Origin of the sequence: Sphingomonas sp. (assembly GCF_965227385.1) — a bacterium.
GTDB lineage: Bacteria > Pseudomonadota > Alphaproteobacteria > Sphingomonadales > Sphingomonadaceae > Sphingomonas.
On the sequence record NZ_OZ245750.1, the window covers coordinates 3094985 to 3150216 of the forward strand.

Below are 55232 nucleotides of genomic sequence, written 5' to 3' on the forward strand. Positions count from 1 at the left end.
AAGCCGACTTCCGCGTCGTCCTGTTCGATCATGTCGGCGCCGGCCGGTCGGATTTAAATGCTTACGATCCCGAGAAATATTCCAGCCTGGGCGGCTACGCCGATGATGTAGTCGAAATCGGCCGTGCATTGCAGCTGTCGAACGCCGTGTTCGTCGGGCATTCGGTAAGCGCGATGATCGGCGCATTGGCCAGCCTCAAGGCGCCTGGGATGTTCGGCGAGCTGGTGATGGTGGGGCCCTCGCCGCGCTATGTCGATGACGGCGACTATGTGGGCGGCTTCTCGCACGAGCAGGTGGACGAGCTGCTCGAGTTCCTCGCGGCCAATCACCTGGGATGGTCGGCTGCGATGGCACCTGCGATCATGGGCAATGCGGATCGTCCGGAACTCGGCGAGACGCTCGCCGACAGCTTCTGCGCAACCGATCCGGAGATTGCCCGCCAGTTTGCCCGAGTAACCTTCTTCTCTGACAATCGTGCCGACCTCTCGCGGATCGAGGCTCGAACGCTCGTTCTGCAATGTAGCGAGGACATCATCGCGCCGACCTGCGTCGGCGAATATGTTCACCAGCAGATCCCGAACAGCGAATATCGCTTGCTGAATGCCACCGGACACTGCCCGAATCTCAGCGCGCCGGCGGAAGTGACGGCGGCGATCCGCGCCTTTGTCTGAAGCCGCGCCCACGGAGGATCTGCAGGACCTCTACGAGAACGCGCCTTGCGGCTATGTGTCGCTATCGCCTGCTGGTCGCATCGTGAAGCTGAACGCCACGTTGGCGACCTGGCTCGACACACCCGCCCATGCGCTGGTGGGACAATCGGTCCACGCCTTGCTATCGTTCGGAGGGCGCATCGCTTTCGAGACGCACCTCGCTCCGACCCTGCGGCTCCAAGGCACCGTCAACGAACTCGCCCTGGATCTCGTCGGTGCAGGCGGCGACAAAGTACCGGTAATCGTCAATGCGGCCGAGAAGCGAGGACCGGATGACGCGCACCTCTTCACGCGTATGACAATTTTTAAAGCTGTCGATCGGCGGGCCTATGAAAGAGAGCTGGTCGAGGCGCGGGATCGGGCCCAGGCCACAGCCAACGCCGAGCACGACATTTCCATGCTTCGCGAGCAGTTCATCGCCGTTCTGGGCCATGACCTTCGCAACCCGCTGGCCGCGCTTGCTGCGGGTCTAAACATGCTGCGCGACCGTGAAACGCTCAGCGACCGGGGTCGGATCATCGCCAAGGAGATGGGCGCAAGTATATCTCGCGCGACCGCGTTGATCGAAAATGTGCTCGATTTCGCGCGAGGCCGCCTCGGCGAGGGCCTGACGCTTGTCCGTGATGCTGATGAGCCGCTCGCCCCGATACTCGAGCAGGTCGTCAATGAAATCAGAGCGGTCGTTCCCGACCGGCAGATCATCACGCGGTTCGCGCTCGATCAACCCGTGAATTGTGATCGCGGTCGCATGGCTCAGCTCGCGTCGAACCTGATCTCGAACGCGGTGACCCATGGCGCCGCGGGCATGCCGATCGACGTCGAGGCGGAATGCTGCGACGGTCAGCTGACATTGTCAGTGACAAATGGCGGCGTGGCGATCCCACTTGATGCACAGGCTCGGCTGTTCCAGCCATTCTTCAGGGGCGCGGTTAGGCGTAGCCAACAGGGGCTAGGCCTTGGGCTGTTCATCGTGAACGAAATCGCGAAGGCACATGGCGGCGAGATGAAGGTCAGCTCGACGGACGAAGCAACCCGGTTCACCTTTACAATGCCGCTGTCAGGATCAGCGCAGCGTGATCCTGAAGCCTCCGAACCCTTCGCGGCGGGCTGATCGCGTTCCGGATCAAGTGTGGTCCCTTTTCAATGGACGTGCGTTTCGCCTCGATGTTTCTCAATTCCGACGATCAAAACGAGCCGCCCTACTTTCTCAGGGATGGTGGCGCGACCGGGGCGCTCCTGCGCAGTCATGACTGGTCTGGTTCGCCGCTGGGCGCGCCGGAGCGCTGGCCTCAGCCATTGAAGACGTTGGTGGGCGTATTGCTCACCGCCAATCAGCCGATGTTCGTCGTGTGGGGCTCGCAGCGTACCTTGCTCTACAATGACGGCTATGCCGAGATCCTGGCGAGCAAGCATCCCGCCGCGATAGGCCGCGACTTTCTGGAAGTCTGGTCAGAGATCAAGGCGGACCTCATCCCGATCGTCGACCAGGCTTACGCTGGCACGCCGGTGCAGATGGACGATATCGAGCTCCTGATGCAGCGAAAGGGCTATCTCGAGGAGACGCATTTCGCATTCTCCTACACGCCGGTGCGGGACGAGGCCGGGCTGGTCGCGGGGTTCCTGTGTCCGTGCGTGGAGATCACCGAGCAGGTGCTTGCAGAGCGGCGACGACTGGCGGACATGGAGCGTCAGCGCAGGCTCTTCGAGCAGGCGCCCGGTTTCATCGCCATTCTCAATGGCCCCGATCACGTCTTCGAGTTTGCGAACGCGGCCTATCGCCACCTGGCAGGGGAACGGGACTATGTCGGAAGAACCGCACGTGACGCGCTCCCCGAGGTCGCGGGCCAAGGCTTCTTCGAGTTGCTCGATCAAGTCTATCGAAGCGGCAAGCGCTTCGTCGCTCATGACACGCCAATCAGCCTTGACCGCGCGAATGGTCAGTCGGAGCAGCGCTATCTCGACTTCATCTATGAGCCCATCCTGAACGAAGGCGGCGAGGTAACCGGTATCTTCGTGGAAGGGCATGACGTCACTGAGGGGCATCGGGCACAGGCCGAACTGCGCGAGAGCGAGGAGCGCGGCCGCCGCATCGTGGAGGGCGTGAGGGACCACGCTATCTTCACGACAGATCGGGATGGAATGGTCGTGGATTGGACACCCGGCGCACAATCCGTGTTCGGCTGGACGGCGAGTGAAATCATCGGTCGATCCAGTGACGTGCTGTTTACGGAAGAAGACCGCGCCACAGGGGTGCCGGTTCAGGAGCTGGTGATCGCGAGCGCCGAAGGATGCGCCAATGACGAGCGATGGCACATACGACGAGATGGCACGCGCATCTTCGCCAACGGATCGGTCCGTCCGCTGCACGACGCCCGGGGCGTCATCGCCGGCTTCATCAAGATCGCTCGCGACGAGACCGAACGCCGGGCAGCGGAGTCGGCGCTGCGCGAGACTGAGCAGCGATACCGGCTGGCGGCAAAAGCAACCAACGACGCGATCTGGGATTGGGATCTGGCCACCAACCATGTCGAATGGAACGAGGCGGTAAGCGTTCTGTTCGGATATGACCTTGATCAGGTCGTGCCGACCGGAGAGTGGTGGATCTCGAACATCCACCCCGACGACCGCGACCGAGTGGATGGTGCCATCCATGCCGTGATCGATGGCGAAGGCGAAGGCGATCAGTGGGCCTCGGAATACCGGTTCCACCGCGCCGACGGCACGTTCGCCGACGTGTTCGATCGAGGCCACGTCTTTCGCGACGAGAACGGACGCGCGGTGCGCATGATCGGCGCGATGCTCGACCTGACCGAGCGCAAACGCGCGGAGGCGGCGCTGCGCGAAGCCAACGAAACGCTCGAAGCTCATGTGGCGGAGCGCACGGCCGAACTGATGGCGGCGCAGGACGCGCTTCGGCAATCGCAGAAGATGGAGGCGGTCGGGCAGCTCACCGGCGGACTCGCGCATGACTTCAACAATCTGTTGACCGGCATATCGGGCAGCCTGGAGATGATGCAGATCCGCATCGCCCAGGGGCGTATCGCTGACGTCGAACGTTATGTGAGCGCCGCGCAGGGCGCATCCAGACGAGCCGCAGCGCTGACCCACCGGCTACTCGCATTCTCACGCCGGCAGACGCTCACCCCCAAGCCAACGGACATCAAGCAACTTGTGGCCGGGATGGAGGATCTGATCGGGAGGACCGTTGGCCCGGCCATCGGAATCGAGACCGTGAATGCCGCAGGCCTCTGGCCGAGTCTGATCGATCCGAGCCAACTCGAGAACGCGATCCTGAACTTGTGTATAAACGCCCGCGACGCGATGCCGGACGGTGGAAAGATCACGATCGAATCCGGCAATCGCTGGATGGATGAGCGTTCGGCCAAGCAGCGCGGACTGGAGCCAGGGCAGTATATATCGCTCTGCGTCTCCGACACCGGAACCGGCATGAGTGCCGCCGTGATAGAAAAGGCATTCGATCCCTTTTTCACGACCAAGCCGATCGGCGAGGGAACTGGGCTCGGGCTGTCGATGATCTACGGCTTCGCCAAGCAGTCGGGGGGCTCGGTCGCGATCTACTCCGAGATGGGGGAAGGTACGATGGTATGCATCTACCTCCCCCGCTATCTTGGCGAGACCGAGATCGAGCACGCAGATGAGGCAGGCCGACATGTTCCCCGAGCCGAAGTCGGCGAGACCGTGCTGGTGGTGGATGACGAGCCCACCGTGCGAATGCTCGTGACGGAAGTGCTGACCGACCTCGGCTACACCGCACTCGAGGCGGCTGATGGTGCCGCAGGCTTGGCGATCATCAACGCGGATTTCCGCATCGACCTACTGGTTACCGACGTGGGCCTACCCGGCGGGATGAACGGCCGACAGGTGGCAGATGCCGCGCGTAGTGTCAGGCCTGACCTGAAGGTGCTCTTTATTACGGGCTATGCGGAGAATGCCGTGTTGAGTCATGGCCATCTCGATCCAGGTATGCATGTTCTCACCAAGCCTTTTGCTATGGACGTGCTGGCGACCCGCATCCGCGGATTGATCGAACACTAAGGGAAGCGCTCGCAAGGTTGCAGTCGATCGCCATGTCTTCGAAATCGGGTGACGGCGATCTGCAGCGCCTATCTCACCTGGAAGTGCGTCCGCTTCTGGGAGCCCTGGAATTCTGTTTCAATGAGCAACATTAGGGCGCTCTGCGGACAGCCGCCATTCGATGCCCTTCGCAAGGTCCCGCCTCATTCACCGCGTGCCGGCGTTTCAACGACACGGAAGACTTCGCCCGATCCTGCGTCGCGAACCAGATCGACCAGAACGCCGTCCCAATGATAGTCTAGATGGCGACCCTGAAGCGGATCGGATGCGCAATCCGGATAGAAGAGCGCTACGCATTCGCCGCCAGAGTGCCGCACGCTGGGATAGACCACGCCGTCCGACCCGCTTGCCTTCAAACCGATTGCCACTCGCTGGGAGGCATCATAGCTATCGCGATCGAGCACCGGATCAAGACTTGGCTCGGCAGCCCGCAGATCGTGAAGGTCTGCCACCACGAAGAGGACGATCTCGCGAAATTGCGACGTCCAGCCAGGCGCCTGCGCCGTGCTGGCCATGAACCGCGCATGATGATGGATGGTCTCGAACAGAGCGGTTTCGAACGTGCCAGCGGCATACAGCACGCCGAAGCTGCCATCGGTGAACCGGCTCGGTCGATCCGGACTGACATGGGTGAATGGCGCCATCAGATAGGATGCGCCGCTTCCGCCAACTCTGCGGTCCGTCGGCACCAGGTCGATATTGCCGATGGTCGCCATGATGCGGGGGTTCGACTTCTGCTCGGCTGAAAGCAGCAGCGGCCAGTCCGCTGGATCGGCGATGTCCTCGAACAGATCGGTTGGCGGAAAAGCGCTGCGGATGATCCGGACAGCATTCTTCCACTCGACGCGTACAATAGGGATTTGATCGCTTGCGATCACCAGCCGCCACGCTCGGCGTCGAGATAGCGCCGCACGCGCATGATGTCGGTGAGCTCGCCCCCGAGCATCACCGTTAGCGCGCTTGCACCACCGAAGGCGTCATTGGCAGCTTTGATCCACGCATAGCCGCGTTGAGACTCCGTGAAGATCAGTCGCAGCGCCTTGTGGATTCCCATCAAGTTCGACAGGCGCGCACGTCCATCGCGCGAGATCCGCCCCGGCCCGTCGACCTTCCAGCGGCGATAGGAGCGCACCGGCATGTCGAGCAGCGTCGCCGCCTGTTCGTCGGTCAGTTCCCATTTGCCGAACAGATTGAGGGCGGCGCGGAACATCGCAGCCGCTTCCTCCTGTGTGACCGGCTCGGGGCGAAACGCCTGTGGAGCCGTATCAACGGGGCGCAGTGACAACATGGCAGTTCTCCATGTGGCATTACATAGGACGTAAGCTGCCATTTGGCAACATGATTAGATTGCCGCTAATCGCCGGTGCGGCAGCGACGCGCCTTCGCGGCACCTTAATGCCCCGGCCGTTGCTTGCGTATCCGGACTGCCAGACATCCAACTGGTGCCTACCACCCTGCCCTCGTTCGATAAAATTCGGAAAGCCGCAGCGATGCGTCACGATCAAGGTAGCCGCTCGATGCGGCGGGCGGTCGCTAGACTGGTCTCGACCACCTTGATGCTCATGCCGGCCGCGGTGCTGGCGCAAGCCGCGCAAGATGCGGCCGCAGCGAAGCGCAAGCATGGCTATTGGTGGTACGAGACCCCGCCGCCGCCCAAGCCGCCTGAACCCGCGGACGAGCTCGTCAAACCAGCCATCCCGCCAATGGCGCAGCTGGCGACCTGGACCCCGCCGCGAATCCGCAAGCTGATCGAGCAGCAGCGCGACTATGCCGCAACGGTACTCACGGTTGATGCAGTCGCCGACTTCTGGCGCCTGCAGGATTTCGCGCGGCGCAAGGCGCGGGCGTTCGCCGGCGTCACCCAGCTCGCCATGCTCCAGCATCCCGAGCTCAACTCCAAATCCGCCAACCCGATGGTGGGCGATGCTCGCGCGGAGCTCAATGCGCAGAAGGATGGGCTGCGGCGCGGCTATCTTCGCGCCAAGTCGGGCGAGTTCGCGCTGGTCATGTTCTCGCGCTCGACCTGCGGCTATTGCCGCGTCCAGTGGCCGATCCTGCAGCGCTTTCAGGAAGAGATGGGCTGGCAGGTCACGCTGATGGACATCGACCGGCGGCCCGAGCTTGCAGTTCGCTACGGCGTCGAAATCACGCCGACCACGATGCTCATCCGCCGCAACAGCGCGCAGCGCATGGTGATCGCAAGCGGCGTGGAGACCTACCCCAACCTCACCCAGATGTCGTACCAGGCGACCCGGCTGCTCAGCGGCGACATCCGGCCCGAGCAGTTCATGACCGGCCCGGGCGAGGAAGACGGCTTCTTCGACGCGCTCGCCAATGGCCCGGTCGCGGCGACCGACCCGCGCGCTTTGGGCGGCGACCTTGTCAGCTCAGCGCTGGAGCCGCAGCCATGAGCAATATCCCGCCACCCTTGCCGCGCACGCATTCGATGCGGCTCCGCCAACTCGCCCGCATGCTGGTGGAACCGGCCGATGAACTCCAGCAGCCAAGCCCGCAGGTCACCGGACCTGGACGTCCGGCCGATGACGGGCACCCGCGATCCGCGCTGGAGCGAACTTCTTCCAGCACCTACCACCCCTGCGGGCGAACATCGCGCTTTGCCGCCGCGCTTGGCGCGCTGGCCAGCGGTGCGGCGATCCTATGCGTCACCTTCAAGGCAGATGCTCAGCCGGTCTCGCGCGGCCGGGCCCTGGCAGCCGCAATTCACCCCGTCGCCGACCCCGCCACGATGCATCACTGGCTGGGCCGTGTGCCCCGGACTCGCGATTTTCCGTCGGATCTGGATGCGACCTTGCGTTCGCAGGCGTCGCTCTATGTGGTTGAGATGACGACCGCGCCCGGATGCGTACCGTGCGCCGATCTCTGGGGGCGGCTGCAACAGCTGCGCGCGCGCTTCGGCGTCGAGCTGCGGACGATCTCCGGACAGGACGCGCTGCTTCGCTCTGGAAAGCTCGGCCTGCCATGGGTCGGTCATCCCGTCGCATGGGTGCGGCCCCGCCGCGATCCAGACCGAATGATCCCGATCGCAGTCGGCACCGACCACGCGCCCAATCTTACGCGCAACCTCTATCTTGCCGCCAAGATGCTCACTGGCGTCCGCCCGGCGGTGGCGGTTCGCGCCATGTCCAAATTCACCGGGATCGTCGGCGCACCCGCTCCCGCATCTCGCAAGCGCTGAGCATGGCGGGCTCGACGTCATTCCAGGCTGACTATCAGAGGATCCCGCCATGCGTTCTGCCGCCACCCGCTCGCCCCTTGCGCTCGGGATCGCCTCCGCCGCGCTGCTGAGCGCCGCGCCAGCGCATGCGCAAAGCTGGGCGGAGAGCTGGTTCGACAATGTCACCTATACCAACCCAGGCAGCTTCGAGGACCAGACGCGCGGCTATGTGACCGCAGGCGGCATGTCGGGCCGGGTCGATGTCCATAACGATTATCCCATATCGGTGACCCTTCCCAAGGTTCGCGCCGGCTGCGGCGGCATCGACATGTTTCTGGGCGGCATGTCGTTTCTCGACCCGGATTATCTCGTGCAGAAGCTCGAGAGTATCCTGCAGGCAGCGCCAGCGGTCGCGTTCCAGTATCTGCTCGAGACGCTCGACGAGAAGATGGGCAACATCATCTCGAAGATGGAAGCCGCGACCAACTTCCTCAATTCGATCCAGGTCAATGACTGCCGCCTCGCCAACCGCATGGTCCAGATCGTCAAGGGCGATGACAACATGTCGGGCATCATCGAGGAGATGACTGGCTACCGCTCGGTCAAGCAGGGCTTCGCCAAGAGCTTCCAGCAGTCGCGCGAGAAGATCGAAGCCAACAACAACAATCCGACCGAGGATCTGAAGGACGCGCTCGAGAATTGTCCGCCCGAAGTGACCGAGATCTTCCGCACCGGCTCGCTGCTCGCCAACGCCGCGGCGCGGGTCGGGGCGAGCAGCTGGGCCACCGTCATGCGCGCCAGGGTAGGCGACGTCTACATGCGCTGGAACGCGGCCGACAAGGTGCCGCTCTTCTCGGCGATTCCTGCTTGCTCGGCGCAGGATAGCGAGAGCCCGCACGATTTCCTGACGGGTCGAGTCCAGCGGCGCGGCCTTTCGATCCCGCCAAGCGGGACGGATTGCACGCAGGACGGCAATGGCCGCGGCGCGCTGGTGCTGACGCGTGAGCGGATGCAGTCGATCGCCACCAAGATTCGCACGCGCGTCGCGCTCAGTCCTGAGGAGCGCCAGTTCGTCGCCAATGTGCGTACCCTGCCCGTCTACCGCATGCTCGAATGGGGCGTACGCCAGGGCACGGTCGACTCCGTCATCGGCGACACCGACGAACTGGTGGCGCTGAGCCTCGCCTATCAGATGCTCAACGATCTCACGCGCACGATCGACTTCGCGGTCGGCAATGCCGAGCGCGGTGCGAGTGCGGCCGGGGCGGCGGACGGCGCGAACAAGAATGTCTGCCAGACCCGCATTCTCGCCAAGGGCATCGAACAGCTGCGCGACCTGCGTGAGGAGGTGCTGCGCCAGCGCGCGCAGATGCGTCAATCCTATCTCGCCGCGCTCGGCACCGCGAACCTCTCGACCTCGTTCGCCGGACTGCTGCGCGAGCGTGACCGCGATGCGCGCAATGCCGCCGGCGCCGCCGCGGCAAGCCAGCGCTGAGGAGCCGCCCATGCGCAACGCCGCCCGGGCGCTCGCCGCCCTCCCTGCCCTGCTCGCCGCCTCGCCGGCGCTGGCGTTCGACACGAGCTTCCACACCTATAACGGCTTCCAGGAGACGGTGGACGCGTTCCGCATGGTCTCGCTGATCTTCGCCGACCCGCGCTACGAGACGCTGGTGCTGATCATCGCGACCGTCGGCATCGGCCTTGGCGCGTTGCTCGCGAGCGCGCGCGGCTCGGGCATCGGCCTGATCGCGTTCGGGTTCCAGATCCTGGTCGGGGTCGGGTTGTTCGTCGGGCTCGTTGCCACCACCGGCACGGTCCATGTCTATGATCGCGTGAAGAATGCGTACCAGGCGGTCGGCGATGTCCCCGTGCTGCTCGTGCTGGTCGCCGGCACGACCAATATGATCGAGCGCGCGATGGTCGAGACGATCGACGACAACAGCGCGGATCCGACCACCAAATATTCGTTCGGCGGCGGCGGCCACGCGTTCGACCTGTTCCTCAACGCCACCTCACCGCGCGCGCCGATGACCGACAGCTTCCTCGACGCGACGATCAAGGACTATGTCCGGCAATGCTATCCGGTCGCGCGGGTCTCTCCGGCCTATGGCATCGATGACGACAAGCTGTTCCGCACCGCGACCGACCTGCCCGCAGCCTTCGCCGCCATGGCAGGGCCCGCCACTTTCTCGACGGTGTTCACCCAGGCCGACAAGGGCGGCACCACGGTCAGCTGCGAGGAAGCCTGGACCCATATCGCAGGGCGCCTGTCCGATCCCAATCTATTCGAACCCTATAGCCGACAGGTTTGCCGCCAGAGTGGCTTTAACATCGACAGCGCGCCGCAGCTGGCGCGTTGCCGTGAGCAGCTCGGCGCGATGGGCCAGGTTATGATCGGCAAGCCGCTCAGCGCCCAGAGCCTGATGACGCATATCCTGCTCGGCCAGACCGTCGGCGACGTGTTGTTCGAGGACAGCCCGGCAAGCGCCGCGCGGGTGATGGCGAACCGCGCTGTCGTATCGAACGGCCTCGCGACCATGTCGGTCGCCAATGAATGGGTGCCGACCATACGCGCCACCGTGTTCGCGATCATGCTGTTCATGGTGCCGGTCGCGCTCTTGTTCATCCTCACACCGATCAACTTGCGCGTGGCGAGCTTCGCGCTCGGCCTGTTCGTGTTCGTGGCGCTATGGGGTGTGATCGACGCCGGCATTTATCAGCTCACCCTCGGCCGTGCCGCCGCCGTCATGGCCGAACTCCAGTCGAACGGCGTTGCCGCCAACAGCTGGCTGCTCGCGCCCTCTTCGGCGACCAAGGCGCTCGCCGTGTTCGGCAGCTTCCGCACGGCCGCCGCCGGCCTCGCCGGTGCTTTCGTGTTCACCGTGTTCCGGTTCAGCGGCAATGTGTTCAGCTCGTTCACCGGCAGCGCGCAAGGCATCACCGGGCAAGCCGCCGCCGCCGCCGCGCCAATCGCGACCAGCGAAGGCTATGCCTCGGCGCTCGAAAGCCAGGCGTCCGCCATGGGCACCCGCAGCCGCGCAGCCGCCGCTTCGAGCTTCGGCGATTTCGGGGAGCGCAGCAGCTTCAGCAGCAATCGCAGTTATGGCGAGGCCGGCCACATCATCGGCGAGCGCCCCGGCACGCCTAGCGGCACTGCATTCGCGCTCGGCGGCATCGAAGGCGCACGCCAGATGGGCGCGCTGGCCCCGGCGCTCAAGGGCCGTGACCTCGCCGACCCGCAGGTCGCGCGCGAGGTGCAGGGCAACGCCGCCACCACCGCGATCCACCAATTCGCCGAGAAAGATGCGCTGCGAAGCTTAGGAACCAGCTATTTCGGCCAGGGTCAGGCCGGCGAGCGCGCCTTCGCCGCCTTCTCACAGAACCTCGTTCAATGGCGCGCCTTCGGCGACCAGCGCGCCTATGACATGATGCTGCAAGGCGCGCAGCGGCACTTCGAGCGGCAAGGCTATTCGCCCAAGGATGCCGCACTCAAGGCCTCGGGCGTGATCGGCGAGGCGCAGAGCGACCCGACCTTCGCAAAACTCATCGCCAACAGCTACGACCAGGAGCGGATGCTCAGGAACGACCTGACCGCAGCCCAGGTCACGGCCGGCGCGATGGAAGGCCGCCGTGACTTTGCCGGCGATCAGGTCGCAAGTATCGAGCGCGCCAATGTCGCGACCGAGCAGGCGACCCGCACCGGCACCAATCAAGGCCAGCGCGAGGCAGCCGCGCAGCTCGGGATTACCCCGCAGGAGACCGCCCGCCGCATCGGCTTCATCAACGCCCTCTCCGGCGAAGCCCGCTCGACCGCCATTTCCCAACTCTCCCGCGCCACCGGCCGCAACGAGAGCCAGGTGCTCAGAGCCATCGAGACCTACAACGCCGCTACCAGCCTCGGAACCGCCGATGGCGCCACCGCGGAAGCCGCCAGAGAGGGCACTAGCGTCTATGCAAGAACCCGAGAAGCCGCCGGCTACGACTTCGCCGAACGCTCGGGCAAGCTCGACGCGCAGCGCGAGGTCGGCACCCAAGGCACCAGAGCCGCCGCCCGCATCGGCGAACAACGCCGCCAGGCCGATAATTTCGGGTTCGCCGAAGGCGCCGCAGCCGCCGGTACATCGACGAGGGAAGCAGCCCGACTCGACAGCTTCATCAGGACGCTCAGCCAAACCGCCGGCAACCAGGTCGATATGGCATCGAGCGGTGCAGCCGGCATTGCCGACCGCGCCAGAAACGACCGCACCACCAGAATCGTCGAGAGCGAGCGCCTCAGCCGCATGCAAGGTCTGCTGCGCGCCAACGGCATCGCCATGTCGAAGCGCGACCTCGCCCTCGCTCAGAATGGCGACCTCAACCTCAATCTCAGTCCGCAGCAAGCCGGGCAGCTCCACCGCGCCGGCCTGATCAACGACAGCCAATATGGCGCTATCGCCCAAGGTGGCCAGGCGCGCTTCAACTTCGCCAACAACGACCTGCTGGTCTCGACAGGCACGTCGTTCCAGCAATCGGCACGCAACGACACCAGCACGAGGTTCGAGGCCGGCAAGCAGGCTGGCCCCGACACGATCGAGCATTTCCTCGGCAACGGCGAAGCCGGCCACACCGCAATGGCCAACTGGCTCAAGGGCGGGTTCGAAATGGACCGCAAGGGCGAATGGCGCCTCACCCCGCAGGTCTCAGACACACTTCAGCGCGATATCGGCGCTATCATCGCGCAGACCGGCTGGCAGCGCTCGCTTACGCGTGGGGCCGAGAAGCAATCAATGATGGGTACATCGTTAGGCATGAGCATTAGCGGGGGCGCATCCGCAAATGATGGCGTGGACGAAGCCAGGCGTGGTGGTCGCGAGTCCACAAAAAGGCCCTCAAGGGCGGGAGGACGTGCAGGTGGTCACTTTGCCTTTGACAGCCGAGATACGGGCACCGTTTCATCGTCCGCGACGTCGTCAATGGACATCGCAAATTTTGATGTCAGGACGGCCATTGCGGCGGCGGAAGCGTCGGCAGCGCGTTCAGACACACCTGCCCTCACTTTTTCCCGCGAATTGTCACGCCAAATACTAGGCAACGACGGACTGCGCAATCGGTACCTCGAAAACTCTGCATTTGGACGTGGAACTTGGGACCTTACTTCGCCTATCACTTCGATGGAGCAGTCCTCGTTGCTGAGCACGGGACGTCATGTGACAGATCGCGACAAAGGCTTAGGAGATGCAGATCCGGACTATCGCATCCGCAAGAACTAGTGGTCTGACTTGATCCGTTCGCGATCAACAATCCATTCGGAACCGGACCGCGGATTAGCGCTGTCGGCCCAAGGCGGAGGGGCGCCGGGCCGCTGAAACCAAACGTCACAGTCGTGCCAAGATACTGGAATTTCAGCTTCAGCGAACATACGTCGCAGATAGCCGAATCCTAGGATCAGTCCTGCCGTGAGGGGTAGAAAGATGATGTTCGTGACCACACCGATCCCGCTCATGTAGAACTTCTCTAGCGGAACTCCCCAATGGGTACCCATCGGCAGCCAATAAAGCGGTATCGCGATCCACCACGCTTTTGCGTACCAAGGACGCCAAAGATAGTCACCGGCCCGCAACGGCGGGGCCAATGGGGGAAGCGGCTTCACCTTAATCGAAGGATCTGAGTTCGGAGCGGGTCCCATGTCATCATCTCCATCCGTTTCCCGTGAAGATCAAATTGCCAGCCGTCGCTATTTGGTAGCAACGTCCGCGCCATCGAGTTCCGCGATGCGGTCGCCGCAAACTCTGTGGACGACCCGCCCCAGCTCCTCGATCTGTGCCGCAAGCCAGTCCAGCTCTTCCGAGCTTATCCGATAGTGCTTTGAGTACCGCGCCTTCACATAAGCATCTTTGAGCTTCTCGAACATCGCACGCTCTCGCCGATTAGATGAAGGCCAGATGCCATATAGTCTTCGATCCAGCCGCTCCGCTTGCGAGCGCAAGAAGCCCAGATTGTGCACGTGCGGGGTGTAGAAAGTAAGCACCAATAGAACGCAATGGTAGAGACGTTCCGTCGCTTGATGCATCAGAAAAGCGGCATCCTTCAGACGCCCCTTTTCGGCACTGAACTTTGCTGTCTCCAGAACGCCTGCAGCAGCTGGAAACCACTCCTCGAAATACTCTCGCGCAAGCTCCAGGGCCTGCGCTGCCGTCTTGGGCTTGGGCTGATGCAACTCGCTATCTTCGCTCTCGTAGAGCGCGATACCATCACGGGCGATGTCCATGAAGAAGTACCGTCCATGCGCCAGGCCATCATTCACCTCTTGGAGCGAATGCACGATGAAGTTCACTGGCGTACGAATGGTTTTCGTGATCGACAGCTCTCGTATCAGCCGCTCGTCGGCGCGCTGCCAGTAGGCCACCCGGTCGGTCAGTTCCTTCTGATTGACGATCACCAGCAGGTCGAAATCGGATTGATATCCCTTCGCCGTATGCGGTTCATCAACCCAACCGCCGCGCGCATAGCTGCCGTAAAGAATGACCTTCAATATTCGCCCGAGCTTCTTCTCGCCAGTGGGATTGCCGCGGGCGTCATCGAATTCCTCGAACAGGATCCGTAGCACCCGATCGAGATCGCGTTGTTTGGCGGGAGGAAGATGATCGAGATCGCTGCGCATCGTCTCCTCCTAACAACCCGACCAGGCAATTGCCCAGCAAAACTGCGGCAACTTCGACCGGTTCTACGGCAGCGCGCCTCCTCCCCTCCGTTCGAACTGAGCCGGCCACGGCAGGATTAAGAACGGCAGCGCTATTTCCGGACCTGGGCCGCTTGCTGACATGCCGCTTTTAGCCGTGAGGGGCAGAAAGCGGCTGTTTAGCAGGTGTCACAACCGCTCGGTTTTGACACCATGCCGATGCGGCGAATCAAAGCAAAGGTCTACCCTTCTGCGGGCAACGAGCCGCTGTCGTGGCACCATTCAATAATACCATGACGAACCCAGAAGTGAGCGAAACATCCGGCAGTCTGCCGAACTGACGGATGCAAGGAGACCCGCCTCAGACGATCGCGATGCACCATCCAACGGGGACGACGTATTGGATTGAGGGATAATTGGAGTTTCTCGCCGCATCCGCATGGGCAGCGCATGATGGCCCATTTCGGGGTGCCACCACCTTGCACCATATAGATCACGCCTGCCCTCAAATCTTGAGGCGCCGGTTGCCTCTCGATCGAGCGGAGCACGAGGTCCGGACGAACAATCGATTTAGCCTCTCGAGCAAGCCAAGTAACGTACCTGCGCAGAGCCTTCATTGGCCGACCCGATCCAGAAAAGGCTGCATGTCACCTCGTCCCCAGTAATCCATATCACTGCAGACGGGGCAATGATCGTCTTGTTCAGCCCCAGGCCGCCGATCAGCCAGCAGATCGAACCGACGAACGCCATGCCAGCGCCAGCCTGAGCCTCTAAAGTCCGTCAAACCTTGAATAAGTTCGTCAACCGCCATGCACGCGGTTGCGGTTGTAAAGGTCACAACTGCTGGAGCTGGCTCGCCGCCGCCGCGCACATAGGCTTCCCGCTTGCGGCGCTCAAACTCCTCAGGACTGGCTCTTTTTAGGGCTTCATCGCGCGCGGTTTCCGCATCGATCACTCTTCGGCAGATTAAGCACTGCCCTGATGGTGCCAGTACCGTCACTCGACCACCGAGTTCGGCGATACGACTATCCTCTGCAGGGCGGATCGCTAAGCCCATGTCGATGACCGGAACGAGATAGAAATAGGCGAAGCGGTTAAGGAGCAAACGGCCATCATGGTCGTCCGTGCAGCCAAATACGACATCGCATGCCTTTAAGGCATCCCGTGCAGCCGGGTCGCCGACCCAGCCACGGAACGACACCGTGCGGACTCCGAGGCCCAGTTCGGTGATTTCCCTAGTTAGCACGTCGACCTTTGGACGCATCGCATCGGCATCGGCCCGGCGGGCGCCGTGCAATCGGTTGAGATTGGTGACATCAACGATGTCCTCATCGAAAAGCGCTAGCTGTCCTACCCCAAGCCGAGCGAGTAGCATCGCAGTCGCGCTTCCAGTTGCACCACAGCCGACAACACCCACTCGCAGGCGACGAAGGTCACGGCCGAGTTTAGGGCCGAACGCTAGATCTTGCCGTGCCAGGAAGTCAGCCGACACACGGCTGTGCAGACCGTGGAGCGCTAACCCATTCCCGAGGATGGTGACGTAATCCGCTGCAATAGCGGACCTTGGGTCTGACCATAGGCGGGCACTCCACCCATCTGCGTCGGTGCGTAGGCTCACGAGCTGCGCAGAGGCACCAAGCTCCTGCCGAAGATGCATGAGCAAACTGCGGTCATCCTCGTCAATTTCCGCTGCTCCTGCAGCGCTATCCGTCAGCTGCGTACGTACCACGCCAAGGATCAAATCCTCAGCTGTGCACCTTGCCATCGCCTCAGTGATGCCGGCAGCACTCGTCTGGTCTCCCGCCAGTTCAAACGACAGCAGACGCAGCCGGCGTTGCCGATCCCAAGGGTCGCTTGCGATTTCATTTGTGCCAAATAGGGCAAAGCAGGGGGATCCGCTTGTTGATCCCGACAGGAGCGCTTGGTGAAGAGCAGACGTATGGCGCTGCTGCAGAACAAGTGAAAAACCGCTCATGCCGCGAGCTCGAGGGCAGCTTCCACCCGCTTAATCATGGTCCAGATGCCGTCACGGCCTGGTCGCCAATCACTGCTGTGGCGCGACCATCGCTGCCAAGTCTGACTAACGAAGCTGAAGGGAACATCAGCGCATCGCGCATAGGTTGAAGTCGCGACGAGCCGCAGCCAAGGCATGGCGTAAAACATATCGGGCGCAACGTCGGGATAGCCTGGCGGCAGCATGATCAGGATATCCGCTACCGTAGCATCGAACCGACCAGGTGGCAGCGGCATGGCGCGGAGCACGATACCGCGTTGGCCGCCCTCTTCGACCTCATCATAGCCGAGCCCCCGCTCGGCGAGATACTTGCGGCACCTCATCGGGAGAGCGGCCATGGCTCAGCCCTCCGTCGTTTGGTTGGTGCCGGTGAAGAAGCGCTCCAGGCCCTTCGGGCTCAACGGCGCCTTGGCACCATCCGCGATCGGCCGGTCCTCGCCGCCATGGACCTCGAGCCAGACGCCGTAGGTCGCGGCATCCACCTTCGCGAGCTTCTTCAGCACATCGCCACGAACCTCCGGGCTCCCCCAGATGAACTCGTCACCGTCGAGGGTGAAGCGATAAAGCGCGTCGGACCGGAAAATCAGAAACCGCTCGACCTCGTTTGCGAGCAGATCCGTCGTTTCGTCGAGATTGAGGGCGTTCAGGCGGCCACTAGGCGCCATCGAGATAACCAGATGCTCCTCAATCGGCCGGAGACCGGCCAACTCAATCAGCTGCCGAGCCGTTGGCTGAGGGTCAGTAGTCACTGCCGAACGGTAATTCAGGCGCTCGTCGCCGAGTTCGATGCGGTAGCTCATGCCTGGGCGGGGGCGCCGCCCTTCCCGAATGCAGCCGCCGATATCTTCGATTTCATGTTGGAGAGTCGCCATTGGCGTACCTTTCTATGGATTAGGCGGAAGCCCGATGCCCCGCATGCAACCCATATAATAGCTAGGACTTGGCTATTCAATAGCCATCGCATAGCTTATTTAAATTGACATATTGGCTGTTGGCGCCTACATGCATGCCTGCAGTTGGAGGTAGTATGGTCGCGAAGAAGACGATGACGCTCAATCTCACCGACGCGGAGATGCGCGCATTGGATGAGCTGTGCGAAAAAAAGGATCTCAGCAAAACCGCGGTCATGAGACAGGCGCTCCGATTGTACCAGCTCATCGAAGGGCGGGTTGAGAAGGGCGATAAGCTCTTCTTTGAAGATGAGGCCACCAAGGAAAAGGCAGAGGTGATGATGCTATGACGATCACCGTAAGCCCAGTTTACCTGTTCAATGCCGTAACCAACGAGGCTGAGTCAGCGGAGCTTTGGGACGGCATCACAGAAAAACAGCTAGGTGACTGGGAGGGCGAATGGCTCCCCGAGCTATTTAAGTCCGTTCAGAAATTGCATCGTGCAGGCATCGAAAGACGCCATTGGCCGCAAAGCCGCCATTGGAATTGGCGGAGAAAAACTGAGGCTTTGCAGGGTATGCTCGCCCAACCCGGGTTCAGTATTGTCTGTAACGGCATGACTCAAGGAATGATGATCCTCGACACGGTAATGAAGCGGTGTCGAAGCGAAGGGCAGAAGGGCAAAGAGATTGTTTATGTAGACTTCGTTGAAAATGCGCCGTGGAACCGTCCGGAGCTGCATGAACCTGCATTATATCGTGGGGTTGGCAGCATTATGATCCGGTCAGCCATCGCGCTGAGTGAGGAACTAGAATTTAAAGGGCGCATTGGCCTCCACTCTCTGCCGCAGGCGAACAGCTTTTATGCGAACACCTGCGGAATGTCCGACCTCGGTATGGACGCGGACTGTCAAAACTTGCGTTATTTCGAGATGACACCAGAGCAAGCGGAGGCCTTCATCGCAAAAGGAACTCAGCCATGAAGGTCGAGATTACGAAAGAATGGTGCCTCAGAATGGCTCAAGTCGAGGCGAAAGCCGAGATCGGAGCTGGCCTACATTCTATCGATCCGATCTTCGACGGGGAAGCGATGTTCGGTGATAGTACCAATCAGGACACCGGCATTGCCTTCGGTCGGTTTGTGCGGCTCATGCGCCGCAACAAAGGACTGACTTTAGAAAAGCTCGCCGAAGATGCGGACTTGGATGTATCTGAGCTTATTGAAATAGAGGACGACTTACATCATAAGCCAGAGCTGAGAACTGTATATCAGCTAGCTAACTTTTTTCAAATCCCCAGAAATAATCTGTTGCAGGTTGCAGGACTTGTTACTGCGAAGAACGACAATATAGTAACTGAGGCAGTCCGGTTTGCAGCCCGATCAGAGTCGGTGACCGCTTTGACACAGCAAGAGCGTATGGCTCTAGAGGAATTCATTAGTGTATTGAGTAAAGAAGACTAAATAAAGGGCGGTCGAAATGAGTAAGAACAAAATCCTTTCAGACAAGACCGCTCACGATATCGACCGGCGGGTAGAGCGTGTCCTCAAGGGCCTAGGAAATCCGGAACCTCCTTTACGTCTAGAGGACGTCAGGCATTTGCTCAAACTGGATAAGGCATTTTACACCGCCAAAAATCCTAGTGCGGTTCAAGAGAAAATCAGCCGTATTCGGGTGGCTACGATCCAGGTCTACGAGCGGCCCGCACTGCTTTGGGATGCGATCAAAAAGTTGTCGTTAAAGGCGCTCTACCTGCCGGATAGACGCAGGATCCTCTTAGATGGCGACCTGCCGGAGAAGAAGCACCGCTGGAATGAAGCCCACGAAATTGGGCACAGCCTGATCCCTTGGCATGAAGACGTCATGCATGGAGACAATAATCACACATTGCTTCCTCATTGCCATGAGGAAATCGAAGCTGAAGCGAATTTCGCCGGAGGGCGTCTTCTCTTTTTACAGGACCGATTTACGGAGGAGGCGTTGTCCTCGTCTGCTACCATTTCGGTCATCAAGGCACTGCACGGGAAGTTTGGAAACACTCTATCCACGACTCTTTACCGGTTTGTCGAGGTGGCCGGAAGAGAGCGGCCGCTGGTGGGGATGATCACTGGTCATCCTCACAAATCTAAGAGAAAGCCAGACTTCGATGCTATGAACCCAACCAAATACTTCATACAATCCCCGATGTTTGCTGAGCGGTTTAGTAAAATGTCGGAGAGGGAGGTCTTCAATGCGGTGGCTGGGTACTGTGGAGCGCAACGCGGAGGAATATTAGGGGAAAGGGACCTAATTCTCACCGACGACAACGGCGACGATCATCGCTTCCACTTCGAGACCTTCTATAACACGCACGATGCGCTAACGCTCGGAGTATACCGGGGGCCGGAAGCTCGGATCATCGCAGCCTAGGCGTGCCATAGTGGTGCACCTAACGAGCATCCATAAAAACGGCCGTTTGCAGGAGGTCAAAACCGGACGGTTCTGACACGGCCTATCGATGCACCGTTTTCTGCGAGTCCACAGGTGTCAGAAGCTAGTTTCAGAATGTCGGGTTATGGCATCGGATCACCGACCGCCACCCTGTATTGCGGCAGCAACGGTCCAGTCTCGATGCCAAGATGAATTGTCGAATCGAAGCATCAGCCCGATTGGATAACTCGACCAATGACACGCGCGGTCCCGGAGGTCTGGAGGTCCCGAGATGGTTGTGACAGCTCTGTGGTCACGCCTCGGGCGGAGTCGTCTTCTTTGCCCTGCGTGGTGCCTTTGCGGCCGGCTTGCTCTCAACCTTCTGTCCCGGTTTGCGGCCCAATCCGATCTTCTTGGCCATCTCGCGACGCTGCTCGGAATAGGCCGGCGCGGTCATCGGATAAGTTGCAGGTAAGTTGTAGCGAGCGCGATACTGGTCAGCGGTGAGCCCATGGGTGCCCAGATGACGAGTCAATGTCCGGTACGGACGTCCGTCGATCATCGAGATGATGTGCTCCCGACTGGCGAGACTCTTGCGAGCAGTGACCGCCGGCGTAAACTCTGGCGCAGCAGCCATCTCAGCTTCGGCCGATCCTGGTGCAGCAAGTTCACCGACCGTCTTGTGCATCGCAGTCAAAAACGCGACTGCGTCTCCGGTCGAGGACCGAGTGTTGTTGTTGGCCAGCCAGGCTGCGGTAAGTTCAGCTGCAAGTTCAACTGCGCTGAGGCTCGTTTCGTCGCTCATGATCGTCTCCATCAGATTTGGAGCTCTCAATAGAGACATAAGGGCCAATAACAATGATCGTCGGCGGGCAGTGTTAAAATCTTCGTTGTGACCGGACCACAAGGTCCGCCTCACGAGAGCCTGTCCACGATCAAATTGATTGGCAGCCTAGCGCTTCGCCAGTCCCGGGTTGTTCGCGGTCGTCCCGACCGTCCGGCAAAACAAAGCACGTGTGAGCTTACGCCCGAACACCGCCTTGCAGCTCATGATGGCCGCCGGGTCACCCGTCAGGTCGCCGATCCGAACAGCTTTGGCACCATCGGCCAATGTGCGATCCTCAACGTTGATCGCCATCAGCCGCCCAAAGCGGTCAGTCCCCGCGCAGCGCAACCTTGCCCAGCGAAGCGCCACGCATCCGCGCCTCTCGCAGCGCCTTGCGCTCCTTGTCCGTCATGCTGTTGGCTTCGGGGCGGGTCGCAGGATCGCCGGCGCATGCCGCCGGATCGAGCGTCCACCCAAGCTGGGCAGCCAGACACTCGGCAAAGGCCTTCGCCATCGGCGGCGGCACCGCATTGCCGACCTGGCGATATTGCTGCAGCCGTGGAATCCGGTCAGGCCAACGGAAATCGTCGGAAAAGCCCTGGATCCGTGCGCTTTCGCGCACCGTGATGACCCGGTGATGCTTGTAGTGGACCGGTCGTAGCGGCGAGAAGTTTCCCGACCCAGCGCGCAGCGTATAGGAGGGGCGCTCGGGATGGAGACGGTCATGGAATGATCCGCGCTCGCGCTTGCCCGGCTGCAACGTGCTCAACCGCGCGACCATGTCGGCGGAATGGACCGTCGGCTCATGATTATAGATGCCCGTTTCGCCAAACTCGCCGGCGTCAGGCAGATCCGCGATTGCACTCGCCGACGAGCGATAGGGTGTTTCGTCGGTACCGTGAGTCGCCGCGGGGAACCGCGGCGGCACCTTCCCCTTGATCCCTAGCATCACCAGGCGCTTGCGATTCTGGGGCACGCCAAAATCAGCCGCCGATACGATGCGGTGATCGACGGCATAGCCTAAAGACCGAAGCGCAGCCTGCGTTTCCTCCAGGAAGGCACCTTCCGAGATCGCTGCCAGATTCGGCACATTCTCGAGCAGGAACGCGTTCGGCTTCAACTCGCCGACGAGGCGGATGAAATGCCCGATCAGGTCCGCGCGTATGTCCCGCTTGCCTTGTCGCTTCCCCGCGATCGAGAAGGGCTGGCAGGGAGGGCCGCCGATCAGGACATCGATCTTTTTGCACTGAGCCTTCGCAAGCAAGTCGGCGCCGGAGGCGACGCTCAGATCGGCGATGAAACCGGTGCTGCCGCGATATTCATGATTGTAATTATACGCATCGACCGCCCGCGCATCGAGTTCGAAGCCGGCGGCGATATGCAGCCCGGCATCGAGAAATCCAGTCGAAAGCCCGCCGCATCCGGCGAAAAGTTCAATCCCTGTCGGCATGGTCCGGCTCATTGTTTAGGTACATTGGTTGCGCGGATCATCGCGAGCTGCGCCTCGGAGGTGTTGATCGCGTAGCTTGCCGAGCGGATGATCCGCAGATCGCCGGGCCGCTCAGCGATGTTGAATTCCATGAGGTGGACCGCCGATTGGTAATCCACCTTGAGCGCCAGGGGCCTGACTTTCAGGCCTGGAAAATAATGCGCGGCGTATTGGATCATGTTGAAGATCTGCACCCGGTTGAGCTCGTCGGATACAGCTTTCGCCTCAATCGGGAAGACGACCGGAACATCATCGTCGCCTGAGGCGATACCAACGTCAATCGCATCGAGCTCCGCCTGTCCGATCCCCGGCACGCTCTTTCGCACATGACTGCGCAAGCGGTAGATCTTCATGCCTGTAAAATGATCAAGCAGCTGGCAGTAGCCGACCACGGAGAGCAGCGCCTGCTCGTCCATTTCCGCCATCGTCTCAGGAAGGAGCCGCCGCACTGGCATTGGCGTCTGGTCGATCGCCGGCACGAGTTCGCTGACGGGGACCTCCATGATCCCGCTCGAGGCCTTCTCGAATTGATAGCGACCGCGGCCGACCGCTCGCAGGACATGGAAGCCCTTGGCCAGGATTTCCTCCGGCAGCTTGGTGCGCGAACGCATGCGGTAGATGACATCGGCAGGATTGCGCGATGAAATGGCATCTGGATTGTCCGACACCGCCCGCACTGCTTCGACCGCCGTCCGAACGTCGTCGAGCGAAAAGACAACCGTAGCAGCGCCGGGACGCCAGCGGTCCTGGAACAGCTTCAGGATGACCGGAACATAGACTTTTGAATTTCGCCCATGGCCCTGCAGGCTTTTCGCTCGAGGACTGGCCACGACCGCATCGGCCTTGGACGCTCGCCGTCGCCGGGGGGCACTGTCATCAAGGTCCAACTCGTCGCTCATGCGCACCCGCTATCATGATCAGAACATCTATGGAACATCTCTTCGCCGCTACGTCGCTTTTGGCGAATCTTGGGTTACGGGTATAAGTTGAGTGCTGCTATATATAGTCGCGCCGCCAAATCCCCCCTGCCCTCCAACCCTGCATGCGCGTCCGGCAATTGCGGATGAATCATTTGCGGGCGGGAGTGCAGGCAGCCTCGAAGGCACCCCTATATGGGCCGGCCATTGCCCGTTTCATTGGGAATTGATATGGCGCTCGCATTCGCAAGGACCCGGTGAAATTCCGGGTGGCTATTCCGGCCGCCGATCCGCCGGACAACAACACGCACCAACCCTGTGCGCCCCAAGTGCGCTCTGTGCCCTGTTGTGGATCACCAATGACATTCGATGTTTCTGTTTACCGCCGCCAGTGGTTCACTGACGCCATTACGGCGCGCCGGGACATATTGGCCGGCATCGTCGTCGCGCTTGCGCTCATTCCCGAAGCGATCGGCTTTTCAATCATTGCCGGCGTCGACCCACGGGTCGGCCTTTACGCCTCGGTCGCCATCGCGCTGACGATCGCATTTATTGGCGGGAGGCCAGGCATGATCTCGGCCGCGACGGCGGCGGTCGCCATATTGGTCGTGCCGCTCGTGCGCGATCATGGCGTCGAATATCTGTTCGCCGCTACGATCCTGATGGGCCTCATCCAAATCGCAGCCGGCCTGCTGCGGCTCGATCTCGTCATGCAGTTCGTCTCGCGGTCGGTCATCACCGGCTTCGTTAACGCGCTCGCCATCCTGATCTTCATGGCCCAGCTGCCGCAGCTTACCAATGTCGGCTGGGAGACCTATGCCATGGTCGCTGGTGGCCTGGCGATCATCTACGGTTTTCCTCGCCTCACCACAGCGATTCCTTCGCCGCTGGTGGCGATCCTCGTCTTGAGCGCAATCGGCATAGCTATGGGTCTGCCGGTCATACTGTGGGCGATATGGGCAAACTGCCCGAAGCGCTGCCCAGCTTCGCGCTGCCCAACGTACCGCTGACGCTCGACACGCTGCGGATCATCCTTCCCTATTCACTGACGATGGCGGCGGTCGGTCTGCTTGAATCCCTGCTGACCGCGCAGATCGTCGATGACATGACCGATACCGACAGCAACAAGCGCCAGGAGTGCGCCGGCCAGGGCGGTTCGAACATCGTGTCGGCACTGTTTGGCGGCATGGGCGGCTGCGCCATGATCGGCCAATCGGTCATCAACGTCACGTCAGGTGGCCGCAGCCGGCTGTCGACCTTCGTCGCTGGCGGGTTCCTGCTTTTCCTGCTTGTCGTCCTGGGTCCCTATGTCGGGCGCATGCCGATGCCCGCGCTGGTTGCCGTCATGATCATGGTGTCGATCGGCACGTTCAGCTGGAACTCGATCCCGAACCTGCGTCGCCACCCACTGACCTCGTCCGTGGTGATGATAACGACCGTCGTGGTCGTGGTGGCGACTCACGATCTGTCCTTGGGGGTGCTCGCCGGCGTGCTGCTCTCGGGCATCTTCTTCGCCGGCAAGGTCCAGCGCATGTTCTCAGTCGAGCGCGAAGTGTCGGTCGATGGCACACAGGCGACCTATCGCGTTACCGGCGAGATCTTCTTCGCGTCGGTCGATCGGTTCACGCGCGCGTTTCAGGCCGAGGACAGCGCGAGCCGAGTCCTGATCGACGTGACCGCAGCGCACTTCTGGGACATCTCGGGCGTTGGCGCGCTGGACAAGATCGTCGCGCGCTTGCGACGCGATGGCCGCGATGTCGATGTGATCGGCTATAACCGAGCGAGTGCCGACATCGTCGATCGCTTCGCACTGCATGATAAGACAGGCGTCGAGATGGGACTGGCTCCGCACTGAGCGGAACTCGCGGGTAATCCGATAGGCCACCCAGTCGGCGAGCTTGGTCAAGTCGTTGGGGGGAAGCCTATAGGTCTCTCGCACGACGATGTCGTTGGTGGCGGCGCGCCGATCGGACAACCCTTCAGGCAATGAAAGGTGTGCAGCTCCGCCTGGCGCGACTGTGCTAAGCTTGGCGAAATCGCCAACACTTCGGCAAGCGCCACCGCATTGAAGATCGTCGGATACCATTGCGGCTGGCCTGCGTTCATTTCATGCTTGCTCTTCATTCGTTGAAGGTTGGGCTGAGGCCTGGAAAACAGCGAAATCAGTCTCGCAAACTATGCCTCACGGCGCAGAACCATCCCACCCGGCAGAGTCTCAGCCAATGGAGCCATCAATGAACTGCCCCGCCCGGGCTCATTGCTTCAAGCTGGCGGATGCGATCGAGGATGCGGAGGAAGGTCCGATGCCCCTCCATCTGGCCCTCGGCCAGTAATTCGTCCGCGCGTTGTGACGCGACATACCACGCGTGCGCCCCATGCTGCCGCACCAGCTGGTGCGCGCAAGCCCAGATCTCGCGTTCTTCGATCATGAGTGAGGATACCGCCTGATCCTCACCCTGCCCAGCCCCGGCATTCGTCGGCGCCGCTTCTGCAGTTAAAGCGTGTCGATGAGCCACCGCACGAACCCAAGCGCGCCGGCCATGAACGAGCCAAGCAAGAGGATCGCGATCAAAGCATATTCCAGAGCCTGCACCCGTGCGCGCCAGTCAGGTCTCTTGCTCATTACCGACGCCAACCAAAGCGGAGCGATGAAGGGAAGAAAATTCGGCGTGGCGCATGGGCTTTTGGGCAATGTCCTTGGACGAACTCAGTAACAACCTGGACCTATATGTATCGTACGTACGACGCTTCAGATCAGCTAAAACGCCGCCGCTGCCATCCAGGCCGCCATCGCGACCATCATCAGGTTCTCCGTCAGCGAAACGAAGCCGAGCGGCACGTTGCTGGCCCCACCCACGCAAGCACATTTCAGTTCGCGCCTGTCGACATAGACGGCCTTGACGACGGACGCCGCGCCAATCGTGCCGATGAACAGCGCGATCGGCACAGAAAGCCAGGTTAGCGCACCGGCGATCATCAGCACGCCCGCAAGTCCCTCGGCAAAGGGATAGACATAGGAATATGGCACCCAGCGCTTTGCCAGCAGGTCATAGTTGAGGAACATCGTCGCAAAGCTCTCGACATTCTGAAGCTTCAGCAGTGCCAGCACCGTCATGCTGAACCCGATGAACCATTCCGCCGCGCGCAGCGTAAACGGGGTACCATGAACGGCATGACTCGCCGCGAGCGCCATCAGCGCAGTCATGGCGAACAAGGCGGCGATCGGCTTGTAGCTCGTCGCCTTCGGATCTGCGACGACCTTGCCGAAATGACGCCGAAGGTCGTCATAACCGCCGATCCGCTTGCCTTCGATGAAGATCTGCGGCGTCGTCGCCACGCGATGTTCGGTCTTGAACGCGTCGGTTTCCGGGCGCGTACGAAGCCAATGATCCTCGACCGCATAGCCTTGCCGGCGCAGCAGGTCACGAGCCTTAAGGCCGTAGGGACAGACATGCGTGTCCATCGCCATGCGATAAAGAACAGCGCGGCGGGGTTCGGCAGGTAAGGTCATTGCAGCAGCTTTCGACTGGAATTCATCAGGCTGCAGCCCATATAGGCGCCGTACCATGGTACGGAGTCAAGCGATGTCCCGATTGACGATTGCCGGGCTGGCGCGCGCGGGCGGCGTGGGTGTCGAAACAATTCGCTATTATCAGCGGCGCGGGCTGCTGAAGACCCCGGCCCGGCCCACCGGCGCCGGACAGGCGGGTCACATCCGGCGCTATGGCGAGGAGGATGTCCACCGCCTTCGCTTCATCCGATCAGGTCAGGCGGCAGGCTTCACGCTCGAGCAGATCGCAGAGCTGCTTGCTTTGGACGCGACCAACGACCGCACGCGCGCACGCGAACTTGCCGTCGAACGCATCGCTGCGCTCGACACCAAGATTGCCGAACTGGAGAAAGCGCGCACATCCCTGCGCCGGCTGGCGAGGGAATGTGGAAGCGGCGCGACGGGTCCCTGCCCGATCATCACCTCGTTCGAAACTCCTGAAAGCGCGACGCTGACCGCCTCCAAGTCTTTGCCCTAGCGTCTGTGGTCATCCGGCCTGCTTCGAAGTCGGTTAGCAATTGTAGAAGCGCTGGACGCGAGGTTGGGGCCGGACCAGCCGCATCGGCATAATGCTGGGGCAATTCCATCCAGCCTTTGTATCGCTGGCTCCGAATATAGGCCGAACAGCTGTCGCGCTGCGCCTCGAGTGAATTGAGCTCTCGACCGAGCTCCTCTTCACTGCTCCTGCGCGTGTCGATGACACATCGGCGGACGGCGGCGGTATCGAGACCTGCATCGCGTGTCTCCACTGGTGCCTGCCGCCCTACGCCGGCTCCGCCGCCCGCCGATGTGCGTTCCCGCGACGCGTTCAACGCGCGCGACGGATGGACCAGATCAAGGTGGAAATGCTGCTGATCAGGGCTGCAGCGCCCATCAGAATATAGGCCGTGGCCATGCTTGCTCCTTTCATTGGAGCTAAGCCATGTTCACTTTACGTTCCAACATTGCAAGAGCTTTTCTGGCTGAGAGCGCCGGTTGCCGCCTGGGCGCCCGCTCGTGCCCCCATCACCAGACTATTGCAGTGGAAGCACGAACTTTGTGATCAGGTGGATGCGATCTTCGATAGTGCGCATTCCGCGGGAAAGCCGTGGTGGCAGATGCGCCCGCCCGGTCCGATCGCAAGCCCTGAAGAACCGAGATGTCGCATGGGAGGGTGATTCCCGATTACAATTGCTGATGGCAAACCGTGACCGGCGCGGTGGCGCCGTACAGGCGTTCGGCACATCGACGCGAGTCCTGTTCCCTAATGCAATTGCGCCCTCCATGTTTGCACTGCCCCGGTAGACCTGCCGGTCGCCGCCGCTTAGACGGCCAAGCCTGGCGCTGCGGCGGAAGATGACGGCAGCCAAGATCGCGGTGCTAACGACTCGCAGCTGGCTTCATAGCGGAACGAACGCAGCCAACACTTGGTTCTATTTGGCAATCAGGGAGATCATCATGGCCGACACCAAACAAGACGCCGTCGCGCTGCTCAAAGCCGATCATCGCACCGTCGAAGACCTGTTCGAGCAGTTCGAAAGCGCAAAGGGCGAGGGCAAGAAGCAGAAGATCGCGCTGCAGATCTGCATGGAGCTGACGATCCATGCCAAGATCGAAGAGGAGATCTTCTATCCGGCATGCGAGGGGAAGATCGAAGAGGACCTGCTGAAGGAAGCCTATGTCGAGCATGACGGCGCCAAGGTGCTGATCGTCGACATCGAAGCGGGCACGCCTTCCGACGAATTCTACGACGCCAAGGTCAAGGTATTGTCCGAGCAGATCGAGCATCATGTCGAAGAGGAGGAAAAGCGCATGGAGGGCATGTTCGCCCAGGCGCGCAAGGCCGGTCTCGACATGGACGAGCTGGGCGATCGGCTGCTGGCGCGCAAGACCGAGCTTGAGGCGGAGTATAAGGCGTCAGGATTGCCGAAACCCGAATTGACCACACTCGACCAGGCATCGATCTGAGCGTGGCCATGTACTGGCTGGACGGCTGGAAGCTCGGTCAATCGCTCTGGGCCAATGCGACGACTTATGGCGAAACCATGCTGGCAACCTGCCATGTCATGGGCAGCCGCAGCCAAACGATCGATACCGCAATGCGTAATCCGCTACACGGCGATTATCGCGAACTCGGCAAGATGGTGCCAGAGAAGGTGGCCGCGTTCGGCAAGGCCGGGTCCGTGATGGCGAATGACTGGACCGCAATTCACGGCGAGATGCTGGATCAAGGCCGCGACCTCATGAGCGTCTGGCTCAGCTGGCCGCCCAATGCCGCGAGAATGGCGCGCATCGCGGATCGAGGCTCGCGCCTGGTCCTCGAGATGAGCCTGGCCGGCGGGCGCGCGATGGCGCCGGTCCATGCCGCGGTGACCGCCAACGATCGCCGGTTGCGCCGCCGCCGCTGACGGCGCGCTGGCGCGTCATCGAACCGGTCAATCGGCGAGCGTTTCGAGGAGCGCCAGCACCCGTGCGGCGCGCGTTTCCACCTGCGTCGTTTCGTTAAGCAGCAGCCGGTCGCCCTTTACGATCAGCCCGGCAGCCGCGGCATTGGCGCTGAAGCCGGCGCGTGGGGTCAATGCGATGGCGGCGTCCCCGGCGTCGATCCGGGCGATCTCCAGCGCGCGCGCTGCCGTGCGAATGCGCGCTTGCAGCAGCAATACTTCGGCTTCAGCAGGCAGCGGGCCGAACCGGTCGACCAGCTCCTCTTCGAACGCATCGAGTCCGGCTTCAGCCTCAAGCCGCGCCAGCCGGACATAGAGTGACAATCGGGTGTCCATCTCCGGAATCCAGTCGGGCGGCAGCATGCCGGACACGCCGATATTGAGCTCGGGCGTCCAATATTCGACCGCTTCCCCGCGCGCGCGGCGAAGCGCCTGACTTAGCAGATGCTGGTAGAGATCGGTCCCGATCAGCTTCATGTGCCCGGCTTGCGTTTCGCCCAGCAGGTCGCCGCCGCCGCGCATATCCAGGTCCTGGGCGCTGATCTCGAACCTTGCGCCCAGGCGGTCGAAGGCGGCCAGCGTCCGCAAGCGCTTGAGTGTGCGCTCGCCGATCGCGTCCTGCGCCTGCGTCAGCAGGAGCACCTGCCCACGCCGGTTGCCACGCCCGACGCGGCCGCGCAGCTGGTGAAGCTGCGCCAGACCGAAGCGGTCGGCGCGCCAGACGATCATCGTATTGGCGCGCGGCACGTCCAGCCCCGCCTCGATGATGTTGGTCGCGAGCAGGATGTCGCCGTCGCCAGCGGCAAAGCCGACCATCGCCGCATCGATATCGGCCGCCGGCATCTTGCCATGCGCTTCGACGAGCTTGAGGTCCGGCGCGACCCGGCGCAGTTTCTCGGCGACGTGCGCCATGTCCTCGATCCGCGGCACGACGACGAAGCTCTGCCCGCCCCGCCCCTTTTCACGCAGCAAGGCGGTGCGGATGCGCGCATCGTCATATTGGTCGAGGCTGGTGCGGATCGGCTGGCGGCGCGCGGGCGGCGTCGCGATCGTCGACATCTGCTGAAGCCCGATCAGCGCCATCTGCAGCGTGCGCGGAATTGGCGTGGCGCTCAACGCCAGCAGGTGCGTCTCGCCACCGCCGCGCAGCCGCGCCTTGTCGGCCGCGCCGAACCTTTGCTCCTCGTCGATCACGACCAGGCCGAGCTTCGCATAGCGCACGTCCTTGCCCATGATCGCACCGGTCCCGACCACGATGCCGATCGTACCGTCGGCAAGGCCCGCCTTGACCGCCTTCTTCTCGGCCGCGCTCGACAATCGTGAGAGGCCTGCCACCTCAATCCCCGATGCTTCGAAGCGGCGGCGAAAACTCTCGAGATGCTGGCGGACCAGCACCGTGGTGGGCGCGGCGATCGCGACTTGCCAGCCCGCCAGCGCAGCGAGTGCCGCAGCGCGCAACGCGACCTCGGTCTTGCCATAGCCGACATCGCCGACGACCAGCCGGTCCATCGGCTTGCCGCTGGCAAGATCGGCACGCACGGCGTGGATCGCGCGCGCCTGATCGGCGGTCTCGTTGGACGCGAAGCCGTTGGCGAAGCGCTCATAGGCGGCGGGATCGGGGTCGAGCACCGGTGCCTCGAGCTTTGCGCGCGCCGTGGAAAGTTCAGTCAGTGCAACCGCGCTTTCGCCGATCGCCGCATCGATCACGCCCCGCCGCTTTTCCCAGGATGCGCCGTCCAGCCGGTCGAAGGTCACCGCGTCGGCATCCGCGCCATAGCGCCAGATGCGATCGGCCGCGTCCACGGCGACCAGGCGGCGCGCGCCGCCGGCGAATTCAAGCGCGATCATCTCTCCCGGCCCGCCGCCTCCGCTCGGGACTGGCTCCAGCCCGGCGACCTGCGCAACGCCGTGATCTTCATGCACGACAACGTCGCCAAGCCGGATCTCCCCAACGGCGCGCAGCGGATCGGTGGCAAGCGTCGGCGCATCGCCGGTCACCGCGCGGCTGCCCAACAGATCGGCGGCCGCGACGACGACGTGGGACACGTCCACGAACCCAGCATCCACCGGCAATTCGATGCTGCCGGCCGCACCGGCTGCCAGGCTCGTCACTGCGGCAAAGCCGTCAAGCTCACCAAACTCGACCTTCAGCCGCTTGGCGATGCGCGGCCGCAGAAAGCGCAAGTCGCGCGCGCTGCCAGCCAGGACCAGCGCACGGCCCTCGCCCAGGAGCGGCTGCGCGAAGCGAACGAACGCCGGCATCGGTCCGCGGCGCTCGGCGAAGTTCGGCACGTCTTGCGGCGGATCGCCGAACGCTTCGACCCGCCAGCCGCGCTGCGCCGCAGCCCATGCGTCGTCGTCGATCGCATCGATCGCCGACTTGGCGAGCGCAGCGGTGTCGCTTGCCAGTTGCACGAAGCGTTGCCGGCGCTTCTCCGCCTTGTCGGACAAGGCGAGCACGGCTGGCGGCAGGTGCGACAGGATCGGCACCGGATCGGCGATCTCAGGTTCCGCCGCACGGCCGATCTCAAGCATCTCCACCTCAGCGACGCTGCGCTGGGTGACAGGATCATAGGCGCGGATCGCGGTGATCCTGCCCTCGGCAATCTCGATCCGCGCCGGAAGGCCAGCGTCCGCCGGAAAGATGTCGATCACCTCGCCGCGCACCGCCATCTCGCCGGGTTCGTCGATGCGATCGTCGGCAAAATAGCCAAGCGCCTCAAGCTGCGCGGCGAAGGTCGACAGGTCGATGGCATCGCCGACACTAAGGCCTGGCGGTGCGGCGTCGAACGCGCCGGGCGGCGGATAACGGCGCGCCGCCGCCTCGCCGCTCAGGATCACGGCGAGCGGTGCGCGCTTATCCGACTGTTGCGCCTGCCGCAGCGCACGCAGCGCCGCGACTCGCCGACCGGCATTGGCGGGCGAGGCCGGCGCGGCATCGCCGGGCAAGGCATCGCTGGACGGCAAGAATAGGATGAGGCGATCGGGCAGCAGCGCGCGCACGGCTTCCGCCAGCGCCTCGGCCTGTTGTTCGTCATCGGCAAGGAAGACGACGTCTTCGCTCGTCAGCGTCTGCGCGATGCGGACCGCCGTCCAGGCGAGATTCATGCCTTCACCGCAGCCGGCGCAGCGGGCCAGTCGCCGTCCTTGAGCGGCGGCAGTGCTTCGAACGCGGCGCAGCCTGGCTTGAACGTCAGCCGATCGCTGGCGAAGCTCAGCTGCGCATAGGGCACGGCCCGCAACACTTCCGCGACGGCCGCGGTCCGTTGCGCGACGACGACATAGCTCACGGTGCCGGTTCCGCATTCCACCAACGCCTCGACCGCCTTGCCGATCGCCTCGCCTTGCGCATCGACCACGCTCGTGCCGGGGATCCCGGTGGCGGTGAACAGGCTCGGTACGGACGAGCGCCGACTGGCCACCTCAGCGGATTTTCCTCCATCCTCATAGCCGCGCTGACGCCCGAGCCAGCGCCAGATGCCAACTACATTGACCAGTGTCAGGAAGAGGTTGGTCGCCAGCAAGTTGGTCTGGCCCGAACTCACGCCAATCCATGACCAGCACAGCGACCCAATCGTGAAGACGACAAAGCCCCAACCGGTCACCCGCGCACCCAGATTGGCGGCGGTCATCATCGCGGCGATCACCGTGGCGATCGGCGCGATCCACCCTGCTACCTCGTTCAATTCCGACCCCTTTGTTCCAGCGAGCATCTCAGCAGCGCGTCGCGTCCAAACATTCGTCAAAGCAATTGGATACCAATCCATCACGCGACCGCAGGAGTTCCGACCGACCGCGACGGACACGAGCTGCCAGAGCCGGAGGCATTCAGCACGCTTACGTGGCAAGCATGCTCGAGCGGCTGACATGATCGACGCGTTGCGCGCGCGGCCAGCGCCCGCATCCTCGAACAATCGGGACGGGTAAACGACTTTGACGCGGCTTCAAGAAACCTGCTGCAAAGCTTTTCGTCATTCTGGGATTGATGGTGGCGGCATACTGGCGTCTCTCGCAACAGGCTTCCAGCGAGACTCCGTCGACCGATAGTAAGGCAGCCATGAGAGGGCCGAGAATCGCTCCGCCAGCTCAAGATTGCCCGGTTTAGCGCGGCCTGTGATTGAACCGATTGCGCCATTCTCTTACTGCTCGATCAGTCATCGAAGGGACCGAGGCAATGCGGTTGGGTCTGATCACCACTGCGGCGGTGTTGTTGGCATCTTGCGGCAAACCACAGGATGCGACGGACATGCAGCCATCGCCCACGGCAATAGCCGCTTCCCCGTCGCCTTCGTCGTCGATTTCTGCAAGATCCGATAGCGTGACGGGCTCGACCGAGCGTTGGTCCCTGCAGCCGACCGGCCAAGAGGCTGTACTAGCGCTGCTGGGAACCGACAGAAGCGCCGTTGTCCATCTGATCTGCCCCGGTGGCGAAGATCAGCTGCTGGTCAATGTCCCCGGCTTTCGTCCCATCGACAGCGAAGAACGACTGTCCTTCGGCAGCGACGGCCATGCTGCAGCGCTCGTTGCCGATCCAGGTGGCGACGCGCAGCGTGGCGGCGTAACCGGTGCTGGCAAGGTGCCTGGAAACCTCGCCGCACTCGTCGGCGGCCGTCTTTCGATAAGCTATGGCGCGCAATCGAGCGGACCTCATCCTGCCCCGCCGCCGGCTCTGTCTCGCGCCTTCGTTGCCGCCTGCGGGAAGAAGCCAGTCGCATCAACCCAGCCTAGCCCTCAGGGCCAGGGGACGGTTAGCGCCTGCTCGGTGCAGGACGGGAAAGCTGTTCGCGTTTCACCTCGCAGTGCCATCGGCACCGAGCCTTTCTGGGCCGCCCGGATCGAGGGCCGCTGCGTCGTTTACTCCCACCCCGAAGATCAAGACGGCACGCGAGTGTGGACGCGTTATGCTAAGAACCTGAAGAGCGAAACCTGGGCGGGCGCACTGGAAGGACAACCGTTCGAGCTGAAGGCTTGGGCCGATCAAAGCTGCTCAGATGGCATGTCGGACAATCGGTATTCGTTTGCGGTCGAGTTGAAGGTTCGGGGAGAGCTGCGAAGAGGCTGCGCCAACGCCTCGTGATGTTTAAGGTCTAAGATCGTGCGCCAAGCAGATGATACCACGGCGCGCAGGCCGACATGAGAGAGCCTGAGTGGCTTGCCAAGGCTGAGGAGGTGGCACGATGCTTCCGTGCAACGACGAAGAACCAGCGCAGTGCACGCCATTCGGTGTACATCGTCCTGCTTCACGATCCTGCCAAGGCAGGCCGTTGGGGCCTGTATGTGGGGCAAACCTCGCGCGACCCGGACTGGCGCTTTGATCAGCATAAAACCGGATACAAGGCGAGTGGCGCAGTGAAGCGGTTCGGCGTTCGCTTGCTGCCACGCCTGGTAGATCATCTAAATCCCATGATGCAGTGGGAGTCGCTCGAGATCGAAGCGGCACTCGCGAACGCGTTGCACGACGGCGGCGTGGCGTGGGTCGAGGGCGGGCACTAAACTGCGCGCTACACAAGGCCTCGATAAGCGGTCACACGGTTACGCCGCTCCTGGCGACCCCTTCGAGAACCAGGCAGCATTTTCGGCCGTCACCAGCGCAACCATTCACGCAAGGATAGGTTTGGCCCGACAGTCGAGACAGGAGCATAAACCATGGCCAAGGTGTTGTCGCAGTTCGTTATCACCCCGAACGGCACGGGCGAATACATCCTCAACCTTGAGGATGACGACGGCGAGTCAGTTGAATTCGTGGCCAGTTACGAGCAGCTCGATCTGATCGCCGAGGCCTTGCAGGAGCAACTCGACGGCGATGAGGAAGAGGTTCTTGCCGTCGATGACGAAGGTGACCTTGCCGATAAGACATAACCACCGGCATTTGCCAGTACAGGCCTTCGCTGCATAGATCGTAGGCGCCGCCGAAACCATTCGTCTCGGTCGCCTGGGAGCAGTTCGCAACTATGCTCTGCCTGAAGGTCGAAGGCTTTCAGCTCCGGGGCCGCGGCAAGGGGCGATGTGCGACCTTAGGAACCCGGCAGCCGCTTGCGCCGTTCGCTCATCAATGGTCGGCTCGTCGCTCAACAAACTTCTCCGCTCCACCATCGCGGACCTTGAGCGCGATATCGACACGATCAGCGATATGCTGGACGGCCCTGACAGCCGTGACGACAAGGTCCGGCTGTTGGCCTATGCCGGTTATCGCAGCGCCGCAGCGGTCCGTCTGCGGGGCCGCATCGTACGTTACTCCAAGCCGCTCGATGCAGGCGAAGGTCTGCTCACGCGGATGCGGGCCATGCTGGCGATCTACAATAGCCAGGAGGTGCCTGGCGTATCCGTGCGCGTCGAGGGCTATGGTCAGGCGCATAACATCGTCACCGACGAGGAAGGCTACTTCCAACTAGAGATGACGATCGATCGGCCGCTTCCTGCGACGACGCAGTGGGAGCAGGTGGCGATGTCACTTCCGGACCGCGAGATGGAGCAGCGACGCGTGCAGGTTCCAGTCATCGCGCCGGGAAGCGATCAGCATTGGGGCATCATTTCTGATATTGACGATACGGTGGTCGAGACTGGCGCGACCAACTTGGTAAAGAACTGGCGCCGCGTGCTCGTCGAGCAGCCGCAGGACCGGCTGGCGGTGCCGGGCGCAGCTTCGCTCTACAAGATGATCGCGCGCGACCATGTCGCCCCTGCCCGACCGTTCTTCTACGTCTCGTCATCACCTTGGAACCTCTACGGGTTCATTACCGAGTTCCTCGAGCTGAACTCGATCCCGCACGGCCCGATGTTCCTGAAGGACTATGGGATCGACTCAAGCAAGCTGATCGACAGTGGCCATGACGAGCACAAGCTTGCCGCCATCGAGACGATCCTCGCTTTCTATCCCGAGTTCCGCTTCCTCCTCATCGGCGACAATGGCCAGCGTGACGTCACCATCTATGCCAAGGCCGTCGAAGATTATGGCACGCGGGTAGCAGGCGTGTTCATTCGCGATGTCGATGGTTCCTGTCGCTCGGGGCCAGAGGGCGACTTGCTCGCGGCGATCGAAGCGCGCGGAGTACCGACCTTCTGCGGCGCAGGGTTCGAGGATGCAGTGTCGGTGGTAACATCGCTGAACCTTGACCGGCCGCTCGAGGCGGCGCGTGCCGTGGTTGCGCCAGCGCAGGATTGAGCTAACGACGTGATCGTGCGGAGCTCGAACCGGTAAGGCGGCCGCCGGTCGGGTTTAATGAAAATCATGGCTGCGCACCTTGATCATCTCGCTGCTGCCCTTCTCCTCGGGCGAGACCGGATAATAGAGATCACGCGGCCTCCAGCCCGGATCACCCCGGTCTGGTGCGCCGGGATGCGTTGCCCCGTCGCCCGCCCCAAAACTAAGCGGGAAGTCCATCCGCCCGACCGAGCGCAGCATCTCGTCGCGATCGACCACCCGATCGATCACGACATGGATCACCTGCCCTTCCTTCTGCAGCCGACCGCGGAGTGACACCATCGAAGCCGACATGACCGTGCGCCGCTGCTTCTCGAACCGATCAGGCCAAAGAATGCCGTTGGCGACCCCGGTCTCGTCCTCAATGGTGATGAACAACACGCCACGCGCTGAGCCCGGCCGCTGTCGCACAAGGATTACACCAGCGACCTCGACATGCCGGCCATCGCGGATGGCCACCAGATCCGCGCAGCGGACTACCCCTTCCCTCGCCAGTGACTGGCGCAGGAACTGCATCGGGTGCGCCCGCAGCGAGAGCTGCAGCGAGCGGTAATCCTCGACCACCTCGCGTCCATCGCTAAGCGGTTGCAGCGTCACCAGCGGCTCCACGCCCTCTGGCGAAAAGCCGCCCTCGCGCGCATCGGCGGCAGCGAACAGCGGCAGCGGGGCCTCGCCCAACCCCTTGACCTTCCACAGCCCCTGTCGGCGATCAGCACCAAGGCAGTGGAACGCGTCCGCCTCAGCGAGGCGCTCGATCGCTGCACGCGGCGCGCCGGCACGCCGCCATACCTCCTCGACGCTCTCGTACGGTAGGTCGCCACGCGCCACCGCGATCGCCGCGCCATGGACATTCGCAAGTCCCCTCACCTGCCTAAACCCCAGACGCACTGCGAGATAGCGCCCATCTGTTTCCTCAAGCGTGCAATCCCAATGGCTGTGATTGATCGACACCGGCCGAACCTCCACGCCATGCTCACGCGCGTCGCGTACGATCTGCGCTGGCGCATAGAAGCCCATTGGCTGCGCATTGAGCAGCGCCGCACAGAACACGTCTGGGTGGTGATGCTTCATCCAGCAAGAAGCATAGGCAATCTTGGCGAATGACGCGGCGTGGCTCTCGGGAAAGCCATAGCTCCCAAACCCCTCAATCTGCTTGAAGGTGCGCTCGGCAAATTCTTGCGGGTAGCCGCGCGCGACCATGCCGCCGACGAGCTTGTCGTAGAAATGACTGACGCCGCCGGTCAGCTTGAACGTTGCCATCGCGCGGCGCAGCTGATCGGCTTCTGCCGGCGTAAACCCTGCGCCTACAATGGCGACCTTCATCGCCTGCTCCTGGAACAACGGCACGCCGAGCGTTTTCTCAAGCACCGCGCGAAGCTCGGGCCGCGGATATTCAGGCTGCTCCTTGCCCTCGCGTCGGCGAAGATAAGGATGCACCATGTCGCCTTGAATTGGGCCGGGTCGCACGATCGCGACCTCGATCACAAGATCATAGAACCGCACCGGCTTCATGCGCGGCAGCATCGACATCTGCGCCCGGCTCTCGATCTGGAACACGCCCAGGGTGTCGGCCTTTTGGATCATCTTGTAGACCGCAGGATCATCATCCTGCAGGTCCGCCATGGTGACCTTGATGCCCTTCTCCTGCTCGAGCAGATTGAACGCGCGGTTCATGCAGCCCAGCATGCCAAGGCCCAGCACATCCACTTTCATGAACTGCAATCGGTCGATATCGTCCTTGTCCCATTCTATGATCTGGCGGTCCTCCATGCGCGCCGGCTCGATCGGCACGAGATCGTCGAGCCGGTCTTGCGTCAGCACGAAGCCGCCTGGATGCTGCGACAAATGCCGTGGTGATCCAATGAGTTGTCGAGCAAGTCTCAGCGTCAGTTTGAGGCGATGATCCTGGGCATTGAGGTTGAGCGTCTCGATCTGCTCGTCCGAGATGCCGTCCATTGACCAGCCCCAGACGAGGCCCGTCAGCATCTTGGTCAGATCGCGGGGTAGACCCAGCGCCTTGCCAACCTCGGCGACGGCACCCCGCGTGCGGTAGCGGGTCACCACCGCGGTCAGCGCCGAATGCTCACGGCCATAGGTCTCGTAGATCCACTGGATGATCTCTTCGCGCCGCTCATGCTCGAAATCGACATCGATATCGGGCGGCTCCTTGCGCTCCCCCGACACGAACCGCTCGAACAGCAGCTCGTGCTGGATCGGGTCGATCGAGGTGATGCCGAGCAGGAAGCAGACGCAGCTGTTCGCGGCCGAGCCACGACCCTGACACAGGATGCCGCGGCGGCGGCTCTCGGCGACGATTGCGCGAACCGTCAGGAAGTACGGCGCATAGCCGAGCTGGCCGATGAGCCTCAGCTCGTGTTCGATCTGATCGGCATAGGGTTTGGGCATGCCCTCCGGCCATTTGGCAGCGGCCGCATCATAGGTGAGTGCGGCGAGCGCCTCCTGCGCCGTCTTGCCTGCCATCACCTGCTCATAGGGGTATTGGTAGCGGATCTGGCCCAAGTTGAACTGGCATTGCTCAGCGATGTCCGCGCTTGCCTGGATCGCGTCTGGGAATGCCGCGAATCGTCGCTCCATCTCGGCCGGGCTTTTGAGCTGCCGGTCCATAAAGCGCTCGCGCTGATATCCTAGCGCATCGACGGTGGTGCTAAGCCGTATTGCGGTCACCACGTCCTGCAGCGGACGAGCCTCGGCGGTGTGATAGAGGACGTCGCCAGTCGCCACGGATCGAACGCCAGCCGCGCCAGACATGGCATTGAGCGCGTGCAATCGCAGCTGGTCGTTGGGTCGCCGCCGATATGACAGCGCGCAATAGCTGCGTGCGCCGAACACGCCGGCAAGATCTGCTAGCTGCGCCGCGGTGATCGCATCAGCCTCGTCCGGCAGGAGGATCGCAATCTGCCCCTCGGCATGATCGGCGACATCCGACCAGTTGAGCAGGCAGCGCCCCTTCCCGCCCCGCGCCTTGCCGATCGACAGCAACCGCGTGAGCCGCGACCACGCGGGGCGGTCGGTCGGGTAGAGCAGCAGCGCCCGCCCATCGATCGTCTCGACCCGCGCACCCGGGATCATGCGCACGCCGGTCGCCTTTTCGCCGTCCCAGCCGCGCACCACGCCAGCAACGCTGTTCCAGTCGGCAAGGCCGAGCGCCGAGTGGCCGCTCAGCTGTGCGGCGGCGAACAGCTCCTCGGGCGAGCTCGCGCCGCGCAGGAACGAGAAGTGGCTGGTGACCTGCAACTCAACATAGCGAGGCATCAGCCGAACAGCCCATGGAGGTACCAGGAGAGGTCGCCGGTCTCAGGCTCGACGCCATCGCCGCGCCGGAACAGCCAGAAGCGCTCGCCGCCCTCGACCTCGACTCGAAAATAGTCGCGCACCGCCCAGAGCTCGGCGTCACGCCGCCACCACTCACCATGGATGCGCTCGGGCCCGTCACCCGCGACCACCTGATAAGGTTTGCCGCGCCAGGTGAAGCGGCGCGGCGCATGATCGGGCAATAGGGCGACGACGTGCGTGAGCCGCTCCGGGCGGGACAGCATGCGCACGGGGCGCTGCCACTTTGGCCAACCGCTCGGTGCGGCCAGCGCTGCGATCCGGCGCACGGCACGTTCCGGCACGTCGCTCTCCTCGCACGCGAGGCGGAACACGCCGGTCTCCCCTGCTCGCCCGGCCAGCTGATCGATGGCCGGTGCGAGGTCGACGCCACGACCCTCTTCAGCCAGCAGGCCGGCGGCGGATATCGCGCCGAGCGGTTCGCTTTGCGTGACCGTCAGCCGCATCTCCTCGATACCCAGTCCAGGGTCGATGCGATCCATCCTGAGCGCGAACATGCGGCCAAGATGGCGAGCGTCACGCGTCGCACGGGAGGCGCCGATCGCGATCCGCTGGCGCTGGGCATCGACGCGAACGGCCGTCAGCACCGCGCTGCGCACGCCCAGGCCACGCTGTTGCAATAGCGGCACGAGATCTTCGATCAGATCGGCAATCACCTGTGCAATGCTCTCCGCCGTACCGACTGGCTCGAGCAGACGTCGCGTTACCTCAGGCACCTCAAACGGCACCACCGGCACGAGCGGCTCAGGCGCACGCCCGAGCGCCTGGTCAAGCCGCGTCACGGTGGAGAGGCCAAGCCGTCGCGCAAGCGGACCGCGCGGCATGGGATAGAGGTCACCGATCCGTTCCAGCCCGAACCGGGCGGCAGCCACCAGCGCGGAAGGCTCGAGCCGCAACGCTGCGATTGGCAGCGCAGCCAGCCGCTCCGCTTCGCGGCCTGAGGGGAGTAACGTGATTCTCCCGCCCCCATAGCGTGCGAGCGCGTGCGACGCGCCCAGCGTGCCTGACACCGCCAAATTGGCGTTGAACCCGAGCCGCCCGAGGAACCGCAGCAGCTTGCGGCAGAAGCGTTCTTCGCCGCCAAACAGATGCGACGTGCCGGTAAGGTCGAGCCATAAGCCATTGTCGTCGCTGACGCTCGCGCCCGGCGTCCAGTGCCGCACGGCGTGCAGCGCCAGCCGCGCTAGCCAGGCACGGTCCGCATCTCGCTGCGCATCTCGAACATCAAGATCGCCGACCAGAGCGCGGGCATGGGCGGCCGCCATGCCGGGCACGAGGCCCAGCGATTTCGCCAGCGGACAGGCCGAAGTGATCACCTCGCGCTGGCCGATGCGCTCGATCAGCACGGTCGGGCGATCGGCCGGCCGGGCAGCGGCCATGCGCAGCGCAACGTTGCCCGGCGAGCCCTCATCGGGCCGCATTGCCTTGAACGGGTGCTCGGCGGCTTCCGAGCGCCGGCCCATCTCGCGCATCGGCGGCTGCTGGTGTGCCGGCAGCCTTGCGATGCGCTCAGCAAGCTCGGCCTTCTCCAGCGCCCCGTCGCGTGCCCAGCGCGCGCCCGGCCGCCACCCGCCGCCGCGCGGCACCGAGCAAGCACCAGGATCATCGTCAATCGGCTGGGGCAACGCCGCTCGCGCGGCGCTCGGCTCAGGCTGCCTGGTTGGCCGCTCTATCTGCCGCAATCGCTCGATCGGAAGCTGCGGCAGGTAGAGCGAGGCGACCCGTGTCATCGCAAGCCTCGACAATAAGAGAGAATGGATTGCCACCACGCTGGCGCGCGAGCTCGACGGACCAACACGCCCGGCCCACCCCGGCATGGGGAAGCCTTACGGATGGGACGCAGCCGATCCGCCAGCGCGTCATCGCGGTCGAGAGCTGATCGAGCGGATCACGCGCGGTCTTACGCCAGCGACGCAGCAAGAACATCGGGGTCGCGCCATCACAGGCGGCAAGCTGGAGCCGGCGGGTCGCGGTTTGGTCGGCGACCTTCACCTCGGCGATCACTGCCGCAAAGCTGCCGTCGCGCAGTGCGTCCTCGGCCAGCGCCAACGCCATTACATCGTCACGCGCCTCAGCATAGAGCAGGCGGTCTGGCCCCAGCCCCGCTTGCTCAAGGCCTGGCGCGTAAAGGTCCAGCCGGGTCAGCGCCCAAACCGCTGTACCGCCCGGCTGCTCAGCAAATCGCGCCGCGATGCCGGCGACGAACAATGTGGCGGCGGCATCATCGCCAAGCGTCGGCGAACCCGCACTGACCTCATGGAGCGCGGCAGCATCGAGCCCGCCGCCAGCCAACCGATCGTCCAGCACCTCAATGCCAAATGGAAGCACCTCGGTACGCCGGGATGAAGGCGCATCGACCTGGGCGCGCAGCTGCGCGAGCAGGCGCGTACGATCGGTATCGGCAAGGGCGGTGGCGGCAAGCATCAGGAACAACGACTCAGATGTTCCTATAATGTTCCGCCTTGCCGCTAGATTCGTCAACCCGCTGAATCGCGGCGGATGACCGACGCGCTGTCGCATTGTAGGGCGCCGCCACCATGACTACCCCGCTCGCCATTGGATTCGACTTCGGCACCACCAACTCGGTGGTGGCGCGCGCGCGCGACGACAGTTGCGATCTGATCAAACTGGATGGCCCCGCCGGCGCCGACCCGGTGTTCCGCTCGGCGCTGTGCTTCTGGCAGGATGACGCTGAAAAGGGCGGCCTCGGCGTGGCGGCGGGTCCGTGGGCGATCGAAGAGTATCTTGAATTTCCCCAAGGCAGCCGGTTCATTCAATCGTTCAAGTCGGTCGCCGCCGCTGCAAGCTTCGAACATGCCTTCGTGTTCGAGCGTCGCTATCGCTTCGAGCAACTCGGGCGACTCTTCTTGTCGCAGATGGCGACGCACGCGGGCGGCGCGCTCGACATCAAGGACGCCCGGATCGTCGTTGGCCGCCCCGTCGAATATGCCGGTCATCGGCCGGACGAAGCGCTGGCGCGCCAGCGCTATAATGCGATGTTCGAGGTGCTCGGCACGAAGATCCATTATGTTTATGAGCCGCTCGGCGCTGCCTACAGCTACGCCGCGCGGCTCGACGCACCGGCAACGGTACTGGTGGCCGACTTTGGCGGGGGCACCAGCGACTTCTCGATCGTTCGCATCGGCGCGCCGGGCACGACGCCGCGCTGTACCCCATTGTCACATGCCGGCGTTGGCATCGCCGGCGACCGGTTCGACCAGCGTATCGTCGAGCACCTCGTCCTGCCGATGCTGGGAAAGGGCGGGCAGTATCGTTCGTTCGACAAGCTGCTCGATATTCCCGGTGGCTGGTTCACCGATTTCTCCGACTGGTCCCGCCTCGCGCTGATGCGAAACCGTCGCACCATTGCAGAGCTCGAAAAGCTGCGTCGCGCGGCGCTCGATCCGGATGCCATTGGCAGGATGATCGCGATCATCGAGGGCGAGCTCGGCTACCAGCTCTACGATGCGGTCGGCACGCTCAAGCGCGCGCTGTCGAGTGACGCTGAGGCGCATTTTCATTTCGAAAGCGATAACCTGCTGATCGAGGCCGATGTCACGCGCGCCGAATTCGAAGGCTGGATCGACGATGATATCGCCCGGATCGAGGCGGCCGTGAATCGGGCGCTAGCCGGCGCGCACGTCGAACCAGAGGCAATCGACCGCGTGTTCCTGACTGGCGGCACATCGCTGACCCCGCGCGTGCGCCGTCTGTTCGCAACCCGCTTTGGCGAGCACCGCATCGCCGCAGGTGGGGAGCTGACCTCAATTGCACATGGTCTGGCGCTCATCGGTCAGCAGGACGACATCTCCGCCTGGACCGCTTGAGCCTTTCATCCTTCACGCTGCGCAGCCGTTCTGCTTTCCAGAGAGGAACGAGCGATGGCCGACCCAGCTATATTCTTTGCCCGCGAGCGCGAGCATCGTGGCCAGGCAGCGCTCGCTCGCGATCTCGCCGCCACAGCGGTTAGCCGGGTCGGGCGCCAGCGGCACCTGGCCGATGCAGCGCGGCGCGCAGCTGCCGTGGCAGGCAGTCTCAACGAGACATTGCTGATCCGGCGCTAAGTCGTTTGGCCTAGCAGGCGCAGCGTCTCACCATCTTCAGCGCCAGCGAACCAGCGGTCGGTCGCAGCGCCAAACAACATCGTCGGCTGCGCAGCCTGGAATAGCGTCAGCGATGAGCGCAGCTTCATCGCGTCGACCTCGCCGAACACCTCTACAACATTGCTGGTCCGCAGGTCCTGCAACGCTCCGACGCATTCAAGATAGCGAGCACCCAGCACTGGATGCTGGAGATAGGCCCGAGCTTCATCGAGCGAGCTGATCCCATAGAACTTCGCCATCTCGCTGCGGCCGAGGCCGGCAAGCTGCGGAAAGATGAACCACATCCAGTGCGAACGCTTGGCGCCGCGCCGGATCTCGGCAAGCGCAGCGTCATAGCTTTGAGCCTGCGCCTCAACGAACCGCTCGAGTGAAAACGCGATCGTCATAGCAGGGCCGGCTGGCTGGCGCCGGGCGGCGACCCATAGACCTGCTCGGGGATCAGCGTTCCAGCGGGGAGGATCTTGAGCACATCAGCGGCGGAAACTTGCGGGTTCAGCCAGTCAGCCCATTGGTCGCGCGCTAGCGGGATAATCTGCCGGTGGTGATAGGGTCCGACATCCGGCCCCGCATCGGCGGTCAGCATCGTGAAGGCCTCGCCCACCTTCTCATGCGCACGCCAGATCCCGGCGATGGCGAACCAGCGATGATCCTTCATCGTGAACAGCCACTTGTTGAGCCGCTTCTGGCCGGGGTCGTCGGAATCGGTGAACTCGTAGAAGCCATCGGCGAGGATCAGGCAGCGATGCGAGTCGAAGCTGCGCCCTTCTGACCGGAAATTGTAGACCGGCTTGCCCGTCGGGCCTGGCCAGCTCCACCGGCGGTTGACCAGTTCACCAGCCCCGCCCGCCCCATCAATGCTCCGCACGATCGGCGCGACATCCGTGATCTTGATGTCCTCGCGAGCGGCGACGTTGGGCTTCCCTTCCGGCGTTTCGATCCGGATCTTGAGCTCGGCGAAGTCTTCCATGATCGATGCCACATCGACCATCAGCCTATAGTCATTGCACATGCGCGTGCTCCGGTTTGCATCGTGTCGATGTTCGCACTATGTTCTTTACCATGCAAGCGAGTCCCCTTGCATCCGACGCCGCACTCGGCAGCCGCCGCCCGATCATCCGGCGCAACCCGGATAACGCGCAAGAGATCGAGATGGTTGAAGCAGCATGGGGTCTTGCGCCAATCGAGCGCGGCGAAAAGCCGTTCAAGTTCATCCGCTCGGAAGGCCGCAGCTTTCCACTGATGCGCTGCCTCGTGCCAGCAAGCGAGTTCCATGTCCGCAACGACGGCCGTCGCTTTCGCGTGACCCTCGACGATGGCAACTTCTTCTATCTCGCTGGCGTTTGGCGGCCGGCTGAAGCGGATTGGCCGCTGAGCTATGCTGTGGTCACCATCGAAGCCAACACCGACGTGATGATCTATCAGGAGCGGCAGGGTGCTGTGTTGCTGCGTCGGCAGAACATGGCGTGGCTGGATCTGCTCGTTCCCGAGCATGAGCTGCTGCAGCCGCTGCCGCCGCGCAGCTTTCGTGTCGAGGAAATCGCACCGCGCGTGCCAAGCCGCGAGCAGCTGACCCTCGCGCTCTGATCTGGAACCAGATGAATCCTCGTCGATTCTGTCATGCGAAGGAGAGGGACATGGCGGACAACAAGGCAAAACGCGGTGGTGCTGACCGCCGCACAGTTGCAGCTGGCGAAGGTTATGAGGTCAGTTATTTCGCGCGCAAGCACGGCATCAGCCGAGATCAGGCGGAGACCTTGATACAGCGGGTTGGGAACGATCGCGAGAAGCTCAACGCAGCAGCGCAGAAGTTGAAAGCTTAGCCCAAACCTCAATCTCGCGGGCCATCGTGCGGTAAGACTCGGGTCGCCGCAAAGGGCGGATAATGCCCTTTTCGTTAGCGACTTGCTCCCTAGCTGTGCGGCGAAGGGGAGCATGATGAACACGCGGCTTACGACGATCCCGCCTGAGGTGATCGAATGCATCGAGCACGGGCGCTTGCCCCGCATCCATGAGCTTCAACGCGTTGCCGCTTCGATCCGCTCCGATCTTGAGCGGTCGGCCTGTGCGTTTTCATGGGGCGCGGCGATGCCCGATGAGTGGGAGCGCCTGCTGATCCTGCGCGTGGCGCAAGCCGCGCTCACCGGTAATGGTGATGAACCGACATGACGACTTGAGCGCCGAACCCACGATAGGCTAGGGTCAGGGCGCGGCGCAATCTGATTCAGGCTCCGCAAGGGGATCGGGTTTGCCGGGCTCACCGGCTTCCTTCAATCCAAAGCCTATTCGGGCTTGGCGGCATCTACGCCGGCTACTGCGTATACAACGTCGCCTGCTGGCGTGCGCCGCGCAAATCAACCCTTCGGTGTAACCCAGACCGACACCGGCACCACCACCTTGCCCGGCGCCGGCTTGCCCACATCGACGCGGTCCGCTTTGACCAACTCACCTGTCTCCAGGTTGAAGGACGCCCACGGTTTGGGCATCCGCCCAAATGACATTTTCTGGATCGGCTGACCGGTGGTCGAGTTCATGATCGTGGCGATGATCGGCATGGCCGCGCATTACTTCACCGCTTCAAAGCCTGTCCACCGTGCCGCCAAAAGATTGCTGTGGGCGATGATATCAGGGCTCCGCCCGCACCCATGCAATCGATGTGGCGACTGGCAGCGGGATGATTGCTAACGACGCCGCTTGACCAAGCCGTCTCGAAACGCTGATCTCGCAGCGATGATGTTGCAACGAGAAGGGGCATTCTGACGCGCATTCGAAATCATAGGCAGTTGCCGCGGCAGGACATCACTCCATGAACGAGAGATTCGTGGAGGGGAGCGGCATGACCTCGCGCTGGCGGTGGCTGATGCGGCTGCTGCTGCGCCGCATCTGGTTCCGCGCCGCCCTCTTTTCCCTATCGTCCGTTGTCCTTGCGCTCCTGGCGGCATTCGTGGCGCCCTTCATTCCCTATGAGCTTAGCACCAAGATCGGCTCGGACGCGGTCGACAACATTCTTGGGATCCTGGCTTCGTCGATGCTGGCGGTTACGACCTTCTCGCTGACCGCGATGGTCTCTGCCTTCTCCGCCGCGAGTGGCACCATCACGCCCCGCGCGACTCAGTTGCTGGTCGAGGATTCGACAGCCCAAAACGCGCTGTCGACATTCATCGGCGCGTTTTTGTTCGCGATCGTCGGAATTTGCGCGCTGTCGACTGGCATCTACGGAACCTCGGGTCGCGTCATCCTCTACGCCGGCACCATCCTCGTCATTGCGATCATCGTGATCACGTTGCTGCGCTGGATCGGGCATTTGTCCAGCTTTGGCCGGGTCGGCAACACGATCGATCGCGTCGAAAAGGTCACACACGCCGCAATCGAGCGTTCAGGCTACAGGGTTTCCGTCGCGCCCGCTGGGATACCTCCCAGGCGGGGCAGACGCCCGGTATTCACCGACAAGATCGGTTACAGCACGCATATCGATCTCATTGCGCTCGACAAGGTCGCTGCGCGCCTCGGTTGTACGATCGACCTTTCGATCGCGCCCGGCGCTTTTGTGACCCCGAACCGCGAGATCGCTTGGCTCGATGGCGGCAATGCGGCGAACGACGTCGAGATCCGCGACGCGTTCACCTTCAATCACCACCGCCAGTTCGATCACGACCCCCGGCTTGGGCTGGTCGTGCTGTCCGAGATCGCGTCACGAGCCTTGTCGCCTGCGGTCAACGATCCTGGCACGAGCATCGCCGTGCTAGGATCGGGTGTGCGAGTGATGGCCGCGCTGCTCGATCAGGCTCGGACCGGCGCAAAGGATGGCGAGCGCGTTCGGCTGCCCGAGATCGCGATCGAAGATCTGCTCGACGACCTGTTCCGGCCGATCGCGCGCGACGGCGCCGGCATCGTCGAAGTCGCGATCAAGCTCCAGCGCTCGCTCGCCGAAATCGCCGGGATGGTGCCATCGGCGTATGGGCCGTTGGCGATGCGCGCCGCGGACGCCCTCGCGCGCTGCCAGGCCTCGATGACGTTCGAAGCCGATCTTGAATGTGTGCGCACCGTATATCGTGCGCACTGGACAGACCCCAAGACCTGAGCTGGCGAACTCGGGCCCATGCCGCCGGTTACCGAGTGATCGAAATGCGTGGCCGATTGCCGCGCCATGAGGACCGAAAGCGCGGCCGCCGCGTTCGCAATTCATGTTCTTCGACAGCCTGCCCGGTTTGCTACGTGTCGCGGTCATCTCCCTGCTCGCCTATGCCGCCATGGTTCTCGTCCTGCGGATCGCGGGCAAACGCGCGCTCGCCAAGCTGAATGCCTTTGACCTGGTGGTAACCGTGGCGCTCGGCTCGACGCTGGCCACAGTGCTTCTCAGCAAGGATGTCGCGCTTGCGGAAGGCATGCTCGCCTTCGCCGCGCTGGCGTTGCTGCAATGGCTCCTATCGCGCCTTTCGATCGCAAGCGCGCGGTTCCGTAAACTTGTCCGCGCGGAGCCCCGGCTGTTGCTCGAAGATGGCGTTTACTGCCGCAGCGCCATGGCGAAGGAGCGCGTGACGGCGGATGAAGTCGATGCGGCGATCCGAAGCGCCGGATTTGGATGCATCGAGGCCGTCGCGGCCGTCGTTCTCGAGACGGACGGCAGCATGAGCGTTGTCGCACGCGCGCAGAACGAGGAACTCACTGCACTGCGCTCAGTCCAGAGATAGCGGCACGCATGTTACATGCATCCTCAGGAAAGCGGCGCCTGAAAGCAGACAGTGCGGTTAGGGCGCATCGTTCGAGTCGTCGCGTCGGGCGGAACTCTCAAGCTCGACTTGCGGCTTCATCGCTCGCGTCAACGCCCGCGGCTCCTTGAAGGTGAGCGTGCGATACGGGAATGGAATCTCTATTCCAGCTTCGTCGAGCGCGCGCTTGATCGAGCGCACGACCGCATCGCGTGATCGGTGCGCTTCGTACGGCGTGGACCCCGCCCACCAGCGAACAAGAAAGTTGATGGAACTGTCGCCAAATTCCTTGGCCAGGACATCGATGCGACGCTCCGCATCCACTCCTTCAGATGACCGGACGGCAGCCTCGATGACCGACGCTGCTTCGTCCAGGTCGGTGTCATAGGCGACGCCGATTTCGACTTCGTGGCGACGCGTGGCCTCGTCCGTCAGGATCTTGACCGGGTTCTTGAATAGATAGGCGTTCGGCACCAGCACCAGCTCGTTGCTGAGGTGTCGAAGATGGGTATCCCGCAACGTGATGTGCTCGACCTTGCCCTCGACAGCCTCGCATTCGATCACATCGCCAATGCGCATCTTGCGCCTCAGCATGATCAGTACACCGGCCAGGAAATTCTCGAAAATGTCCTTGAAGGCAAAGCCCACAGCCACCGAACCTAGCCCGACCACCGCGAGCAGGTTCGCCGGGGTCACCCCGGGCAGCACAATCGAACTTGCGATCATGAGTCCGACGACCCAGATCACAACACTCACCAGCGTCTCGGCGAGATTGATCAGCGTTGCACGAACATGCGTCCGTCCTAACAAACGGTCCGCAATCCGCCTTGCGAACTTTGCGGCGATCCAGGTGACCAGCAAGATCAGCAAGCCGATCGCAAGCTGAGGCATGATTCGGATGAATTCCGCGAGCATCTCTCGGAGCCGCTGACCAAGAATATTGACTAAGTCCATCAGAGCTCCAAGTCCGCGCAATCCGTTCCGCCGGTCCATATAACGAGCGGTATCCGGTTCGGGACCAGGGAACTTTCGCCACAGCGTCGATCGTGCCACTAGCAGCGTTGCGGAGAAGCGGATCGCTGCTTCCGTCGCTCTCGGCATCGCTGTCGCTGTACGGTATTCGCCTGCGACCCTTCATCTTGTGATTATGCTCGGACAGCTTGAACCATCAAAGCAGGTTCCGAGTTGAACAGCGATGCCAGAATTCGCGTCACCTGAACCCTACATCATCTGGCTGACGCTTGCGGGCGTGCTTATTGCGCTGGTGGCTTGGTTGCCGCTTGCGCTGAAGCGTTTGCCGCTCTCGCTACCGATCCTGTGCATCGCGGCTGGCATTGGCATCTTCTTGCTGCCAGCGGTCTCGCTGCGTCCGCTGCCGCTCAGTTATCCGCAGATCACCGAGCGATCCACCGAGCTCGTCGTCATCATTGCGCTGATGGGTGCAGGACTGAAGCTCGATCGCTTGTTCAGCTGGCGACGGTGGAGTGTAACCTGGCGACTCCTGGCAATCACGATGCCGCTTTCGATTATCGCCATCACCGCGATCGGCGGTTGGGGTCTTGGCCTTAGCTGGACCGCCGCGCTGCTGCTCGGCGCGTGTCTCGCGCCGACTGATCCGGTGCTCGCCGCCGATGTCCAAGTCGGCCCGCCCGAGAGCGGGGAGGAAGATGAAGTCCGCTTCGGGTTGACCTCAGAGGCGGGTCTAAATGACGGCTTCGCATTCCCGTTCGTCAACCTTGCCATCGCGCTAGCGCTGTCCGCCGGCACCGGCGCGCCGTGGGCGCGCGACTGGTTCGTCCACAATGTGTTGTGGGAGATCGGCATCGGGATCGCCGGCGGCTGGCTGATTGGGTGGGTGTTCGGATGGCTCACATTCCGCGTGCCGGCGGAGACGAAACTGGCCAAGACCGGCGATGGGCTGATCGCCATCGCGGCCACCTTCATATCATACGGCCTTACCGAGATGCTCGATTGTTACGGCTTCCTGGCCGTGTTCGTGACTGCACTCACGTTACGCCGATCGCATCATAATCACGATTTTCATCATGAAATGCACGATATCACCGAACAGGTCGAGCGCATCGCCATGATGGTGTTGCTGATCCTGTTCGGCGGGGCGCTCGTCAACGGGTTGCTAGACGCGTTGCGTTGGTCAGATGTCGTTGCAGCTGTCGCCATCATTCTCGTCGTTCGCCCCGCGGCCGGCTTGGTCGGCCTGATCAGCCTGCGTGCCGCCGCCTCCGAGAAGCTGACGCTTGCCTTTTTCGGCATCAGGGGGGTGGGGTCGTTCTACTATCTTGCCTATGCCCTCAATCATGCGCAGTTCGAACAAGCCGAGCGTCTCTGGGCAATTGTCGGCCTCGTGGCGCTGTTCTCCATCCTGCTTCATGGCCTTACGGTCACTCCAGTCATGCGTTCACTCGATCGGCAGCAAGGGCGCGATCCCGATCGGGAAGAGCTTCCGCCGCCAGGCCTGCAAGGCCCTGCCACCAATTAAGGACCGAATGCATTGCTTCCATACGCGTGCAACACGGCCTCGACAGCTGGCTGCAGAGCGCACGCCCCCTCATCCGGGTAGCAACGGCGTATAGTCGGTTGTATGTTACCGGGGCGGGTGCAATAGGGCTCGCGGGTGCCGATCCTACAGGGCGGCAGGTGTCAGCGCTGGTCGGGCCGCCAGTGCAGAACCGCTTCCAAGGTCGGCCGTGAGCGACATGCCCCTTCGCGCGCCAAGCGCACTGCGCAGCTTTCTAAAAAGCCAGGCTTCGGGTGGCCTGGTGCTGATGGCAGCTGCCGCACTGGCCCTGCTGGTGGCAAATTCGCCTTTGGCTCCTGCCTATTTCGATGCGCTGCAGACATATTTAGGTCCGCTGAGCCTCTCGCATTGGATCAATGACGGTCTGATGGCGGTGTTCTTCCTCCTCGTGGGCCTGGAGATCAAGCGCGAGGTGCTCGATGGGCAATTGTCGAGCTGGAACCGCCGCATCCTGCCGGGCGTGGCTGCACTGGGCGGGATGATCGTGCCAGCGCTGATCTTCCTGGCGTTTAACGGCCACGACGCGAACACCGCACGTGGATGGGCAATTCCCTCGGCGACCGATATCGCGTTCGCCCTGGGTGTCTTGTCGCTGCTCGGCAATCGCATTCCCACATCGCTGAAAGTGTTCCTGACGGCGCTCGCGATCATTGACGACCTGGGCGCGGTGATCATTATAGCCCTGTTTTACACCAGCAATCTGTCGATCCTCTATCTTGCGCTTGCCGGCGTGATCCTGGCCGCGCTGATTGGCATGAACCGGTGCGGCGTCGTGCGTCTTGCGCCTTATCTGCTCTTTGGCGGCCTGCTGTGGTTCCTGGTCCTCCAATCCGGAGTTCACGCGACCATTGCTGGGGTCGTGCTTGCCCTTACGATTCCTCTGCGTCGCGCACCCGGCCGCCCCGACGACATGAAGCACTCGCCGCTGCATAAATTGGAACACAGTCTTCACGGCTGGGTGACGTTCCTGATCGTGCCGATATTTGGATTTGCCAATGCCGGCGTTTCCTTCGCCGGCCTGACGCCGGCAGTTCTCACCGACCATCTGACGCTGGGTGTCGCCTTGGGGCTGCTCGTCGGCAAGCTCGTCGGCGTGTTCGGCAGCGCTTACCTGGTGATCCGAGCAGACTGGGCCGACATGCCGGCCGACGCGAGTACGGTTCAACTGCTTGGTGTGTCACTTCTGTGCGGCATCGGTTTCACGATGAGCCTGTTCATCGGCCTGCTGGCATTCGCGAATAATGCGTTGCTTCAAGAGGAGGTGAAGATCGGTATCCTCCTGGGCTCGGCGCTGGCGGGACTTCTTGGGTGGAGCATCTTGCGCGTTGCGCGTCGCGAAACGTCGTCGACTTCAAAGGTTCAAGAGGCCGATCACGCCTGATAGCGTGCCACGCGCGGGATCACCTCGATGATCGTATCGCCCTCAATCAGTCGAGCAGCCTCAGGCTCCCAGAATCCGAAGCATTTGCCATTCCGATAGATTCGATGCCCAAGACCGGTTTCGATGTCGGCGAGGCGAGTTCCGATTTCGGCCTCGGTAACCGTCCGTTCGTGCAAGGCGACGCGCCCGCCCGATGCGGCAAGATCGGCCATATATTCCGCAAGATGCGCCCCATGGGTGGAGCCGGCGAGCAGCAATCCGGCGAAGCTCGCCGGATTGATCACGGTGTCAGCTCCTGCCTGATGAGCGATCGCTTCATTGTCTTCGGAACGGATCACGACACTGATCGGGACCGATGGCGACAATCGTCTCGCGGTCAGTACGATCAGGATCGACGTGTCGTCACGACCGGCGGAGACGATCAAGGCCGACGCGCAATCGATCTTCACGGCCTCGAGCGCCGCGTTTCGCGTCGCGTTCCCCTCCATTACAGTCGCGCCGCAGCCTTCCGCCGCTCGCAGCGCGGACGCACTTTCATCGATCACCACGATGGTATTGGGGTCGGCACCGCGCCGGATCAGCTCATTTACAGCTTCCGAGCCGCTCGTGCCATATCCTGCCACGACAACATGGCCTTCAAGATGCCGCTGGATCACTTTCATGCGCCACCTTTCCCATACGCGTCTGAGAAGAAAATCATAAGCCGTGCCAAGAAAGATCAACCACACGAACAGTCGGATCGGCGTGACGACGAACGTGTCGAACAAGCGCGCCTGCTGCGTCACCGGCACGATGTCCCCATAGCCGACGGTCGTGACGGTAATCATCGTAAAATAAAGCACGTCGGCAAAGCTGATCGGCTCGCCTGAGCTTTGCCGCAGCCCGTCGCGGTCGAACCAGTGGACCGCGAGAGCCACGCCGATCATGCCGAAAGCAAGCGAAATGCGCCAGACCAGCGACAGCCAGACCGGCGTGCGGCGCTTGCGACGCAGATGATATGACCAGTGGTCCGCGTCGTCAGAGCGCATCGCTACCACTTGCCGACGCATCGTGTAGGGTCATGCCGAGGGTGGATTGTCGCTACGCATTCAGCCCGGGCGCCATTCGCTCAGCATCGTGCCGTCAGCTTCCTCGAATGCCACGCGGTCAAGCTTGGTCGCGACGACACACACCGGACGCTGGTCAGGGCCGGGCGCGCCGCACCGTATCGCTCGGCCGTTTGGATAAGACGCGATCCTGCCTTCCAGGATCAGGCGATATCCCTGCGCGGGCGGCTTTAGCGGCGCTTCGCCTTCTGGCCGGATAGTAAACATATAGGCACGGCCATTGCGCCGTCCGATGCGGGAGCCGCCAGCCTCGAAGATCGCAGCCAGGCCGAGCGTTTGAGGCGCTGCGCCGATGTTAGCGGTCTGAAGTGGGTCGCCTTGCACCGTCGGACAGCGCTCCGACTCCATCCATGGGCGCGGAATCCAAAACCCTTCGACCGCTTCCCAATCAGGTGCATCGGCGCTTCCAGCGATCAGCGCAGACCCCGCCCAATCGCCCGGGATCATGTTCAGCACGATTGTCTTGCCTTCATCGCCCCAAGACCAGCCCGCCACGCCCGACGCATGCTCGAGTGCTAACGGCGTAGGACCGGAGCAGCCAAATGCGATCTTGATGGAAAAGGTCCGGCCTACCAGAGGGTCGGTTGCCGCCGGTTTCTCGGCTGCCGTATATTGCGAGGTGGCTTGCCGCGCCGCATCGATCAAATCGGCGCGCGACAGCCGTGGCCGCGGCGCAGGCGGCAGAGGCGCGGGCGGTCGGGCTGGCGCCTCCAGCTGGACATTGGCCGGTGTGGGCTCAGGCGCGGACGCATCACAGCCTGCGAGCACCAAGGCGAGCGCCGATGAGACGATCGCTATCCGTGCCGGACGGTCCTGTGGCGAGTGCGGCTCCAGGGAGAACATGCGGTTACGATAGCAGGTCCGCACGAAATTGGGAGGCTTGACGAACGCATCTGGCATGGCTCTGCAGGGCGGATGGAGTTCAATCAGATCGCGGCGCTGGTCGTCCTGGTGGTTGTGGTCGGCGTGCTGATCCATGGCAAGCTGCGCTCCGATGTTGCCGCGCTCTCGGCCGCGGCAGCACTTCTTCTTCTTGGGGTAATACGTCCCGTAGAGGTGCAAGGCGCGTTCGCCAGTCCCGCGATCATCGCGCTCGCCTGTCTGTTCGTCATTGCCTATGCGATCGAGCTTTCAGGGCTGCTCGGGCTGCTTATCCGCCAGGCGACAAAACTGTGCGCGCGACTTGGGGCCGCAGGATTGTGGCTGGTCATGCTGGCGTGCGGGGGCGCGTCGGCGTTTCTCAACAACACGCCGATCGTCGTCCTCGCGGCGCCGGTCGTCAAGGACGTCGCAACGTCGATCGGTCTTTCCCCGAAGCGTTTTCTGATCCCGCTCAGCTACGTCACGATTCTTGGCGGCGCCTGTACGCTGATCGGCACGTCCACCAACCTGCTGGTCAACGACATGGCTCGAAACGCGGGACAGCCCGTGTTCGGCATCTTCGAGATCACGCCGGTCGCATTGGTGATCGCCGCTGTCGGAGGTCTTTACCTGTTTCTGGTCGGTGGACCGCAACTCGCGAAGAGCGAAGGAAGCACCGGTCCTGTCGCAGATACGCACGAGCAGACTGGCGACGGCACGATGGGCGATATCGAGCTGTTCGCGGTCGACCGGCCATTCGAGCCGAAACGCGCCTTCATTGCCTTGCTCGTGTTTGTCGCCGTGATCGGGGGCGCTGCCACCGGCTATGCGCC

General features: G+C 62.6%; 54 protein-coding genes, 1 pseudogene and 1 other annotated feature (2 of these 56 running past the window's edge). Of the genes and pseudogenes, 29 read left to right on the plus strand and 26 right to left on the minus strand.

All coding sequences use genetic code 11. The annotated features are described in order from the left end of the window. From ACO05N_RS15275 to ACO05N_RS15285, 3 genes are all read left to right on the plus strand, one after another. Positions 1-671, plus strand: the 3' portion of a protein-coding gene (locus ACO05N_RS15275; protein WP_422057876.1) for an alpha/beta fold hydrolase. It extends 115 nt beyond the left edge of the window; 671 of the gene's 786 nt are visible here — the last part of the coding sequence; its start codon lies beyond the left edge, outside the window; it ends in the stop codon at positions 669-671. A gap of 82 nt (positions 672-753) precedes the next feature. Then, positions 754-1821: a sensor histidine kinase gene (locus tag ACO05N_RS15280; protein WP_422057877.1), complete on the plus strand. Its 1068-nt coding sequence runs from the start codon at positions 754-756 to the stop codon at positions 1819-1821. Between the two features lie 32 nt (positions 1822-1853). Next, on the plus strand, positions 1854-4766 hold the full coding sequence (locus tag ACO05N_RS15285) for a PAS domain S-box protein (protein WP_422057878.1): 2913 nt from the start codon (positions 1854-1856) through the stop codon (positions 4764-4766). 182 nt (positions 4767-4948) lie between these two features. Here the strand turns inward: ACO05N_RS15285 and ACO05N_RS15290 are convergent, their stop codons facing one another. Then, a complete protein-coding gene (locus ACO05N_RS15290; RefSeq protein WP_422057879.1) occupies positions 4949-5683 on the minus strand; it encodes an RES family NAD+ phosphorylase in 735 nt (244 codons plus the stop codon). Then, positions 5680-6093: an MbcA/ParS/Xre antitoxin family protein gene (locus ACO05N_RS15295; protein ID WP_422057880.1), complete on the minus strand. Its 414-nt coding sequence runs from the start codon at positions 6091-6093 to the stop codon at positions 5680-5682. Before ACO05N_RS15295 ends, ACO05N_RS15290 begins: the two co-directional genes overlap by 4 nt. Positions 6094-6322: 229 nt before the next feature. Here ACO05N_RS15295 and ACO05N_RS15300 point away from each other — a divergent pair, with 229 nt between their 5' ends. From ACO05N_RS15300 to ACO05N_RS15315, 4 genes are read left to right on the plus strand one after another with little or no spacing between them, the layout of a single operon-like run. Continuing rightward, positions 6323-7216 carry a conjugal transfer protein TraF gene (locus ACO05N_RS15300; RefSeq protein ID WP_422058764.1) on the plus strand — a complete coding sequence of 298 codons (894 nt, stop codon included), beginning with the start codon at positions 6323-6325 and terminating at the stop codon, positions 7214-7216. Beyond that, on the plus strand, positions 7213-8001 hold the full coding sequence (locus ACO05N_RS15305) for a hypothetical protein (protein WP_422057881.1): 789 nt from the start codon (positions 7213-7215) through the stop codon (positions 7999-8001). Before ACO05N_RS15300 ends, ACO05N_RS15305 begins: the two co-directional genes overlap by 4 nt. Before the next feature lie 49 nt (positions 8002-8050). Next, positions 8051-9475: a conjugal transfer protein TraH gene (locus tag ACO05N_RS15310; protein WP_422057882.1), complete on the plus strand. Its 1425-nt coding sequence runs from the start codon at positions 8051-8053 to the stop codon at positions 9473-9475. Positions 9476-9485: 10 nt separating this feature from the next. Continuing rightward, a complete protein-coding gene (locus tag ACO05N_RS15315; RefSeq protein ID WP_422057883.1) occupies positions 9486-13229 on the plus strand; it encodes a conjugal transfer protein TraG N-terminal domain-containing protein in 3744 nt (1247 codons plus the stop codon). 464 nt (positions 13230-13693) lie between these two features. Here the strand turns inward: ACO05N_RS15315 and ACO05N_RS15320 are convergent, their stop codons facing one another. The 5 genes from ACO05N_RS15320 to ACO05N_RS15340 form a co-directional block, all read right to left on the minus strand. Continuing rightward, positions 13694-14620 (minus strand): HEPN domain-containing protein, encoded by a 927-nt coding sequence (locus ACO05N_RS15320; protein ID WP_422057884.1) that lies wholly within the window; start codon positions 14618-14620, stop codon positions 13694-13696. A gap of 260 nt (positions 14621-14880) precedes the next feature. Next, positions 14881-15255 carry a DUF6527 family protein gene (locus ACO05N_RS15325; protein ID WP_422057885.1) on the minus strand — a complete coding sequence of 125 codons (375 nt, stop codon included), beginning with the start codon at positions 15253-15255 and terminating at the stop codon, positions 14881-14883. Beyond that, positions 15252-16613 carry a HesA/MoeB/ThiF family protein gene (locus tag ACO05N_RS15330; RefSeq protein WP_422057886.1) on the minus strand — a complete coding sequence of 454 codons (1362 nt, stop codon included), beginning with the start codon at positions 16611-16613 and terminating at the stop codon, positions 15252-15254. The genes ACO05N_RS15325 and ACO05N_RS15330 overlap by 4 nt, the downstream gene beginning before the upstream one ends. Further along, complete coding sequence (locus ACO05N_RS15335) at positions 16610-16990, minus strand: E2/UBC family protein (RefSeq protein WP_422057887.1); 381 nt, start codon at positions 16988-16990, stop codon at positions 16610-16612. Before ACO05N_RS15335 ends, ACO05N_RS15330 begins: the two co-directional genes overlap by 4 nt. A 3-nt stretch (positions 16991-16993) precedes the next feature. Then, positions 16994-17452: a multiubiquitin domain-containing protein gene (locus ACO05N_RS15340; RefSeq protein ID WP_422057888.1), complete on the minus strand. Its 459-nt coding sequence runs from the start codon at positions 17450-17452 to the stop codon at positions 16994-16996. A 227-nt stretch (positions 17453-17679) separates the two neighbouring features. Between ACO05N_RS15340 and ACO05N_RS15345 the strand changes: the two genes are divergently transcribed. Genes ACO05N_RS15345 through ACO05N_RS15360 form a run of 4 tightly spaced genes read left to right on the plus strand, consistent with a single transcriptional unit; the run spans position 17680 to position 19949 of the window. Further along, positions 17680-17892, plus strand: a complete 213-nt coding sequence (locus ACO05N_RS15345) for a ribbon-helix-helix protein, CopG family (protein ID WP_422057889.1) — start codon at positions 17680-17682, stop codon at positions 17890-17892. After that, positions 17889-18524, plus strand: coding sequence for a GNAT family N-acetyltransferase (locus ACO05N_RS15350; RefSeq protein ID WP_422057890.1), 636 nt, complete (start codon positions 17889-17891; stop codon positions 18522-18524). The genes ACO05N_RS15345 and ACO05N_RS15350 overlap by 4 nt, the downstream gene beginning before the upstream one ends. Beyond that, positions 18521-19003 carry a helix-turn-helix domain-containing protein gene (locus ACO05N_RS15355; RefSeq protein WP_422057891.1) on the plus strand — a complete coding sequence of 161 codons (483 nt, stop codon included), beginning with the start codon at positions 18521-18523 and terminating at the stop codon, positions 19001-19003. Before ACO05N_RS15350 ends, ACO05N_RS15355 begins: the two co-directional genes overlap by 4 nt. Before the next feature lie 16 nt (positions 19004-19019). After that, entirely contained in the window at positions 19020-19949 is a 930-nt protein-coding gene (locus tag ACO05N_RS15360; protein WP_422057892.1) for an ImmA/IrrE family metallo-endopeptidase, read from the plus strand. A gap of 313 nt (positions 19950-20262) precedes the next feature. On the opposite strand, the gene ACO05N_RS15365 is transcribed toward ACO05N_RS15360, so the two are convergent. The 4 genes from ACO05N_RS15365 to ACO05N_RS15380 all read right to left on the minus strand — a co-directional run bounded on the left by ACO05N_RS15365 (position 20263) and on the right by ACO05N_RS15380 (position 23163). Further along, a complete protein-coding gene (locus ACO05N_RS15365; protein ID WP_422057893.1) occupies positions 20263-20754 on the minus strand; it encodes a MucR family transcriptional regulator in 492 nt (163 codons plus the stop codon). A gap of 147 nt (positions 20755-20901) precedes the next feature. Further along, positions 20902-21087, minus strand: coding sequence for a hypothetical protein (locus ACO05N_RS15370; RefSeq protein WP_422057894.1), 186 nt, complete (start codon positions 21085-21087; stop codon positions 20902-20904). A gap of 16 nt (positions 21088-21103) precedes the next feature. Next, entirely contained in the window at positions 21104-22225 is a 1122-nt protein-coding gene (locus ACO05N_RS15375; protein WP_422057895.1) for a DNA cytosine methyltransferase, read from the minus strand. 8 nt (positions 22226-22233) lie between these two features. Next, complete coding sequence (locus ACO05N_RS15380) at positions 22234-23163, minus strand: hypothetical protein (RefSeq protein ID WP_069319378.1); 930 nt, start codon at positions 23161-23163, stop codon at positions 22234-22236. Positions 23164-23428: 265 nt separating this feature from the next. Continuing rightward, positions 23429-23484 (plus strand) — a sequence feature (sul1 is cis-regulatory element that is thought to sense ions involved in sulfur or methionine metabolism; They are found in Alphaproteobacteria). A 56-nt stretch (positions 23485-23540) separates the two neighbouring features. On the opposite strand from ACO05N_RS15380, the pseudogene ACO05N_RS15385 reads away from it, so the two are divergent. Next, positions 23541-25036 (plus strand): annotated as a pseudogene (locus ACO05N_RS15385) (SulP family inorganic anion transporter). A gap of 47 nt (positions 25037-25083) precedes the next feature. On the opposite strand, the gene ACO05N_RS15390 reads toward ACO05N_RS15385, so the two are convergent. From ACO05N_RS15390 to ACO05N_RS15405, 4 genes are all read right to left on the minus strand, one after another. Further along, positions 25084-25305: a hypothetical protein gene (locus ACO05N_RS15390; RefSeq protein WP_173655671.1), complete on the minus strand. Its 222-nt coding sequence runs from the start codon at positions 25303-25305 to the stop codon at positions 25084-25086. Between the two features lie 107 nt (positions 25306-25412). Beyond that, positions 25413-25610, minus strand: a complete 198-nt coding sequence (locus ACO05N_RS15395) for a hypothetical protein (RefSeq protein ID WP_422057896.1) — start codon at positions 25608-25610, stop codon at positions 25413-25415. 65 nt (positions 25611-25675) lie between these two features. Then, complete coding sequence (locus ACO05N_RS15400) at positions 25676-25804, minus strand: hypothetical protein (RefSeq protein WP_277620988.1); 129 nt, start codon at positions 25802-25804, stop codon at positions 25676-25678. 135 nt (positions 25805-25939) lie between these two features. Beyond that, positions 25940-26692 carry a MauE/DoxX family redox-associated membrane protein gene (locus ACO05N_RS15405; protein WP_422057897.1) on the minus strand — a complete coding sequence of 251 codons (753 nt, stop codon included), beginning with the start codon at positions 26690-26692 and terminating at the stop codon, positions 25940-25942. Positions 26693-26765: 73 nt separating this feature from the next. Between ACO05N_RS15405 and ACO05N_RS15410 the strand changes: the two genes are divergently transcribed. From ACO05N_RS15410 to ACO05N_RS15420, 3 genes are all read left to right on the plus strand, one after another. After that, complete coding sequence (locus ACO05N_RS15410; protein WP_422057898.1) at positions 26766-27209, plus strand: MerR family transcriptional regulator; 444 nt, start codon at positions 26766-26768, stop codon at positions 27207-27209. A 959-nt stretch (positions 27210-28168) separates the two neighbouring features. After that, the gene (locus ACO05N_RS15415) at positions 28169-28678 is read left to right on the plus strand and encodes a hemerythrin domain-containing protein (protein ID WP_422057899.1); all 510 of its coding nucleotides are present in this window, start codon (positions 28169-28171) and stop codon (positions 28676-28678) included. A gap of 8 nt (positions 28679-28686) precedes the next feature. Further along, on the plus strand, positions 28687-29118 hold the full coding sequence (locus tag ACO05N_RS15420) for a hypothetical protein (RefSeq protein ID WP_422057900.1): 432 nt from the start codon (positions 28687-28689) through the stop codon (positions 29116-29118). Positions 29119-29145: 27 nt separating this feature from the next. On the opposite strand, the gene ACO05N_RS15425 is transcribed toward ACO05N_RS15420, so the two are convergent. Further along, positions 29146-32262, minus strand: coding sequence for a TRCF domain-containing protein (locus tag ACO05N_RS15425; protein WP_422057901.1), 3117 nt, complete (start codon positions 32260-32262; stop codon positions 29146-29148). Next, entirely contained in the window at positions 32259-32801 is a 543-nt protein-coding gene (locus tag ACO05N_RS15430) for a PRC-barrel domain containing protein (protein WP_422058765.1), read from the minus strand. Before ACO05N_RS15430 ends, ACO05N_RS15425 begins: the two co-directional genes overlap by 4 nt. A gap of 527 nt (positions 32802-33328) precedes the next feature. On the opposite strand from ACO05N_RS15430, the gene ACO05N_RS15435 reads away from it, so the two are divergent. From ACO05N_RS15435 to ACO05N_RS15450, 4 genes are all read left to right on the plus strand, one after another. Next, positions 33329-34231 (plus strand): hypothetical protein, encoded by a 903-nt coding sequence (locus ACO05N_RS15435; RefSeq protein ID WP_422057902.1) that lies wholly within the window; start codon positions 33329-33331, stop codon positions 34229-34231. 56 nt (positions 34232-34287) lie between these two features. Further along, a complete protein-coding gene (locus ACO05N_RS15440; RefSeq protein ID WP_422057903.1) occupies positions 34288-34647 on the plus strand; it encodes a GIY-YIG nuclease family protein in 360 nt (119 codons plus the stop codon). Between the two features lie 153 nt (positions 34648-34800). Further along, a complete protein-coding gene (locus ACO05N_RS15445) occupies positions 34801-35013 on the plus strand; it encodes a hypothetical protein (RefSeq protein WP_422057904.1) in 213 nt (70 codons plus the stop codon). Between the two features lie 193 nt (positions 35014-35206). After that, on the plus strand, positions 35207-36316 hold the full coding sequence (locus tag ACO05N_RS15450; protein WP_422057905.1) for an App1 family protein: 1110 nt from the start codon (positions 35207-35209) through the stop codon (positions 36314-36316). Between the two features lie 54 nt (positions 36317-36370). On the opposite strand, the gene ACO05N_RS15455 is transcribed toward ACO05N_RS15450, so the two are convergent. Genes ACO05N_RS15455 through ACO05N_RS15465 form a run of 3 tightly spaced genes read right to left on the minus strand, consistent with a single transcriptional unit; the run spans position 36371 to position 42130 of the window. Then, on the minus strand, positions 36371-39628 hold the full coding sequence (locus ACO05N_RS15455; protein ID WP_422057906.1) for an error-prone DNA polymerase: 3258 nt from the start codon (positions 39626-39628) through the stop codon (positions 36371-36373). Then, on the minus strand, positions 39628-41436 hold the full coding sequence (locus ACO05N_RS15460; protein WP_422057907.1) for a DUF6504 family protein: 1809 nt from the start codon (positions 41434-41436) through the stop codon (positions 39628-39630). Before ACO05N_RS15460 ends, ACO05N_RS15455 begins: the two co-directional genes overlap by 1 nt. Continuing rightward, on the minus strand, positions 41354-42130 hold the full coding sequence (locus tag ACO05N_RS15465; protein WP_422058766.1) for an ImuA family protein: 777 nt from the start codon (positions 42128-42130) through the stop codon (positions 41354-41356). Before ACO05N_RS15465 ends, ACO05N_RS15460 begins: the two co-directional genes overlap by 83 nt. Before the next feature lie 113 nt (positions 42131-42243). On the opposite strand from ACO05N_RS15465, the gene ACO05N_RS15470 reads away from it, so the two are divergent. After that, positions 42244-43533: an Hsp70 family protein gene (locus ACO05N_RS15470; RefSeq protein ID WP_422057908.1), complete on the plus strand. Its 1290-nt coding sequence runs from the start codon at positions 42244-42246 to the stop codon at positions 43531-43533. Positions 43534-43587: 54 nt separating this feature from the next. Continuing rightward, positions 43588-43770, plus strand: coding sequence for a hypothetical protein (locus tag ACO05N_RS15475; protein ID WP_422057909.1), 183 nt, complete (start codon positions 43588-43590; stop codon positions 43768-43770). On the opposite strand, the gene ACO05N_RS15480 is transcribed toward ACO05N_RS15475, so the two are convergent. Together ACO05N_RS15480 and ACO05N_RS15485 are read right to left on the minus strand one after the other, a co-directional pair. Further along, positions 43767-44195 carry a DUF1810 domain-containing protein gene (locus ACO05N_RS15480; protein ID WP_422057910.1) on the minus strand — a complete coding sequence of 143 codons (429 nt, stop codon included), beginning with the start codon at positions 44193-44195 and terminating at the stop codon, positions 43767-43769. The genes ACO05N_RS15475 and ACO05N_RS15480 overlap by 4 nt on opposite strands. After that, positions 44192-44818, minus strand: a complete 627-nt coding sequence (locus ACO05N_RS15485; protein WP_422057911.1) for an SOS response-associated peptidase family protein — start codon at positions 44816-44818, stop codon at positions 44192-44194. The genes ACO05N_RS15480 and ACO05N_RS15485 overlap by 4 nt, the downstream gene beginning before the upstream one ends. 50 nt (positions 44819-44868) lie before the next feature. On the opposite strand from ACO05N_RS15485, the gene ACO05N_RS15490 reads away from it, so the two are divergent. The 3 genes from ACO05N_RS15490 (at position 44869) to ACO05N_RS15500 (ending at position 45975) form a co-directional block, all read left to right on the plus strand. Beyond that, positions 44869-45393 (plus strand): SOS response-associated peptidase family protein, encoded by a 525-nt coding sequence (locus ACO05N_RS15490; RefSeq protein WP_422057912.1) that lies wholly within the window; start codon positions 44869-44871, stop codon positions 45391-45393. Positions 45394-45443: 50 nt separating this feature from the next. After that, complete coding sequence (locus ACO05N_RS15495; RefSeq protein ID WP_422057913.1) at positions 45444-45629, plus strand: DUF3606 domain-containing protein; 186 nt, start codon at positions 45444-45446, stop codon at positions 45627-45629. A gap of 112 nt (positions 45630-45741) precedes the next feature. Then, positions 45742-45975 (plus strand): hypothetical protein, encoded by a 234-nt coding sequence (locus ACO05N_RS15500; RefSeq protein WP_422057914.1) that lies wholly within the window; start codon positions 45742-45744, stop codon positions 45973-45975. 185 nt (positions 45976-46160) lie between these two features. Here ACO05N_RS15500 and ACO05N_RS15505 read toward each other — a convergent pair whose 3' ends face one another. Further along, the gene (locus tag ACO05N_RS15505; RefSeq protein ID WP_422057915.1) at positions 46161-46361 is read right to left on the minus strand and encodes a hypothetical protein; all 201 of its coding nucleotides are present in this window, start codon (positions 46359-46361) and stop codon (positions 46161-46163) included. Positions 46362-46612: 251 nt separating this feature from the next. On the opposite strand from ACO05N_RS15505, the gene ACO05N_RS15510 reads away from it, so the two are divergent. Both ACO05N_RS15510 and ACO05N_RS15515 read left to right on the plus strand, forming a co-directional pair. After that, positions 46613-47887 (plus strand): DUF2254 domain-containing protein, encoded by a 1275-nt coding sequence (locus ACO05N_RS15510; RefSeq protein WP_422057916.1) that lies wholly within the window; start codon positions 46613-46615, stop codon positions 47885-47887. 103 nt (positions 47888-47990) lie between these two features. Further along, a complete protein-coding gene (locus ACO05N_RS15515) occupies positions 47991-48497 on the plus strand; it encodes a DUF421 domain-containing protein (RefSeq protein WP_069319398.1) in 507 nt (168 codons plus the stop codon). A 57-nt stretch (positions 48498-48554) separates the two neighbouring features. Here ACO05N_RS15515 and ACO05N_RS15520 read toward each other — a convergent pair whose 3' ends face one another. Next, entirely contained in the window at positions 48555-49469 is a 915-nt protein-coding gene (locus ACO05N_RS15520) for a mechanosensitive ion channel family protein (RefSeq protein ID WP_422057917.1), read from the minus strand. 241 nt (positions 49470-49710) lie between these two features. Here ACO05N_RS15520 and ACO05N_RS15525 point away from each other — a divergent pair, with 241 nt between their 5' ends. Next, positions 49711-51012, plus strand: coding sequence for a cation:proton antiporter (locus ACO05N_RS15525; RefSeq protein ID WP_422057918.1), 1302 nt, complete (start codon positions 49711-49713; stop codon positions 51010-51012). A gap of 217 nt (positions 51013-51229) precedes the next feature. Then, complete coding sequence (gene nhaA / locus ACO05N_RS15530; protein ID WP_422058767.1) at positions 51230-52432, plus strand: Na+/H+ antiporter NhaA; 1203 nt, start codon at positions 51230-51232, stop codon at positions 52430-52432. Here nhaA and ACO05N_RS15535 read toward each other — a convergent pair. Together ACO05N_RS15535 and ACO05N_RS15540 are read right to left on the minus strand one after the other, a co-directional pair. After that, positions 52423-53460 carry a potassium channel family protein gene (locus ACO05N_RS15535; RefSeq protein WP_422057919.1) on the minus strand — a complete coding sequence of 346 codons (1038 nt, stop codon included), beginning with the start codon at positions 53458-53460 and terminating at the stop codon, positions 52423-52425. The genes nhaA and ACO05N_RS15535 overlap by 10 nt on opposite strands. A 60-nt stretch (positions 53461-53520) precedes the next feature. Then, a complete protein-coding gene (locus ACO05N_RS15540; protein WP_422057920.1) occupies positions 53521-54516 on the minus strand; it encodes a hypothetical protein in 996 nt (331 codons plus the stop codon). On the opposite strand from ACO05N_RS15540, the gene ACO05N_RS15545 reads away from it, so the two are divergent. Beyond that, a protein-coding gene (locus ACO05N_RS15545; RefSeq protein ID WP_069319403.1) for an SLC13 family permease crosses the window boundary here: on the plus strand, positions 54454-55232 show its 5' portion. Its footprint extends 520 nt past the window's final position; 779 of the gene's 1299 nt are visible here — the first part of the coding sequence; it begins with the start codon at positions 54454-54456; its stop codon lies beyond the right edge, outside the window. The genes ACO05N_RS15540 and ACO05N_RS15545 overlap by 63 nt on opposite strands.

Coding starts and splice junctions, on each gene's coding strand:
- ACO05N_RS15390 (WP_173655671.1), bottom strand. CDS start 25,305: ATGAAGAGCAAGCATGAAATGAACGCAGGCCAGCCGCAATGGTATCCG.
- ACO05N_RS15460 (WP_422057907.1), bottom strand. CDS start 41,436: ATGACACGGGTCGCCTCGCTCTACCTGCCGCAGCTTCCGATCGAGCGA.
- ACO05N_RS15535 (WP_422057919.1), bottom strand. CDS start 53,460: ATGCGCTCTGACGACGCGGACCACTGGTCATATCATCTGCGTCGCAAG.
- ACO05N_RS15455 (WP_422057906.1), bottom strand. CDS start 39,628: ATGCCTCGCTATGTTGAGTTGCAGGTCACCAGCCACTTCTCGTTCCTG.
- ACO05N_RS15410 (WP_422057898.1), top strand. CDS start 26,766: ATGTCCCGATTGACGATTGCCGGGCTGGCGCGCGCGGGCGGCGTGGGT.
- ACO05N_RS15475 (WP_422057909.1), top strand. CDS start 43,588: ATGGCCGACCCAGCTATATTCTTTGCCCGCGAGCGCGAGCATCGTGGC.
- ACO05N_RS15470 (WP_422057908.1), top strand. CDS start 42,244: ATGACTACCCCGCTCGCCATTGGATTCGACTTCGGCACCACCAACTCG.
- ACO05N_RS15330 (WP_422057886.1), bottom strand. CDS start 16,613: ATGAGCGGTTTTTCACTTGTTCTGCAGCAGCGCCATACGTCTGCTCTT.
- ACO05N_RS15315 (WP_422057883.1), top strand. CDS start 9,486: ATGCGCAACGCCGCCCGGGCGCTCGCCGCCCTCCCTGCCCTGCTCGCC.
- ACO05N_RS15465 (WP_422058766.1), bottom strand. CDS start 42,130: ATGCTTGCCGCCACCGCCCTTGCCGATACCGATCGTACGCGCCTGCTC.
- ACO05N_RS15515 (WP_069319398.1), top strand. CDS start 47,991: ATGTTCTTCGACAGCCTGCCCGGTTTGCTACGTGTCGCGGTCATCTCC.
- ACO05N_RS15400 (WP_277620988.1), bottom strand. CDS start 25,804: ATGAGCAAGAGACCTGACTGGCGCGCACGGGTGCAGGCTCTGGAATAT.
- ACO05N_RS15440 (WP_422057903.1), top strand. CDS start 34,288: ATGAGAGAGCCTGAGTGGCTTGCCAAGGCTGAGGAGGTGGCACGATGC.
- ACO05N_RS15380 (WP_069319378.1), bottom strand. CDS start 23,163: ATGAGCGACGAGTTGGACCTTGATGACAGTGCCCCCCGGCGACGGCGA.
- ACO05N_RS15510 (WP_422057916.1), top strand. CDS start 46,613: ATGAACGAGAGATTCGTGGAGGGGAGCGGCATGACCTCGCGCTGGCGG.
- ACO05N_RS15415 (WP_422057899.1), top strand. CDS start 28,169: ATGGCCGACACCAAACAAGACGCCGTCGCGCTGCTCAAAGCCGATCAT.
- ACO05N_RS15355 (WP_422057891.1), top strand. CDS start 18,521: ATGAAGGTCGAGATTACGAAAGAATGGTGCCTCAGAATGGCTCAAGTC.
- ACO05N_RS15485 (WP_422057911.1), bottom strand. CDS start 44,818: ATGTGCAATGACTATAGGCTGATGGTCGATGTGGCATCGATCATGGAA.
- ACO05N_RS15335 (WP_422057887.1), bottom strand. CDS start 16,990: ATGGCCGCTCTCCCGATGAGGTGCCGCAAGTATCTCGCCGAGCGGGGG.
- ACO05N_RS15450 (WP_422057905.1), top strand. CDS start 35,207: ATGGTCGGCTCGTCGCTCAACAAACTTCTCCGCTCCACCATCGCGGAC.
- ACO05N_RS15360 (WP_422057892.1), top strand. CDS start 19,020: ATGAGTAAGAACAAAATCCTTTCAGACAAGACCGCTCACGATATCGAC.
- ACO05N_RS15320 (WP_422057884.1), bottom strand. CDS start 14,620: ATGCGCAGCGATCTCGATCATCTTCCTCCCGCCAAACAACGCGATCTC.
- ACO05N_RS15520 (WP_422057917.1), bottom strand. CDS start 49,469: ATGGACTTAGTCAATATTCTTGGTCAGCGGCTCCGAGAGATGCTCGCG.
- nhaA (WP_422058767.1), top strand. CDS start 51,230: ATGCCCCTTCGCGCGCCAAGCGCACTGCGCAGCTTTCTAAAAAGCCAG.
- ACO05N_RS15445 (WP_422057904.1), top strand. CDS start 34,801: ATGGCCAAGGTGTTGTCGCAGTTCGTTATCACCCCGAACGGCACGGGC.
- ACO05N_RS15285 (WP_422057878.1), top strand. CDS start 1,854: ATGGACGTGCGTTTCGCCTCGATGTTTCTCAATTCCGACGATCAAAAC.
- ACO05N_RS15525 (WP_422057918.1), top strand. CDS start 49,711: ATGCCAGAATTCGCGTCACCTGAACCCTACATCATCTGGCTGACGCTT.
- ACO05N_RS15345 (WP_422057889.1), top strand. CDS start 17,680: ATGGTCGCGAAGAAGACGATGACGCTCAATCTCACCGACGCGGAGATG.
- ACO05N_RS15405 (WP_422057897.1), bottom strand. CDS start 26,692: ATGACCTTACCTGCCGAACCCCGCCGCGCTGTTCTTTATCGCATGGCG.
- ACO05N_RS15300 (WP_422058764.1), top strand. CDS start 6,323: ATGCGGCGGGCGGTCGCTAGACTGGTCTCGACCACCTTGATGCTCATG.
- ACO05N_RS15365 (WP_422057893.1), bottom strand. CDS start 20,754: ATGAGCGACGAAACGAGCCTCAGCGCAGTTGAACTTGCAGCTGAACTT.
- ACO05N_RS15480 (WP_422057910.1), bottom strand. CDS start 44,195: ATGACGATCGCGTTTTCACTCGAGCGGTTCGTTGAGGCGCAGGCTCAA.
- ACO05N_RS15310 (WP_422057882.1), top strand. CDS start 8,051: ATGCGTTCTGCCGCCACCCGCTCGCCCCTTGCGCTCGGGATCGCCTCC.
- ACO05N_RS15350 (WP_422057890.1), top strand. CDS start 17,889: ATGACGATCACCGTAAGCCCAGTTTACCTGTTCAATGCCGTAACCAAC.
- ACO05N_RS15500 (WP_422057914.1), top strand. CDS start 45,742: ATGATGAACACGCGGCTTACGACGATCCCGCCTGAGGTGATCGAATGC.
- ACO05N_RS15325 (WP_422057885.1), bottom strand. CDS start 15,255: ATGAAGGCTCTGCGCAGGTACGTTACTTGGCTTGCTCGAGAGGCTAAA.
- ACO05N_RS15295 (WP_422057880.1), bottom strand. CDS start 6,093: ATGTTGTCACTGCGCCCCGTTGATACGGCTCCACAGGCGTTTCGCCCC.
- ACO05N_RS15490 (WP_422057912.1), top strand. CDS start 44,869: ATGCAAGCGAGTCCCCTTGCATCCGACGCCGCACTCGGCAGCCGCCGC.
- ACO05N_RS15425 (WP_422057901.1), bottom strand. CDS start 32,262: ATGAATCTCGCCTGGACGGCGGTCCGCATCGCGCAGACGCTGACGAGC.
- ACO05N_RS15435 (WP_422057902.1), top strand. CDS start 33,329: ATGCGGTTGGGTCTGATCACCACTGCGGCGGTGTTGTTGGCATCTTGC.
- ACO05N_RS15370 (WP_422057894.1), bottom strand. CDS start 21,087: ATGGCGATCAACGTTGAGGATCGCACATTGGCCGATGGTGCCAAAGCT.
- ACO05N_RS15340 (WP_422057888.1), bottom strand. CDS start 17,452: ATGAGCTACCGCATCGAACTCGGCGACGAGCGCCTGAATTACCGTTCG.
- ACO05N_RS15305 (WP_422057881.1), top strand. CDS start 7,213: ATGAGCAATATCCCGCCACCCTTGCCGCGCACGCATTCGATGCGGCTC.
- ACO05N_RS15505 (WP_422057915.1), bottom strand. CDS start 46,361: ATGCCGATCATCGCCACGATCATGAACTCGACCACCGGTCAGCCGATC.
- ACO05N_RS15375 (WP_422057895.1), bottom strand. CDS start 22,225: ATGCCGACAGGGATTGAACTTTTCGCCGGATGCGGCGGGCTTTCGACT.
- ACO05N_RS15420 (WP_422057900.1), top strand. CDS start 28,687: ATGTACTGGCTGGACGGCTGGAAGCTCGGTCAATCGCTCTGGGCCAAT.
- ACO05N_RS15540 (WP_422057920.1), bottom strand. CDS start 54,516: ATGGATCAGCACGCCGACCACAACCACCAGGACGACCAGCGCCGCGAT.
- ACO05N_RS15495 (WP_422057913.1), top strand. CDS start 45,444: ATGGCGGACAACAAGGCAAAACGCGGTGGTGCTGACCGCCGCACAGTT.
- ACO05N_RS15395 (WP_422057896.1), bottom strand. CDS start 25,610: ATGATCGAAGAACGCGAGATCTGGGCTTGCGCGCACCAGCTGGTGCGG.